Genomic DNA, 57,671 nt, shown 5'->3' on the forward strand with positions numbered 1-57,671 from the left:
CGCCAGCCACCTTGTCGGCCATGTCCTGTAGTTCTTTGTTTTTCATTGTCGATACCATGATTCATTAACTCCTCTAGGGTAATATGAATCACGGGGTTTACACAGTTAGTGGGACATTCTCTCGGTCGCCGCAACACACGCGTTAAATCTATCAGCGGGAGATTCATAATCCAAGGTTTTTCTAGGCCTCTCATTTAGCTGTCGAGCGATAGCGTTCAACTTTGCTTGTGAGTGAACCGAAAGATCCGTTCCTTTAGGCAGATACTGTCTCAACAGCCGATTCGTATTTTCATTTGAACCTCTCTGCCAGGGCGACTGAGGATCACACAGGTAGATCTGAATGTCTGTTGCTACAGTAAACTCCTTATGGTCATTCATCTCACACCCTCTATCCCAAGTCAGGGATTTGTAGAGTTCACTTGGTAGTTGTTTTGACTGCTTAATCAGTGCAGCGATAACGGTTGCAGTCTTTTTGTCTTTCAACTTGAGCAACATAACGTAACGAGTATGACGTTCAACTAAGGTGGCCACATAGCTATTGTTACAACCCTCGATTAAATCCCCTTCCCAGTGCCCAGGGATAGCCCGATCCTCAATGGAAGCTGGTCTCTCACTTATTGGCACTGCATCGACAATTTTTCCCTGTCCAAGGCCCTTTCTGCTTGAATGCTTGGATCTACGTTTAACGCGCTGTGTACGTAAACAATGGACAAGCTCTTTCTTTAAAGCCCCTCGAGCTTGTATATACAATGTTTTGTAAATCGTTTCATGTGACACGTAAAAGCTCTCTGACGAGAATATTCTTTTCAACCAACCTGATATCTGCTGAGGAGACCATCGCCTTTTGAGCTTTTTGGCAACCATCTGGCTCAAAGGCTTATTGCATAATAGCTTACAAGATTTTGGTCGTTTAGCTCGCTCCCATGCCGCCTTATCAGCTTGACTGGCACGGTAGTACTGGCAACCGCCGTTACGATTGATTTCACGGCTAATAGTGGAGGGGGAGCGAGAAAGACGAACCGCTATTGACCGGACACTCTCTTGAGCAACAAGGCCTCGGGAAATCTCTTCACGTTCGGATAATGACAAACTTCTTTTAGCACGTTTTCTCTCTGGCGGTCGAATTCCACCTGTTTCGGCAATGATTTGTTCAATAGATGAGTGATATCTGTCAAATAAGCGTGCTATATCGGCAAGGGAATCGCCTTTATGATAGCGATCCCACATCAAAGCCCGTTGTTCAGCGGTATAAAATATCCGTTTTCTTTGTTTCATGGCTACGCTTCCTCTTTATTAGAAGGATAGCGTTGCAATCACCGCTTGAACCCACAACCCAAAGCGGACAGTGGATAGGTATCTTGTAGTGTCAAATGTAAGGTATCACTCCGTTGGTTCGATGAGGTTTATACAGAGATATTTGAGCAGACTGAGAATTTTAAGAAGAATTAATAATGGATTTTATAGAAGAGCTGAATGAGCGTCCTGAAGGTAGCTTAGATGTTACTTGTCATGTTTTATCTGACAATTCTGCACAACAGCTAGAGGATTATCTTGTAGATAGGCTGGCCAGCTGTTATATCTCTCAAGAAAAACTAGAAGAGAGGGCTAATCAAACAGGCCTAACCTATAGTGAATTGATCGCTAACAAGATTCCTGACAAGGGAAGTGTAATGTCAGGTGATTTCGGAGAAATATTTACTCTTTATTTTTTAGATAGGCAGTATGAAGATGATTTGAAACTAATTAAGAAGTGGAGATACAAGCAGGATAGGAAAAAGGCCGCGCCACACTCAGATGTTGTTTTATTTAATATTGAAGATTTGAATAATCCTTCAGAAGATGATTTTGTTATATGTGCTGAGTCTAAACAGAAAGCAACTTCTAGTACATTTGACCCTATTGCAAGTGCTATCTCAGGATATGAGTCGGATAGAACTGGCAGGCTTGCCAAAACACTTGTATGGCTTAAAGAAAAAGCCATTGATGAAGGGAATCAAGATGATTTAGCCTTGGCCTCTCGGTTTGCGGATGAATTAAATACCCGTTATTCGAAGATATATCGAGCTGTTGCTGTTGTTGATAGGACGTTTCTGAATAACGAGATAACAAAAAATATTAATTTACCTGAAAGAACTCATGACTTTGAGATCATTGTTATTGGTATTGATGATCTGAAAGAGCGTTATGAATCGGTATATCAGCGTGCGTGTGCAGAGGCAGATCTATGAGTGAACTTCTGCTACACATGATGGCTGAGTTTGAGTCCTGGGAGGCCGCAGCTGAGTTCAATATACCTCAACAGAGCTGGGCTGATTATACTGTTAATGATAGAGTGGATGATCTTTATATAGCTACTTTTTCTCATATATTTAGTACATTGAGGGAAGAATCCGAAGATAAGAAATCTAATCTTTTATCATGTGCTAAGACATTACTGGTTTTCTCAAAGAGTGCAGCATCAAAATATATAAGTGGAGTAGAGAAGAATCGTAACCTTTTGTATTCAGCGGCGCTTTATTATCTTGCAGACCAACCACCAACAGCATTTCTAATTGCAAAAGATATTGATCCAGAAATTTTTGAAATAGAGCAGGAGAAATTCCTATATTCATTTTTATCTCGAATTTCTGATGAGGAAACCGAGTTATCTGTTGAAATTTTTGATGCGGTGAGTAGGGGTGAGTATCAAAGGTTTGACCATATCCTTGATATATTATCTGAGCAGGTTGCAATTGGGCTTCAGCATGATCCATTGCTTTTTGTTAGCTCAAAGTTTGCTTATGAATGTATTGATAGATTTAAAAGTGTAAATGTTTGGAGTCTTCTTGAGCGATATTCTGACTGTGAGGATATGTCAGTATGGAATGAGTTGCTATCGTCTAACGGATGCCATCCTATCTGGGAGTTATTGCCCTCACAGGTAAAAGCAGTTGAATCTGGAATCCTTACTGGTGAAAAACCTGCTTATAGCATGCAGATGCCTACTTCTGCAGGAAAAACTTCACTGTGTGAAATTATCATCTTTAATGAAGTTAAAGTAAGAGGTAATAAAGTTCTATTTCTTGTGCCTTTCAGGGCGCTAGCAGCAGAGGTAAAGGCTGGAATGTATTCTAGGCTGAGTAACGTTGGTGTAGATATTTCAGCTAGTTATGGAGGTAATATTCCCACTCGCTCTGAATCTACGACTGTAGAAAATTCTGATGTTGTTATTTCTACGCCTGAAAAGTTTGAGGCGCTCTGTCAAGTTATCCCTGATTTCATTGATCGGTTTGATGTTTTGATTTGTGATGAGGGGCATCTAATTGATGATGGTAATCGAGGTCTACAATATGAACTATTGCTGACCAAATTTAAAAGACGAGAGAATCCCGTAGATAAGATTGTTTTTATATCAGCTATCTTGCCAAATGTTTCAGATATTAATGACTGGTTAGGTGGAGATGAAAGCAGTTTAATTAACTCAGATTATAAGCCTGTAGTAACAGATTATTCTTTTGTTAGATCTGTTAATGATAAGTGGTTTTTGGACTTTAACCCTCACTTGGATCAACCTTATAGTTATTTTTTAAGCGACTTCATTCAAAAATACGAACTTAAGTTTACTAATCAAGGTGCAGGAAATAGTAATCTCTTGCCAGGTTGGAGTTCACTGTTAACTTTGGCTTGTGCTTCAGCTTTTAAGGCTTCTATATCAGGTTCTGTAATTCTATTTACTACAGAGAAAGGCGTGTCTGGTGTTAGAGGTTTAGCAAATAAATGTTTAGATATGTTGAAAAAAAATGCATTTATTACGCAGCAGTATCAAGTGGAAAATCATCCTGTAGACCTTGTTAATTATATTTCAATGCTTTTAGGTGGAGAGCATTTGTTAACTAGATTGGTTCAGAATAAGATTGGCTATCATCATGGAGATCTTCCTCAAGAATTGCGTCGAGAAATGGAACAGGCAATTAATGATAAAAAATTAAATATATTGATATGCACTTCCACTTTAGCGGAAGGAGTTAATCTACCAATCAGAACTATAGTTTTACATACGGTCAAACGATTTAATGGAAGAATCAAGGACTTTATTGAAAAGAGGAATATAAAAAATATTATAGGAAGAGCAGGTAGAGCGGGAAAGGAAACTCGTGGCAGAGTTATTTTTGCTAATGAGTCAGAAAGAGACTACGCCCTAGAAGTTATAAATGATGTTCAATTGGAGTCAGCTCATGGCTTTTTATTCTCGCTCATTAAAGCTCTTAAAAACTATCTAGAAGCAATGAATTTAACCTTGAATCAGGAGTTCTTTGATTCCGATGTTGCAAAAGATATCTCTTATATCTTTGAATCTATTGATATGTCACTTTTACAGTCTTTACCAGAAGACATCCTTGAAGAAGAATTAGATACATTTTTAGATCAGATGTTATCTGAAACTTTAGCATCTAAGTTTTGCAATGAAGAGGGTTTAACTGATCTATTAAAAATGGTTTTTTCTTTAAGGACTGAGCGAATATTTTATGAAACAGACTCTACGATGAGAACCATAATGAGGAATACAGGTTCTTCGCTTAACTTTCTTAATTATGTTGAAGCAAGTCAGATACTTGATCAGGATATGTGGCGGTCTCTAACCGCTCCACAGGAACCTAAATGGTTTAATAATATAATTAAGCCAGTGTTGAACCATATTGGTTATGAGGATAGTGCTGATCTTATCATAGATGTATTAAATGGTTGGGTATCCGGCAGCTTTTATGTAGAAATAGCTGAAGACCTTGAGCAGGATGTAGATGATGTTGTTAGATATGTTTGTATAGATATAGGCTTTGAGTTACAGCAGACATTATCTCAGCTTACACGTTTCGCAATCGAACTTTATGAAGATGAAGTTCCTGATCATGTCGTGAATTGGCCTCAGTATATGCAATATGGTGTCAATCGTCAGATTCACTTGAGACTAATTAACTCTGGGGTTACAGACAGGCTGGCTGTATTTGGAGTTGCTCGGTTCTTGGATTCCCTTGGGGTTCCAGAAGATATTCGGAATCTTCGCAGGCTATTAATGGTTAATAGAGAAGCTTTAAATAATGCCTTAGAACAAGACCCTCGTGTTCCAGCATTATCAATAAGTCGATTCTTTGATGATTACAATATTTGAAACGGTTTAAACATACTTGAGGGCCACGCGCTGTCGTTCTTGGATAAATTACGGGGAAAATTTCTTGCCGGAATGAAGGCTTATGTTGCGGGTTTAGCCGCATGTAACTCCGTGGGGCGCGGTGCTTGGAATGATCTAGATTTAAAGGTTGATGGTATGGTGATCAATGGAATCAGAGTCATAGAAAAACTTAACGTCTGCTTCTGGCCGAATTGGGACATGGCGAAGTGAATGCAGGTAACGTATAACAAGCGCAAGCAGTCGGAAAAATTACTCGATGTGCTCCAAATTTTCCACTGTTGCGAGCGTTAGTGTTCAATCATGACCAATAGAAAAATTACTATAATATTCTTCTCCCTAATCTTAGTCGTATCGGTTGATTCGGGCGTCGGGTATTTCAATTACTTTGTAGGTCTAGAAGATCCTAATAAACAGAACATAGCTATGTGTATAATTTACATGCTTCATACGGTGATCCTAGCCATTTCTATTTTTTACCAAAAAGTAAATCGGAAAGATTTTATTGTATGCGTGTATTTTGTTGTTCTTAGTATCTCAATACGCTTTTGTACTAATGTCCGCAAAAAGGTCGGGAGTTACAAGCTATGTAGATATCCCCCTACTTATTCATGCTTCGGGATACTCCCTATCAAATTTTGTATGGCTAGTAATTTATATTTTCGGTGGTGTTATGTTACTGAATTGGAATAGCATCAAAAAAACAATAACAAGGCCAAGCACTAGTGCCCGCTGAAAAGCGCGGGCTGGACGCTAATCTTTCCCCGATTTAACGGACACCAAAGTAAAACTGGCGAGGTGTCTAATGCCAAAGTACACAAAGCCAAGAAAGACCTGGATCGAAGGCCTAGATAGGCACTTCCAAAAAAAACTGATAAGGTCAATTGAAAATGAAAGTAACTCTCTGTCCCCGCTATTCATGCACGGCATTCATTACCGCTTTATTGATCGCATCGGCACCGGCAACTGTAAATTCCGCAGACGTGGCGGAGACCTCCAGCGAGAAGGAGGTTGCAGTTGAAACCTGGTCCTGCCCGCTACAACCAGGTACGCCACCGAGTGGTGAGCTGACCGCTGAAGCTATTGCTGCCACCAAAACCACGCGGACAGACCCGGGGCTGTTCGAAGGGCCGGCGTGGATAGGTGACGCTCTGTATTATTCCGATTTCACTTTCGGCACGGGTTTCCCCTCTCGCGTTCAGGTATTGAAAAGCGACGGTACAGTGACAACAGCCATTGCTGACAGTGGCAGCAATGGCCTGGCGGTGGATGGTGAAGGGTTTTTGTTCGCCGCTACGCACGACCGTAAAGCCATTTCCCGCTTTAACCCGAGCACCGGCGAGCGAGAAATGATTGTTAACGGATACGACGGGCAACCTTTTAATTCCCCGAATGATTTAACCCTCTCGCGCGATGGCATTCTCTATTTCACTGACCCAGATTATCAACGCTCGGCCGCACCCGGAGGCCAGCAGAAAACCCGTGTCTATCAATTCGATGGCGAGAAAGTCACTGTCATTGACGATACCCTTGTCAACCCCAATGGTGTTTCCCTCTCCCCCGACCAAACTACGCTCTATGTTGCCGGTGGTCAGGTCGTGCGGGCGTACCCCATTGAGAAGGGCGTGATGGGGGCTGGCGTGGATTTAATAGAGGTCGAAACACCCGACGGCATGGCGGTGGATTGTGCGGGCAACCTTTATGTGACCGAGCACAGTCTGCAACACATCCGCGTGATTACGCCTTCGGGCGAGGAGATCGCCAGAATTAAAGTGGACGCGAACATTACCAACGCCGCATTCGGTGGATCAGAGCGCAAAACGCTTTATATTACCGGCGCGGGTACGCTATGGTCTTTGGAGTTGGATATTGCCGGTTTGCCTTATTGAAAAATAATACAGGACAGGCACTCCCCAAAAAGATCTATCTGTATCCCGTCATGAATCATGATGAAGGAAAACCTAGACAGGCACTTACAAAGACTAGACAGGCACTTATTCCATCATAGTTCTTTTGGATTTCACCAAATTCTCAAGCGTAAGCAGAATTAATTGACCAAAAGCCTAAACAGAGGTCAAAAGCCATATTTCAGACGCAGAAACTCCTCGGCGAAGACCGATGGATTAATATGGCCGGGAGTATGAATAATGACTGTCTTTGATTTTTAACCTTCGGTCACCGTCCGTTATTGGCACATAACGGACGGTCAGCTGATGGGGTACTTGACCCTTAGTAACCCATCAAAGTAGCAAAGCGATCGCGGTGATAGATGCTGTCCCCAAAGATCTGATTGCAGACGCGGGAGCGTTTCAGGAACAAACCGATATCCAGTTCATCGGTCACGCCCATGCCGCCGTGCATTTGTACCGCTTCATTGCTGATGTGCTGCAGGCAGTCATTGGCCAGTGCCTTGGCCGTACTGGCCTGGACAGAAACACCGCGACTGCCTTTATCCAGCGCGGCCAGTGCGCCCACAACCGCCGATCGACAGTGTTCAAGCTGGCAGAGCATTTGCGCACAGCGGTGTTGCAGGGCCTGAAAGCTGCCAATCTTGACGCCAAACTGCTCGCGTTCTTTAAGGTATTCCAGCGTGCGATCGAAGACTTCTTGAGCCGAACCTAACATTTCTGCGGCCACACAAATGGCAGCGCGATCAATCAACGTGTGGATCACGGCAAAACCGTTGTGCAGTTCACCCAGCAGGGCATCTGCAGGCAGGGACACCTGCTCAAACTGAATGCTGGCGACGTTGCGGCCGTCCATCAGCTGATGGCGGTCAATTTTGACGCCGGGTGTTTGGCTGTCGAGCATGACCAGTGACAGACCGTCTCGGCTTCCCGCTTCACCTCGACTGCGCGTCACAACGATCAGGCGATCGGCAGTGTGGCCGTCCAGCACAAAGACTTTGTGCCCGTTGAGTGTGAAACCGCTGTCGTTCTCGGTGAGAGATGTCCGGGTCTGCAAGGGATCAAAATGTGAGTGTTCATCAATGGCCAAAGCCAAGGTCAGACTGCCGCTGGCCACCTCATCGAGCAGGCTTTGCTGGGTTTCATTACCGGCCAATTCCAGCGCGGAGGCCCCGAGTACCACACTGGCAAGAAGGGGCGATGCGGTAAGGTTTTTGCCACACTCTTCCAGCACAGCGCCCAGTCCCAGATAGCCAAAGCCCAGGCCGCCATGTTCTTCAGGCATAACAATGGCCGCGATACCGAGCTCGCATAAATGTCGCCAGAGTTCGGTGCTATAGCCCTGGTTATCCTGGGTATCACGCAGTTTGCGAAAGGCGGTCACTGGCGCATTGGTGCTCAGGAAATCCTGAATTGTATCTTTAAGGAGTCGTTGTTCTTCGTTTAAAACCATATTCATTGGAGGCATAGTCCGCTTGTTATTCAGGCAGGCCCAGGGCGCGCTTGGCAATGATGTTGAGTTGAATTTCCGAGGTGCCACCGGCAATGGTCAGGGATTTGTTGTAGGCCCAGTTTTGTACCAGAGTGCGATAACTTTTGGGGAACGCCTCATCCTGCCAGGTGAGTCCCTGATTGCCGAGAATAGCCAGGAACAGCTCATCCTTACGCTGCTGCTCGGAAGTGTTGGCGTACTTCATGGTCAGAGGCAGCTTTGGATCCGGCTGTCCGGCTCGCATCTGCTGGAAGATGCGCAGCCCACTCAGTTGATCGGCTTGTTCTGCCATCAAGTGACGGGTCAGCTGGTCGCGCAAGCTGCTGTTGCGCAGTTTGCCGTTGCTGTCCAGACCAATGACTTCTTTAGCCAATTCCATGACGCTGCGATCTTCTTTCTCTGTCATGTGGTCAAGTTTGCTGATGAGCTTGCGTTCGTGTTTCAGTACTTCTTTGGCAACCTCCCAACCCTTATCAACTTCGTACACCAAATTTTCTTTGGGTACTTTCACGTTGTCGAAAAACGTTTGACAGAATTCCGACTCGCCACTGATTAATTCAATCGGTGACGTGGTTACACCTTCGCTTTCCATGTCGATCAACAGGAAGCTAATGCCTTGCTGTTTAGCAACCTCGGTATTGGTTCGCACTAGACAGAAGATCCAATCGGCCTGATCGGCGTAGGTTGTCCAGATTTTGGATCCGTTAACCAGAAAATGGTCGCCGCAGTCTTCTGCTTTGGTTTTGAGTCCTGCCAAATCGGACCCGGCACCTGGCTCGGAATACCCTTGACACCAACGAATTTCACCCTGGGTAATTTTGGTTAAATGCTCTTTTTTCTGATCTTCGGAGCCGTATTTCAGCAGTGCCGGTCCGAACATCCACAGACCCTGATCGTAGAGTGGAGGTCGACAGCCCAGGCTTCTCATTTCCTGTTCCAGAATTTTGCATTCATCGACCGACAGGTTGCCACCGCCATATTCTTTCGGCCAATCCGGGGCAATCCAGCCTTTGTCGCGCATGCGTTCAAACCACAGCTGGGCATCGACACTGGGAAATTTTCGGCGTCGGCCGCCCCAGATGATTTCATTCTTTTTCACAGGTTGACGCTGGGATTCAGGGCAGTTTTTCGACAGCCACTCGCGAGTTTCCTGCCTGAATTGGTCAAGAGATGACATATGACAAATCCGAAGTTATGGGTTAAATTTGAGTTAATTTACTATTGCAAAAAAGAAAATTCGTCGCAAAGCTTTTTCGGTTATCTGTATTTTTTGGGATAGTGCATATGAACTAAAGTAAAGGCTGGCAAGTTTGAATATCAACAGCCAGCCACAAAAGGCCGAGCAATCACACAATCTGATGCACGGCCATTACTGTCATTTTTCGGGTGATAAATTTTATCTGGGCGCTTATTCAGGGAAGAACATAGCCCTGACTTCTTTTTTAAGCACTTTGCTGGTGGCGTTGCGGGGGAAGTCCTGATCGGTAAACGCCACTTTGCTGGGTACTTTGAAGTGGGCTAAATGCTGTTTGCAGAACCCCTGCACGTCGGCTTCGGTCAAGTTGTTGTCCCGGGTTTTGATCACCACCGCCAGTTCCTCGCCGTGCTGTTCACTGGGGATGCCGAAGGCGACGACAAACTCAACGCCTGGCATAGATTGCAGGCAGTTTTCAATCTCGACGGGGTAGATATTCTCGCCATTGCGGTTGACCATGTCTTTTACACGGTCACAAATATACAGGCAGCCATCTTCGTCCAGATAGCCTACGTCCCCTGTGCGTAGCCAGCCGTCTTGAAATGTCTCAGCGCTTGCTTGTGGGTTTTGGTAATAGCTGGTGCAGATTCCGGGGCTTTTGATCCAGATTTCACCCGCCTCACCGGCAGGCAGCTCGTCGCCAGCGTCATTGCAGAAACGCATTTCCACAATGGGAGCGGGGAAACCACTGGCTTTGGGCTTTAGGTCGATAAAATGACCGGTGAAGGATGCGCCCACCGAGGTGGATTCAGTCATCCCCCAGCCGGCACCGGAAAGGGCCGTAGGCGCTTTTTCACGCACCAGTGCCAACAGCTTTGCCGGTGTGGCTGCGCCACCTACGGACAGGTTAATCAGGTGTGAATGATCAATGGTTTCGAAGTCCGGGTGACGCAGCAGATCCAGCAGCATGGAGGGGGCGCCTGCCATCGTTGAGATCTGTTCCTGATGAACCAGGCGGCAGGCTTCGGCGGCATCCCATTTGTACATAAGCACCAGCGGTCGACCGCCCCGCAGGTTGAGCAGAAACTGGGAAAACAGGGCGCTGACGTGAAACAACGGTATGCTCAGCAGTGCCCGTACGATGGGGGTTGTCCTGGCATGATTTTGATACTTTTCCATATTGGTTAAGTATGCGGCCGCACCCAGCGCCTCAAAATTAAACACAGCCTGACTGCAGCCCCGATGACTGAAGACGGCGCCTTTGGGTTTGCCTGACGTGCCCGACGTGAACATGATCATCGCGGTGTCTTCCGGATCAATGTTAACCACCGGTAAACGCTCTGCCACGGGTACGCTGTTGGCGTCGTCAATCACTTCGTCGTAAGCGGCGCAGCTGTCGGGTAATGGTTCTCCTTCGGTGCGAGCAACAATCGCCCGCAGGTTCAGCTCTGCCGGTTGAATCAGGACTGCGCGCTGTAAATCACACACAAGTAACGCAACATCGGCATCATCAATGTTCTGGCGCAATTCTTCTTGCTTGCCCCAGCTATTGAGTGGCACGGCAATGGCGCCACAGTGAACAATCGCGGTAAATGCGACCAGCCATTCCGGGTAGTTGCGCATGGCGATTGCGACGCGATCACCACTTTTAATGCCGTAACGATGTGTCAGTTGGTGAGAGAGCTTATCGGCTTGTTCGAAAAAATCGTCAAATGTCCAGCGCTCATCTTGAAAAACCAAAAACTCTTTAGAGCCGTGTTCCCGGCCAGCTTGCATAAGCTCAATCAGCGACTTGGGAGCATTGACATAAGTGTTGGGGTACTCGATACCGGCAAATGTCTGGGGACCAAGTTGAAACGGGCTGCCCACCTGTGTCAGGGTTTCCAGAGCGGTATCATAGGGTGTTCTGTATGAAGACATGTAATTTTTCCTATCGTCTCTCTCAAAATGGAGAGATTACCCTGTTTTTCAGAAATATTAGAGCATGATGCATAGTCCAGATAGGTGAAAAGCACAGGGGCATTAGTCTACCGGCGTATGCAGAAACAGAGCGTCTGCCTCAGCGAGCAGAGTGTCTCCGGCACGACATTCACCGCGGACAAAGCTTTTGCGGCCTTCTATGCGTTCAATCCAGGCGCTGAATTGTATGGGGGTAAATAGTGGCACTGGCTTAATGTAGCGTGTGTTCAGGTAGAGCGTGGGCCCGCCGCGGTCCTGCAGGGTGCAGGCGGCTGCCAGAACATAGTCGAAGACACCGGCGGTAATACCGCCATGAACGCTTTGTGGCGGGCCTTCATGCGTCATGCCGTAAGTGGCTTCGGCCAGCACCTTGTCAGCTTCGACGCGGAAAGTCAGCGGCGCCGCGGTGGGGTGGTGCAATCCCCCTACGGGCGAATAAGGCTGCATGCCATTGGACTCCTGGAGGCCAAGCTTGCCGTTGTAATACTCCAGCAGGCGCTTGCCCTGGCGTGACTGGAATTCCTGAGCCAGTTCTTCCACCTGAGTGGTCAATTGTTGCAGGGCAGCGCTGTTGGTATTGAGCAAAATGGCGGTTTCATTCAGGTTGCGCAGGGCGGCCATCAGACCGGCGTGTCCATGTCGTTGCTCGCTGGAGGCATCGGTGGTGGGTAAATAATTGTTGTGCATAATTGTTACTCTGTCACTGGAAGAGTTAACGACTGCGGTGCAGCCAGGGAGCAGGGAAGACCAATCAGAGCAGGGGGTCATTGTGCCGCTGTGTGAAACAATGTTAGTCAAGGAGCGCGGGGGATTATTCGTCCGTCCAGACTAAAGATGCCGCTTGATTCACAGCGGCATTTGGTAGACGTGGCGATGCACAGGGCGATGGTATCTGGCTAAGAGTCAGTGAAATGTGGCCAGACTTTTCAGAATCAGGCTGACCAGCATGGACTGTTGGGTAACGCCGGTTTTGGAAAAAATTGCGCGCAACTGAGCCCGTGCGGTATTGCGGGCAATGCCCAATAAATTGGCGCTATCGCCGAGACTTTCGCCCGCCGCCAGATGTCTGGCGAGCATGGCTTCCGCGCGGGTTAAATTGTAAAGCGACATCAGCATGCGGATATCGATTTCGTTTTTCTTCTCCGGTGCATTGATGAATATCATCATGTGCGGTGTCTGTACCGATTCCACAATCCGCTCGATCGCCAGAGGTTTGATTAGAATTTCGTAGTCCGGCATGTTCGAGGAACGCTCCACGGAAAGCGCATTCACCGGTGGTAAGTTACCGGCTCGCTGGGCGGCGATAATTTCCTGAATATAACCGTTAAGCTTGCTGCGGGCACTGGGGTTGTTCGCGTAAATTTGTTGGTTGACAAGGGATATGCCATCTTTGTTGGCGATAATTTCATCTGCGGCCAGGTTGCAGTTGAGGACCTTGCCCTGTTCATCCAGAGTAATGATACCAATGGATTTCCCGGAAATGGTTTTGGCATAAAGGCGGCGTTCTGTGTCCAGCTGGATCAGCTGCATACCTGTCGCGACGGCGCGCTGTATATGTGAGCCCAGCTCACCGAAAAACTGCCGCTCTTCGGTATTGAAGTTTGGCGCGGTTTTGGGGCGACAAATACGAACGGTAAAGCGCTGGCCATTGGCGTTGCGCAAGTCGATCCCTGCCATGTGGTACAAATCCATGGGTTCCATACAAATTTTGTACAGATCACTGGATTCCAAACTGTTGTAAGACGTAACCCCATCAAGTGTGACAACTTCTCCCCAAGGCAGGTTGGGCATCAGGTTGGAGGTGTAGTACCGATCAATATAGGGGTGATCGTGAGGGTTGATGTAGGTCTTTTGCAGCAGGTCGCTGGAGATAAACATCAGCCCGCCATCGCTGCCGATGGGTTCTCGCAGGTTGATCGCCGCAAAATTAAGCTCCATTATCTCTCGCAGGCTGGCGAGAAAATTGCTGTAAGGGTGCTCTTCGATATGCCCCTCGTACAGGTGCCCGAGCAACTTGCTGTAGTCTGAAATCGTTATATTATTTTTCATGGGTTACATTACATCATCAAATAGGGCGTGCAACCGGATAGGCGCCCATAGGGGGTAGATTATAAAGGAAAATACCTACCGTTGGGTATCATTGTATTTACTTCCAGCGTCACATAGCGCAAGCAGACGTTGCGCATTCGCTATGCAGTAGTTGACAATTAGGCACTCGTACCCTGTGGTGGAGTAAACACATGCAATCCCCTTATCAATTATTAGGCGAAACCAAAATCCGTGAACTGGCTGCGGCCTTTTACGATGTTATGCACGAGTTGCCAGAAGCAGCCCCCATTCGTCATATGCACCATCAGAACCTGGATGAGATCAAACAGAAGCTCGGTGATTACCTGTTGGGCTGGATGGGAGGGCCGCCGGTGTATCAACAAAAACATGGTACCGTCTGTCTCACTGAGCCCCATGCATCTTATGCGATCGGTCCCGAGGAGCGAGATCAGTGGTTGCTGTGCTTCGACAAGGCCCTGGCGCGAATCGGTGTCAGTGAGGAGATTCAAGCGATGCTGCGTGGGCCTGTCGCGCGGCTGGCGCAGGCCGTGCAAAATCGTGACGCTCCCCTGATAGCAACTCAGGATCCCAATGTGATTGCCAGCGGCTAGTGTTATCTGCGATGGATTATCTGTTTGGACTATGACAGTCCCTGAGGAGTTCTGTAAAACATTGCTTTAATTAATAGCAATGCTTAGAGGGCGACGATGACAGAGGTACGGCAAAACTGGGATAAGAGTGTGGATGTGCTGGTGGTGGGCTCCGGTAATGGCGGCCTGACCGCCGCAGTCTCCAGTTATGAAATGGGCAGTCGCAATGTGCTGGTGGTGGAGAAAGCCGATAAGGTGGGTGGCACCAGCTCTGTCTCGGGCGGGGGCATCTGGGTACCCTGCAGTGACTACGCCAAAGCCTGCGGCGCTGAGGACTCCCTGGAGGATGCTCGTGAGTATCTGCGTCACACCCTGGCCGGAGAAGACATCCCCGACGAGTTGATCGACAATTACCTGCAAAACGGCCCGAAAATGCTGCGCTTTCTGCACGATCGGACCCGAGTGCGCTATGAGTCTCTGGAGCACTATCCCGACTACTATACCAATTTACCGGGTGCCCGTGAGGGGCATCGATCACTGGAACCGTCCCCTATCAATGCCTCGGAGCTGGGGGAAGACTTCCGCAATCTCACGTATACACATCCTATGATGCGTTTGTTCGGGCTGATTCACTTTACCCAGGTCGAGGCTCACTGCCTGATGCTGCGTTTGCCAGGCTGGCTCAAGATCGTGGGTAAAATGTTGTCGGATTATGTAGTGGATATTCCGTGGCGCCTTAAAACCCGCATTTCACGACGGCTCTGTTGTGGCTCGGCGGGTGTGGCCCGGCTCTGGGCCTCGCTTAAGGACCGCAATATCCCGATCTGGCTGAATTCACCCCTGATCGATGTGATCGAAGAGGATGGGCGTGTGGTCGGTGCTGTGGTGGCTCACGAGGGGCGTCAACAGCGCATTCAGGTGCGTCAGGGGGTGGTGCTGGCTGCCGGCGGGTTTGAAAAAAACCAGCAGTTGCGCGAGCAATACCTGCCTGCACCCACCAATACTCATTGGAGTGCCGGGGCCAACACCAATACCGGCGATGCCTTACAAATCGGCTTAAAATTGGGCGCGGACACCCGGTTAATGAACAACGCCTGGTGGAGTACCACTCTGTGTGTGCCCGGTGAGGACATTCCACGCTTGAGTATTATGGAAAAGTCTTTTCCGGGTTCCTGTGTGGTCAATGTCAAAGGGCAGCGCTTCGCCAATGAATCGCAGAATTATATGGCGTTTCAGAAGCGCCTGTTCGAGGCTCATTCGGACGACAATCCCTGCGCTCCGGCCTACCAGGTGTTTGATGCGCGTTTTCGCAGCAACTATATGGTGGGGCCATTGATGACCGCGTCTATGCGGCCGGATTGGACACTGCCGAAAGCCTGGTTTGAACAGGGTTTTATCGCCAAGGCGGACACGATACCCGAGTTGGCAGAGGCCATGGGTATTGACCCCAAGGGCTTGCAGGAAACCATTGATAAGATGAACGGCTACGCCAAAAGTGGTGTTGATGAAGATTTCCAGCGCGGAGAGTCGGCGTACGACCGTTACTATGCCGACCCTGCGATCAAGCCGAATCCCTGTCTGGCGCCCATCGACCAGCCTCCTTATTACGCCATGCGGGTGGACGCCGGTGACTTTGGAACCCAGGGTGGTCTTGCCACCGACGTGAATGCCTCTGTTATGCGTAAAGATGGCTCGCCTATTGAGGGGCTCTATGCCATCGGCAATTGTTCCGCGGCGATCCTGTCTACCTACCCGGGTCCCGGATCAACACTGGGGCCAGCAATGACCATGGGCTACCAGGCGGCAAAGCATATGAACAGTTTTCAGGATTGAGGACGATGGAGTTACAAAAAAGCCGGCAGATTGCCGGCTTTTTTGTGTCTGTCAGGACATGATTGGTAGCAGTTGCTGTGTGAGCTGGTCTTTGTCGCCAACACAGTCGCCGGTCAGGGCAAAACCGCACACTTGCTCTTTGTCGTTGAGGAAAATGGCCCTTACACCGCTGGCACTTTCCCGGTCCAGTTGCCATTCACCTTGGGTACCGCGGGCAGGCGGGGCCACCACCACCGGGTGCAAGGTCGTTTTGACCGTGACCGGCATGCGACCGTAATAGACCTCACTGGCATTGCCGTTGAGGGTCTGGGCCAGCTTGCGGGCACATTCCATCAGTGGTGCGATGTAAAACAAAACATGACCATCAACCTCAGCACAGTCACCCAGAGCGTAAATATGAGGGTCACTGGTTTGTAAATGGCGGTCGGTGACGATGCCGCGGTGAGTGGCTAACCCGCAGGTTTCTGCCAGTGTCAGATTGGGGCGTACCCCGATGGCTGACAGCACCATGTCTACTTGCAAGGTTTCGCCATTGCCCAGGGTGGCGGTCAACCCCTCGGCAGTGCGGTCGATACATTGCACCACGGTTGCCAAATGGAAGCGGACACCGTTGTCGCTGAGGCTCTGCTGTACGGCAGCGGACGCTGTGGGTGGCAATAAGGTGCCCAGCACGGCGTTGAGCGGGTCAACCACGTGTACCTGAAAACCGGCTTGTACCAGATCGTTGGCGTATTCAGAGCCGATCAACCCTGCCCCAATGATCAGGACGCGTTTCTTGCCCACTGTGGCCGTGCGGAAACGGGTGTAGTCCAGCAGGTCGTTAATGGAGTAGACCTCGTTCACGGCGTTGCCTGTCAGTGGGGCTTCAATACAGCCTGCGCCGGTGGCCAGCACCAGTTTGTCGTAGGCAATAGAGCCGGTAGTGGTGTGAAGCACGCGGTGTTCACGATCAATGCGGGTCACGTCGGTGAAGATGTGAACTTCGGCACTCAGCTGCTGAGCCATATCTTCCGCGCTGGCGGTGGCCATTTGATCGGCACTTTTGCCTTTGTGGAAGCCGGTGGAAATGAGAGGTTTTGAGTAGAAGCGACCATCGTCGCGACTGATCAGAATCAGCGGAGTGAGTTGATCGAGGCGGCGAAATTCACGTGCCAGGTTGTAACCGGCCAGACCGGTACCCACAATGACAACCGGTTTGCGGTTGTAGTCAATGGCAGGAATGTCGTTGATGATAGGGCTGTTGTCGGTTGGTGGGGTGGTGGTTCCTGTAACGGGGGACGATGTGTCAAGGGCAATCATCTCGAAATCGCCTTTGCCGACGCCACAATCCGGGCACAGCCAGTCCTCAGGCACGTCCTCCCAGCGGGTTCCCGGAGCGATTCCGTCCTCAGGCCAGCCTTTGGCTTCGTCGTAGACCCAGCCACAGACCACGCATTCCCATAGCTTATAGCTTGTAGCCTCCGCAGGTATGGCCGCCGACATCACGTCTTGATCGGCAGCCCGGGGGGAAGCCAGCAGGGTTTCTTCTGCCGGGCGCTCGGCCATTTCAAAGTCGGCTTTACTGACGCCACACTCAGGGCAGAGCCAGTCTTCGGGAACGTCTTCCCAGCGGGTGCCGGCAGCGATACCATCTTCCGGCCAGCCCTTGGCTTCGTCGTAGACCCAGCCACAAATAAGACATTCCCATATTGTATGCGTACTCATTGTGATACCTGCTTTAAGAATATTTGCTTGTACTGCATTTTAGGGGGTCGGTGTGGCTTCGGGAATTTGGATGTTTAAGCAAAATAGGGGTTGACGTGCCCGGTAATGATGTTACTGCCAGTATGCGGTTTTGCAGGTTTCGGTGTGAGCGTATTGGTCATAGTCTTTTTTAACTATGTGCTGAAGGCGGTTCTGGCTTCCATAGTCTTTAACGTCTGCTGTAGCCTAGGCATCATTATTTTAGAGAGGTAATACCCCACTATGTCTATGCCCACAGATATTGGCATCATTGACTTGATGCTGGCCGTGCCAAATAACGATAAATCCGATTACTACGAATTTATCAAGCCGTTGCTTATGGACGAAGAGAGTCGCCAGATGTTTCAGATGCCGGCTCAGTATATGTTCAAAGATGTACCGGATACGGGTAAACAAGACGACTATCTGGCCTACACCCTCCGGAAAATGGATGAGTTCAACATCGAAAAAGCCATGCTGGGTGTTGATGAAGATCAATACGAATCGCAGAACGAAGCCGTGTTGAAACACCCGGACCGTTTTGTTGGCAGCTATGACTGCAATCCCAATAACGGCATGGAAGAAGTGCGCAAGATTCGCCGCTTGAAAGAGAAGTACGACATCAAGGCGGTAACCGCATTTCCTGCCGGGTTGTGCCCACAAGTCCCGTTGAACGACAAGCGCTGGTATCCTATTTTTGTGACCTGTGTGGATCTGGACATTCCTTTTTGTCCCTGTGTGGGGGTGCCGGGTCCACGTATTCCCATGGAACCCCAAAAAGTCGAGTATCTGGATGAAATCTGCTGGTTTTTCCCCGAACTGAAAGTGGTCATGCGCCACGGTGCCGAGCCCTGGACGGATTTGGCCTGGAAACTGATGTTGAAATACCCCAACCTGTATTACATGACCAGTGCTTTTGCGCCTAAGCACTATCCGCAAAACATCATTGAGTTCGCCAATACCCGGGGTGCCGATAAAGTCATGTACGCCGGATATTTCCCCATGGGTCTGTCTTTGGAGCGTATATTCAAAGACATGCCCACTGTTCCGTTCCGGGATGAAGTGTGGCCCAAATTTCTGAGAGAAAACGCCCAGCGTGTCTTCAAGTTGTAGGTGCCCAAGTTGTAGGTGCCTGTACATCAACAGAGATTAATTTAAGCGTACTCAAAAGATTAAATACGTAATAACAATACCGAGTACGTCATGACAATACCGAGAGAGTCGCTAGACATGTCCAACCTCGCTTTTTCCAATCTGCTTGCGCCGGGAAAGATCGGCAAGCTGGAACTCCGCAACCGAATGGTGGTGGCGGCTATGGGTGCCAATTTCGGCGAAGATGATGGTCGAAGCGGGGATCGGGTTCTCGCCTACCATGAAGAACAGGCCAAAGGCGGGGTGGGTTTGATTATCTCGGGTGCTTGTGGTGTGGCTTTTCCTGTGGGCAAGGTGCAACCGCAACAGATTGCTATTTCCGATGATTGTTATATCGATGGTCTGAAAAAGGTGGTTGACGCAGTTCACCAGCATGGCGCCAAATTTGCTCTTCAGTTGCACCACGGCGGGTTAGTGGCCGTCGAGGATACCAAGGCCGGGCGACCGCTCTGGTGCCCTTCCATTCCGCAGCCAACGCAAGGTGATTTTGTCAATGGCTTTTTGATGTCTGAGTTGCAAATATTTTCTGCCGGTGGTGTGCCCAGCTTTAAGGTGCTGGAAAAAGAAGATATTCAATTGGTGATTCAGCAATTTGCGAAAGCGGCGGTCAGGGCCAAACAAGCTGGCTGTGATGCGGTGGAAGTACACGGTGGTCACGGTTATCTGTTGTCTTCTTTCCTCTCTCCGAAAACCAACCAGCGCACGGATGAATACGGTGGCAGTGACGAAAACCGGGCACGCTTTGTAGTTGAAGTCGTGCGCGCAGTACGATCGGCGGTCGGCCCGGATTTTCCCGTGTGGGTCAAACTGGATTCTCGTGAAGTGGGTAAGCAGGGCGGTATTACCCTTGAACATGCCAAGGTAACCGCCAGGCTGGTCGAACAGGCCGGTGCTGACGCGATTACGGTGAGTGCTTATCACGATGGCAGTCAGGGCAAGTTACACTCGGCATCCAATATTCCCCATGAACCCAATACTAACCTGCCAGCAGCGAAAGTCATTAAGGGAGAAGTTTCAATCCCGATCATTGCTTCCGGCCGGGTGGAAATGGAACACGCCGACAGAGAAATTGCAGCAGGGCACTTTGACTTTTTGATGATGGGGCGCAAGTTATTGGCTGACCCCTTTCTGCCTGTCAAGTTGAAGCAGGGGCGAGTAGAGGACGTACGCCCCTGCGTCTACTGTTACACCTGTGTCAGTGCCATCTACACGCAGGAGCCCATGCGCTGTGCCGTAAATGCAGAGCTGGGTGTTGAGTATACCCGCCTTCGGTTGCCACAAAATTCAACGCGCAAACGCATCGTGGTAATTGGTGGTGGTCCGGCAGGTATGGAACTATCCCGACGTCTGGCAGAAGCCAATCAGGAAGTGATTCTGATTGAACAAGGCAAGACGTTGGGCGGCACTCTCCGTTTTGCGTCGCTGGCTTACGAGCCCAATCAGCGCCTGTTGGAATGGTTGACGGGCCAGTTGCAAAAGCTGCCAGTGGCTGTTCACCTTAATAAAACCGCCACGCCTGAATTAGTCAAGTCGCTGCAGCCAGATCACGTGGTCGTCGCTGCGGGTGCCCAACGGGACATGCCGGAAATAAGCGGTGGTGATCTGTCTCACGTTTTCAGCGGTGACGACATGCGTAAACTGGTGTTGGGCGAGCGTTCTCCGACGTTGAAACAAAAAACCGGCGCGTTTACCCGGTTTATGGTAACCCTGGGGGCGTTGACGGGGCTTAACCAGCGTCTTGATTTCTTGCGCAAAATAACCCGGCAATGGATGCCGTTAGGCAAGGATATTGTCATTGTCGGCGGTGATCTGGTCGGGCTTGAACTGGCTGAATTTCTGTGCGAGAGAGGCCGTCGGGTTACCGTGCTTCACGATGAGCCGCGTATGGGCAATGGCCTGATGCTGGTGCGGCGCTTGCGAATACTGGCTGAGTTGCGTGAGCACGGGGTGGCCCTGCAAGCTGGCGTCACAGATGTTGCCATTGAACCTGACCGCGTGAGCTTCATTGACGCAAATGGTGAGCCGCAACAAGTGCCTGCGAATCAGGTGATTGTCGCCAAGGGCGCCTGTGCCAATAGCAACCTCAGAGCGGCCTTCGCCAATACCGGTATTGATGTGCAGGAAATTGGTGATGTGACCGGGGTTGGTTATATCGAGGGCGCACTCCGTGACGCTACAGAAGTCGCAGACTCCATTCTTAGTCAATAATTTAAAAAGACGATTTTGCAGTATTAATCAATTGGGCCTAGCGCAAAAGGACTAAGCGATCTTCTTGCGTCATGGCCCTTTCTCCATTCAAATTGACATAGCTCAAAACACATGGAAAACACGTTTTAGCGTGAGCTTCGATAGCTCATCTCCGTGAAAACTTAAATAAAAACGAACCCGAATTGATGTTCTGGAGAGAAATCCGATGAAGTATAAGTTGTCAAACCCGCTGTTGCGCCCCGCAACTCTGGCCACCTCTGTTTTACTGGCCAATTCAGCCCTGGCGAGTGTTGTATCGCTTGAGGAAATAGTGGTAACCGCCCAAAAACGCGAGCAGTCTTTACAGGACGTACCGATCGCTATCAGTGCAATTGACTCAGAATTGCTGCAGGCCAATGGCGTTTCTACAGCCGCAGATGTTGGAGAGATGGTGCCTAACGTAACAATTACGGCACAGCCCAGTAGCAGTTTTAACATTCGCATGAATATACGCGGCAATGGTACCGCGGAACCATCGTTGGCGATTGATCCCAAAGTGGGGCTTTATATCGACGGTGTGTATATCGCGCGTAACGCCGGAGCAGTGTTTGATCTGGTTGATATGGAGCGGGTGGAAGTAATGCGCGGCCCTCAAGGTTCCTTGTGGGGCAAAAACACGACCGGTGGTGCCCTCAATATCACGACACAACGTCCCTCGGGTGAAAACGTCCTGAACCTTAAAGTTGGGGCGGGCAATTACGGATTGCGCACCGGCCAACTTAGTTGGGACACGCCCGAAGTCAACGGTCTAAGTGCCAAACTCAGTTATATGAACAAGAGCTACGATGGCTGGCAAGATAATGTCAATATGGCCTCAGATGCCCATTTTGGCGATATTCAGGCCGAAGCTTTCCGTGCGGCAGTGAATTGGGATATTAATGACAGCCTGAATCTGTACTACATTTACGACCGCACGGATGCCGCCTCTACCCCGGAAGCCATGCAAGCGGGTTATGTTTCCGCTGGCTCACAAGGAGCGGCAACCATTACGGATATACGTTCCGGGATTCCTCAGACGTACATATACACTAATCCATCGGACAATCCCTTCGCTCAATTGGCTGACACTGTGTCTGACAAACGCAGAGAGACGTTTGATGCAGACTTTATGAATTCTGAAAAGCTGGATGTGGAAGGTCACAATCTGACTCTGAGTTGGTATGGCGATAACATTCAGCTCAAATCGATTACCTCTTATCGAGAATATAATTCTCATCTGGAAGGTCTCGATGTTGATGCAATAACGGTAGAGGGAGGTGATGGCTTACTGTATGGGATAGGCGGCGTCACTCCAGCGGCTTTGCCTACGGCAGGCATTCTGCATACATCAGGCTCCAAGGATCACGAACAGTTTTCTCAAGAATTGCAGCTGATCGGAGATGCCTTTAATGAAAAGTTGGATTATGTACTGGGGCTGTATTACTTCGATGAGAAAGGTAACGAAACGACTCCTTGGGAATTGACCTCTTACAGTGCTGCCAGCAATTCACTGGTTATTTTGCCTTATGGAAACTGGTACGAAGTTACTTCAGAATCCAAAGCTGCATTTGGACAATTAACATATTATTTTAACGACAGCTGGAACTTGACTTACGGTTTTCGTTACACGGAGGATAAAAAAAGCTTGCTGATTCCTGATGAGGATCCAATCATTACTCAGGATGCTAAGTTTGATAAAGCGTGGGAGAAATTCACTTCGTCCGTGACGCTCAACTATGCGATCAATGATGATATCAGCACCTATGCCAAGATCGCAGAAGGCTACGCATCTGGCATTTACAATCCAGGAACTCTGAACCGTGGGGCGGCATTGGCTGGGGGGTCACAGGAAGACATATTGTATTCGGTGGCAAATCCCACTGATCCGGAAGAGCTGATTTCCTATGAACTGGGTATCAAGTCTAAATGGTTTGATAACCGAGTGGTGTTTAATGCCGCGGCGTTCTATAACGAAGCGGATAACCTGATTGTCTCCAACTTTGATGGCACATCGCGAGTGGCTGCCAATTCCGGCACTGCGGACACCCAGGGGATTGAGCTGGAAGTACAGACGATGTTAACTGACAATTTACGTGTTGACGCTGCTTATGGTTACCTGGACATTGATTACTCTGATTCGACTCGCATTCAGAGGGAGGCGCGCAATACCGGCAGCCTGGGCGTTTTTTACAGCTTTGATGGCGTAGACAACGGTGAGTTGGTTGCTTTTCTGGGCATGACCTACACCGGCAAGGAATACTTCGATGTTCGGGATCGTTCGATCAGTACGGGTGATTCGCGCACTCTCTATAATGGGCGTTTATCCTGGAACGATATCAGCATTGGCGGGAGTATGATCAACGTCGGATTGTGGGGGAAAAACCTGACCGATGAAGAATACATCTACTACGGTTACTCCATTGGTGAGGCGAGTATGTACGCATACGGTGCTCCACGAACCGTGGGTTTGGATGTTTCCATCGAGTTCTGATTGCCACGGCTCGCAGGAGCTGACGACTAAGCCCGGTCTTTGACCGGGTTTTTTTTGGTCTGCTGAAAATCGACATCATCCGCACCTCAGGCTAAATAATGGGTATTGCCGGATTGACTGGCTGTCTAAAAGTGCGAGCGCTTTCTGACAGTTGTGGGTCAGTGGAGGGAGATGGCAGGCATTACATTTTGGCTCGGCAAAAAAAAGCCCGGTTCAGAACCGGGCCAAAGATTTCTCGGGTGAATTGATCAGAACCAGTATTTGGCTTTGACTCCAAAGGTGCGGGGCTCGCCGTACATGCGCTCGGACATCGCGATTCCACTCATGTAACGGTTCTTGGTTTCGTACTTTTCATCCAGCAGGTTACGCGCCCACAGGGTTAGTTCGAAATTGCCGGCGGCGTTCATAAATTGCAGCGAGCTGTTGACCACGGTTCTGGCGTCGGTGAGCTCATCGTTCAGTTCCTCATCCGGACTCACCACCGCATCAGCGGGATTAACGCCATTAAGGATGTTGACTGCGGTCCAGGTGGGGGCATCGTCGCCGGCCATACCACCGTTCTCAAAGTCGTTATAGTACTCATCCTTGTAGTTGATTTCGGTGCGCCAGGTCAGGCTGCCTGCATCAAAATCAAACTTGAAGGTGGGTATCAGGGAGGCAGTGAGGTGCGGCGCATGGTTGAACTCATTACCTTCACGCACAAAACCGTAGTCCCGCTGGTCCGGATCTTTCAGCTCAACGATTTCTGTATTCAGCCAGCCGATGTTGGCAGTGAGGCTGAAGGTTTCGTTGAGGATCCATACGGTTTCCAGTTCAGCACCTTGCATTTCCGCCGAGCCGGCATTAAACACTTTAGTGAGCAGCTGGCCACTCTGAGAAATTTCGGAGATCTCCATTTGCAGGTCTTCATAGTCGTAATAGAAGACCGCGCCGTTGATTCGCAGGCGGTTATCCAGCCACTCGGACTTCATGCCCACTTCGTAGGCATTGAGCGTCTCCTCATCAAAAGGTGACAGGTTTGGATCGGTACCGGAAAAGCCGCCATCGCGATAGCCCTGGCTGAAGCTGGCATAGAACATCAGGTCATCATCGACGGTATAGCGCAAGCCCACTTTGGGTGTGAACTTGGACCAGCTGTCGCTGGCTTGCAGGGAATCCTGTCCGGTCTGGATCAGGCAGTCGGGCTGATCGTCGGTGCCCACCCCTGGTCCCAGATTGAAGCACTGATCGCGGCCGGCCGCCTGGGCAGCATAGTAGCTGTCAAAATATCGGTTTTCGGTGCGGTAGCTGGTTTTCTTGGAGGCACCGTAGCGAGCGCCCAAGGTCAGGGTCAGAGCTTCGGTGAGGTCCCAATCCCACTGAGTGAACATCGCCCAGCTTTCCGTTTCGTTACCGCGCAGAGTGATGGTGGGTGCAGCGCCGGCGTTGGGGTTACCGGCGAGGGCCAGGGGTGCGGCAAATTCGTAGAACGGCATTACGCTGAACAGGTTGTCGACCTGGCTGTCGTTGTAAAAGCCGCCGATGACACCGGTTAGCTTATTGGTGCTCAGATGCAAACGTACTTCTTGTGACAGGCTGTCTGCCTGGTTATCGGTGGCGACGTGCAGGTAATCCAGGGCGCTGGCATCAAGATCTTCCATGCCCGTGAACTCCGCTTCGCGGTAACCGGTGATGGATATCAGCTCCCAGGTATCGTTGATGGTGTAGTTGACGGTCACAGAGCCACCATTGCTGCCATTATCACTGGAGCCGTCCAGGTTGTGTTGCAGCTGGTAGATGTCACCGTCGCTTTCGGTGTAAGTGGGCACCACTAATCCCCCTAACGCGGCTGCCTGGGCCCGGGCGGTAACCACACTGGTGGGTTGGTAGGCTGGCCCGGAGGACTCGCTTTCTGAGAAGTCAGCTGCCAGGGTAATCTCCAACTTGTCCGTCGGCGTGTATACCAGTTTGCCACGGAAAGTGCTCTGCTCATGCTGGCCGAGGTCATCGAATCCGGGGGCGGTGTTGTCAATGTAACCGTCACGGCTCTGGTAGTAGCCACTGATACGGCCTTTTAGGTTCTCGGTCAGCCCGCCCTCGAGGCTCGCACTCACTTCGTGACCGCCAAAATTGCCAACCCCGGCAGAAATCGATCCGCCAAACTCCTCAGAGGGGGTTTTGGTGGTGATGCTGATCACACCACCCAGTGCGTTGCGGCCATAGAGGGTGCCTTGCGGGCCTTTCAACACTTCTACCTGGGCTACGTCAAGTACGCTGAACAGGTTGGTGGCCGGCGAGTCCAGTTGCACACCATCCAGATAAATGGCCACACCCTGGTCGATACCGGGGCCATCCAGGGGGGAGCCCACGCCGCGAATGTAGGGCTCAGCCTGAGCTGGACGCTCCGACATGATGGTGACGTTAGGCGTCATCTCGGCCAGCTGACTGGTGTTGCTAACGCCACTGGCGGACAGGATTGAGCCGCTGAAGGCATCCACGGACATTGCCGTTGATTGGAGATTCTCGGAGCGCTTCTGAGCGGTTACGACGATCTCCTCCAGGGCATAGGTTTGTCCTTCGGCATGGGTCGCGGCATTAATGCAAAGCGCCAGCGGCAAGCCAACAGAGATATTTTTCAAGGCATGTTTGAAAGGAGCGGAATGATTCACAGGCATTATGACTTTACCTTCATGGTTTTATTATTGATTATTTTCGTTTTTGACATCTTGCGGCTTGAATATTTCACATATTCGTAACTCAATCAATTTAAATATACGCAAATGGTCTGTTCTTCCTGTTGACAGATAAGATGTTGATTTGTATAAATTTTTTCTGGTTTTTAGGCGTGTCCGGAACACAAATAGGCACCTGAATTGACGCTGATTCAGGGTTTACATAGTCAATTTGGATGAAGCGATTGGCGCAATGTTTATGATCTGGAGGGGGCTCGGTGTAGTCAGCGCTTGAGGTCTTGACGCCTCTGCTTGTCGCGACTGTCTTTGTTGTCAGGGGCAAACGGTTGACGTGGGCACGCAGGTCGCGCATATCCAGCGATAGAGACTAATTGGCGTTGGCGGTAAGTTGATGGATCCCGTCCAGCGATTCCAGCCGGGCAGCGAAGCCATCGCGTTGCATAACGGGAGCCTTTGCGCAGGAAGTATATGAGTCAGGGAGCACGGCAGACACAGGTACATTTGCCGTCTTCGCATGTGTTGAACATGTTTATACGAAAAACACATACCGCATTTGTTTGCTGGAAAACCGTAATTCCATCCTGCTGTATTACTCAAACGGACTATTGGGCATAAGCTGCTGTTGTTTTAGGCTGAGCACTCTGGCTTGCGACTACGCTGCCGGATCGTGTGCCGTATTCTATGCCGGTAACTCCGGTTGCCTATCACCAGAATTGTTTTGGGGCGTTATGGGGCTCCGTGCTGATTTGGCTTCAGCGCGAAACTGCCCAGCGCTATCCAGACTGTCGTTTGTGGGATTTGTGTCAATGACTCCGGACCCAATGAGATCCTGGTCACAGGATTGGAGCCAAGGGATGGTCCCTGCGCAGGCAAACGTACAGAGAAAAAGAAAACCACCAGATCAAAAGCTATATAGGGTTTGCTATGTCTGAAATAAACCGTCGTCAATTGCTCAAACAATCGCTCACCGTGCCCTTGTCTCTGGGGGCTGCGGGACTCTCATCGCCATTGCTGGCTGCCAAGACAGGCGCTCTGTCGTTTGAAGAGTACCGTCGTTATGACGCCTTGGGGTTGGCAGAGTTGGTACGACAGCGGGAGGTCAGCTCGGGGGAATTGTTGCGCACCGCGACTCAACTTGCTGCAGCGTTAAATCCGACGTTAAATTGCGTGGTTGAACGCTTTGATGATCGAGCAGAAACGGCGATTGAGAGTGGTTTGAACGACGGTCTTTTTACGGGTGTGCCTTTTTTGTTAAAAGACCTGGGTATGGCCTTGAAAGGTACTGTGACCACCAACGGCTCACGTTTTTTTGAGACGGCCAGGCCCGATTACACCAGCACGATTGTGCAGCGTTATCAGCAGGCGGGTTTGGTGATCTTTGGTAAAACCGCCAGCCCCGAATTTGGCGGGACTGCGACCACAGAGTCGATATTGTTTGGGGATACCCATAACCCCTGGGACTTATCCCGCACATCCGGTGGTTCCTCGGGTGGGGCGGCGGTGGCGGTGGCGGCGGGTATCCTGCCCATGGCCAACGCCACCGATGGCGGCGGTTCGATTCGTATTCCTGCGTCCTGCTGTGGATTGTTTGGTTTGAAGCCAAGTCGTGGCCGCACCCCTCACGGGCCGGTGCAATTGAGTTCGACCTTGTCAGTCATTCACGGGCTGTCACGCAGTGTGCGCGACAGCGCGGCGTTACTGGATGTGACCTGGGGGGCTGAGCCCGGCCAGACCCTGATCGCGCCCCGGCCGAAGAATCACTTTTATCAAGCCACACAAACGGAACCCGGCGCGTTGCGCATAGGCTTGATTCGCACCCCGCTCACTCATTCACCGGTTGACCCGGAATGTCACAAGGCGGCACATCAGGCGGCTAAACTGTGTGAGTCTCTGGGACACAACGTGGACGAAGTGGATTTGCCGGTTGATCCGCGCAAGTTTTTTGGTGCCTTTGGCATTGTGATGGCTGCCGGTTTGGTTGATCGCATTCAACAGCGAGAGCTGCAATTGGGACGCGAGGTGACGGAACAGGATCTGGAGCCCATTACCTGGCTGCATTATCAGGGCGCCAAACAAAAAACGGCAGAGCAGTTATTTCATGCGCAACAGGCGCTGGAGCAAATCAGTCGCGACGTCGCCCAGCTGCAGCGAGACTACGATGTCTTGTTGTCACCCACCCTGGCGACACCGCCGGTCAAGTTGGGTAAGTTAAGTCTCAATCAGGATAATGCGTCCTATGAGCGCGAAGCCATTAACGCCTCGGCCTTCACCATGTTGTATAACGCGACGGGACAGCCAGCCATGTCGGTTCCGTTGCATTGGACCGAATCGGGACTGCCGGTCGGAGTCATGTTTGCCGGCCGTTACGGTGAAGAGTACACCTTGTTGCAACTGGCGGCGCGACTGGAAAAGGCCCAGCCCTGGTTTGATCGGGTGCCTGATGTGTCTGGTTTTTTCAGCTAGGTCATCTGTTTCAATCAGATCCTGGCTGCCTGCATTGGCCCCAAATACCCTGTGCGGCAATCCGCCAATTGGGCGCTGGTAAAGAGCAAGCTCAAATCACCTTCGCCGGGTGCGGGATGCGGGGTCCCCCCAACCTATTGCGGTAGGAGGGACGATCGCGACCATCGAGATCGGTGACGCCATACTCTCTGGCGACTTCAGCGCTGACCAGCGTGTGGCCGCTGCGCTCAACGGCGTTGTTGTCGCTGGCGATGGCGAAAATGACACGGCCATTAAAGTCCGGCGTCTCTGCCTGAGCCATAAAACCATCGTATTCCTCACCGCGGTGCTTGAGCACTATGTCGGTACGTTCCGTGCGCATAGGGCCCAGCCACAGAGAATTGACCACCACGCCCGTTCCTTCCAAATCTATCGCCATGTCGGCGGCAAACTTGTCGTAACCCACTTTCTGGGCGCCATAGGCAGGACCGTGCATGTAGCACGAAGAGCCGAACGATGAGGTAAAAGTGATCAGGCCACGCCCCTGTCGGATCATCAGCGGGGCGGCGTAATAACAGCAGACGTAGGCGGAACGCAGGCCCACTTCCAGAATTTTCACCAGATCCAGGGGTTTCTCCCAGAAGCCGCCGGGATCGATCAGGTTTTCGTGCACGAAGGCGGCGTTGTTGACCAGAATATCCAGCCGGCCCTGTTCCTGCTCGATGCGTTCAAACAGCGCTTGGGTCTGGGCGTCGTCGTTGTGATCGCAAATCACTGCAATGCCCTGGCCACCGGCGGCGGTAATTTCTTCTGCAGTCTGGTGCACGGTGCCGGGGAGGGTTTCACCGCGCAGTCTGCCCCTGGCTGAGGTGTCGGAGCGGCCGGTCACATAGACAATCATGCCAGCCGCGCCCAGTGCGCGGGCAATGCCTTTGCCTGCGCCGCGGCTGGCGCCGGTAACGAGGGCAACCTTGGGGGTGTAAGGACTCATGGTGTCACTCCTGCTTGAGGTAGAAAAAATACGCTGTTGGCGCCCCAGAGTACGACAGTGGCCGCCGCCGATGCCGTTTGGCGCCTGTGGACGCTTATCACTGTCACGCCGGTGTTATCAGTACGGGTGGGAACCGTGCTTTCTGATCCTCGCCTTTCGCCAGCGTTGCGATGCATTCAAAGACTGTTTTCTGTCGGGCTTATGAATTTTATTTGATAATTATTGATGTAAATGGTTATTTAAAGGCTGTTAAATCTACTTTATTCGTAAATATATTGTCAAATAATACGAATAACGTTTTTTTCCGGTTTTTAAGGGTGTATATTGGCAGCGATTGAGTTCGACCCGCTGCCGGCTGGGTGTACAAGAGGATTCAGCGCAAAGTAAACCGTCGTATTGATTGACAGGAGCAACAGATGAACAGATTTGCAGACAAGGTGGCGGTCGTCACCGGAGGCAGTGGCGGCATTGGTTTTGCGATTGCCAGCCGCTTGGCGCAGGAAGGAGCGAGGGTCATTATCTGTGCCCGGCGCCAGGAGGCCCTGGACGCAGCGGTGGCCAGCATCCGCGACGCCGGAGGGGTGGTTGAGGCACAGGTGGTGGACGTCGCCGACGTCACGGCACTGGCGTCCATGATTGAGGGCGTGGTGGCGCGCTATGGACGACTGGATGCACTGGTGAATAACGCCATGAGTGTGGGTTGGGGGTCGATTGTCGACACCGACCTGGAGACGTTCCAGCAGGATTTCCGCGTCAATATGGATTCCATCTATGTGGCTACCCGCGCTGCACTGCGGCAGATGATCGAGCAGGGCGGTGGCGCCATTCTAAACATAGCCTCCATTAACGGGTTACTGGCGATCGCCAACATGTCGGCGTATTCCGCGTCCAAGGCCGCCTTGATTCACTTTTCCAAAAGTGCCGCCATGGAAGGTGCTCCGCACAATGTGCGGGTCAACACCATTGCCCCGGGTGTGATCGCAACGCCCAGTACCACTGGACCGCTGAGTGAAGTGCCCGGCTATACCGAAGCCGTTGCCGGTGGCGTGCCCATGAACCGCATGGGTGAGCCCGATGAGGTGGCCGGCGCAGCGGCGTTTCTGCTGTCGGACGATGCCAGCTATGTCACCGGCGTGTGCCTGTCGGTCGACGGCGGCAAGGCGTCGGAGTTGGTGGTGCCGCCACCGCCGGCGCAATAGCTTTCGATCAGCCCGACATTCATAAAATGGGATAAACCGAGATTGATAACAGGTGAACATGATGACAGAGAGACAGCAGGATTTTGACGGTAAAGTGGTGGTGGTAACGGGTGCCGGGCAGGGTATGGGACGGGCCATTGTGTGTGAATTTGCCCGCGCCGGCGCGCGGGTGGCGGCACTGGATCTGAACGAGAGTGCGCTGGCGGAAACCTTGCAGGCTACCGGTGAGCCCGAACAGCACCTGGCGCTGGGTTGCGACATCAGTGACAGCGTGGCGGTCAAGCAGGCCTTCGATCAGGTGCGTGAACGCTGGGGTTGCGTTGACGTGTTGGTGAACAATGCCGGTATTGGCCGTGCGCCAGACGATGGCAGCGATGAGATGTACGGGTTACTGGCCAAGCGCAATGCTGAATTGGCCGAGGGCAAGACCCCCACCACCCATGCTGATCACACCATCTACATGCAGGATCGTGGCTGGCGCACGGTGATGGGGGTCAATCTCGACGGGGCGTTTTACTGTTCCCGCGAGGCCATCCGGATCATGACTGAGCTGGGAAGCAGCGGCTCCATCGTCAATATATCTTCGACCTCTGCTCAATCCGGAGAAGGTGCGGTGCACTACGTCACCAGCAAAGCGGCGTTGATCGGTATGACAAGGGGGTTGGCGCGGGAAGTGGCAGGGCGCGGTATTCGCATTAACGCCGTAGCGCCGGGGCCTACCAATACACCGGTAATGGCCGGTATCCCTGAGGAGTGGATCAAGAGCATGGAGCAGTCTGTGCCACTCGGACGTATGGCGGAGCCTTCGGAAGTGGCGGCGGCGGTGGCCTGGGTGGCCAGTGACAAGGCCGGCTTCTGCACCGGCAGTGTGCTGGTGGCCAATGGTGGGTCGTATTTCTTTTAACTGAATGCGTAGTCACAACAAAAAAGCCGGCTTGCGCCGGCTTTTTTGTTGTTAACGATTTGATATCAGCGCATCAAAAGTCGTAACGCACGTCCAGGCCGTAGGTACGCGGATCGCCGAAGTAGCTGGTGGTCCACAGGCCAAACGGAATGGTGTTTTGTCGATAGTCTTGGTCGGTCAGGTTTTTCCCCCACAGCGCCACCTGTATGGCCTGGCCATTGCCAACATCAATATCCGTCAGACTGAGGCGGGCATTGATGAGGTCGTAGCTTTTGATCTGGCCGGCGGTATTGAGCGCGGGGTCGACGTAGGGGACAAAGTCATCCTGATAGCTCCAGTCCACATGCGCCAGGATCGTGCCCCAATCGTAACTGCCCACCGTGTAGTCAATACCGAGGCTGGCGGTGTTACGGCCGGCGTAAGGAAAGTCACGTTGATTCTTGAAATCCGCCATCTGGCCGCTAGCCGGATCGATTTCCAGAAATTCCTTGTACTCCGGATCGAGGTAACCGTAGCTCAGGTTGAGCTGCAAATTGTCGAGCGGTTGGGCAATGATTTCGATTTCTGCTCCGGTGACTTCGGCCTGGCCGGCATTGTCCACCGTCGACGCGCCGGCACTGCCGCTGAGAAACACGGAAAACTGCATGTCTTCCAGGTGGTTCTGGAAGACAGCGGCGTTCACCTGCAGGCGGTTGTCGAGCCAGCGGGATTTTAACCCCAGCTCGTAGGCGGTGACGGTTTCCGGGTCGTAGGAGGCAAGGAAGGTGTCCTGGCTGGTGGCTTCGCCATTGAAACCACCGGACTTCCAGCCCTGGCTGACCTTGCCGTACACGTTAATGGCATCGGTGAGCGCCCAGGAGGCAACCAAGCTCGGTGACACATTGGTCCAGGTGTCGTCGGCTTCGGTGTAGGGGATGACCACCGCCGAATCCGGGTGGGAGATGTACTGATCTTTCTCTTCTTTGGTCCAGCGCAAACCAAACGTCAGAGTCAGACGGTCTTCCAGCGCGGCCCAGGACGGTAGCCAGTCGATTTGACCGAAGGCGGCCAAAGAGGTGTTGTCCATACCGTATTCGTTGTGGCTGGCAGGAAAACCATAAATGCTCATAAAGCTGATCAGGTTTTCAATGTCGCCCTGTTCCTGAAAGTAATACAGTCCGAGGACATAGTGGGTACGCTCGGTCTGGCCGAGGAGTTGAAATTCCTGCGACACCTGATCGTAACTGACATCGCGGGAGGAGTGGAAAAAGTCCAGCGGACTGCCATCAATGTCAATCCAGTCGCCCCAGTCCATGGTGCGATACGCGGTGATGGATTTGAAGGCGGTGTCTCCCAAAAAACCCAGCTCGCCCATGTCCCAGCTGAGGTGCAGGGCGTGGCCCTGCGTTTTGGCCTTTTCGTAGCGGGACTGATCCGAGCTGATGGCAGCAGAGCGCTTGCTGTCGCTGGTGACGTAGGGGGACAGTACACCGTCCACCGGCAGCAAGATGCCGCCACCAATATCCAGTGCAGCGCCGGCCGGAACGTCGGTCAGCTGGGCCGCCGGTGGATTGGTGTCGTTGTTGCTGTAGTCGTAGGTGTACTGAACCTCGGCACGGTCGCTGCTCCACAGCGCGCTGAAGCGCCCGACCTGATTGTCGATATTGCCAAAGTCATCGCTGGACGATGGGCCCGCCATGGGATTGTTAAGCGGATCGGCGACATTGCGGGTAAAACCATCCCGGGTTTCCTGCAACAGTGCCAGGTTGGTGTTGAGGCTGCCGCCGAGCAATTCGACACTGGGGGTATCAATGCTGGTGGATAGAGAGTAGTAATCCTCGTTGCCCATGGTGGCTTTCACATTGCCGCTGAACTCGCCACTGGGCTTGCGGGTAATCAGGTTGACCGCACCGCCAATGGTGTTCTTGCCGTAGAGGGTGCCCTGCGGGCCGCGCAACACTTCGATGCGTTCCAGGTCGGCAATATCAAAAATACCACCCAGGTTTTTGCCGAGGAACACGCCGTCCATATACATGCCCACGGTAGGCTCCCAGGTAATGGCCGGATTAAACGTGACCGAGCCGCGAATACCAATGGTGGCGCCGGTGCTGTTACCCGGGGTTTTGGCAATTTGGACATTGGGGGCAAATTGCCCCACGTCGCTGACGTCCTGAATACCGCGCTGTTCCAAGCTGGACGAGTCAAAGGCGGAAATGGCGATGGGGGTATCCTGCAGTGATTGCTCTCTTTTTTGTGCGGTGACGATCACTTCTTCAATCGCGCCGTCGGCGTGGGTCAGGGAGCCGCAGCTGGCCAGGACTATGGCGAGCGGCAGGGCATGGCGTTGATACATCATAAGTCTCTCCTTTGGGGTGACGTAATTTTTATAAGGTGAAAAAAGCCCGGCACGAGGCCGGGTAAAAGTGCACTGAGGATGCATTTGAATCAGTCTTTGGTTTGCATGCCAAAGATGTTCTGGTCGTTAACGATGTTCCGTTTTTTGTTTTTCCGTCGCAGGTTGCGGCTCTGTAGCCTGTCTTAAGAGCCCATGGAGAGCCTTTTCCCAGGTAGCGTCAAGTGCAACGAGTTGCGAATCCGGCGGCCGGTCATTGCTATATAGGAGGTGTGGATGACGTCTGCAGGGGCAGTGTGACCTGGAAGCATTGGGGTCTCTCCCTTCCTGTTGTTTTTATTTTATTGTTGGTTTTTGGCTTGTTTATTTTCTTTATTGGTGATCTGTGTGATTAATATTGCATTAAATCGTAAAAATATCAAATTATAAATACGAATATGGTGGTTTTGGGGGGGGTGGAGGGGTAACGCGTTGATTTTCTAGCAGTTATTGTGGGATTTATGCGTTCCGCCCACGAGAGCGGGGGCGGAACGGAGTGCGGGCGGGTGATTTATCTAGTCAGTTCGGACGAGTCGTGTGCGGGACACGTTTATGGCGCTGGGGGGTAATCGGTGTAGCCAGTAGCTCCAGAGGTGTAAAGGGTACTGTGATCAAACGGGCTCAGATCACGCTGCTGTTGCAGCCGCTCCACCAGATCCGGGTTGGCGATAAAGTCCCGCCCGAAAGACACGGCTTGAGCCTCACCGGTTGTCAGCGTGGTGGTGGCTTCGGTGGCGCTGTAACTGTCATTGACAATCAGGGGGCCGGTGAAGTGGCGGCGGGCCAGCGCCAGATTGTCGACGGGGCCAGAGGGCATTCGAATGACATGCAGATAGGCCAGCTTCATTGGGTTAATCGCTTTCAGTAACTCACTGAAGGTTTCGTCCGGGTTGTCGTCGTGCAGGTCGTTAAAAGGGTTTCCGGGACAAATGCGCAATCCCACCCGGCCAGAGCCTCGTACTGCAATCAATGATTCCAGCGCTTCAACCACAAAACGGATGCGGTTGCTGACGTTGCCGCCGTATTGGTCACTGCGTTGATTGCTGCCGGAGGATAAAAACTGCGCGGGCAGGTATCCGCTGGTGGCATGTAACTCAACACCGTCAACACCGATGTCAAACGCCGTTTGGGCGGCTTGGCGATACTCCTCAATGACTTTGGGGATCTCTTCGGTGAGCAGGGCGCGAGGGGTATCAAAATCCACCATACCGCGAGTGTCCGTATACATTTTTCCTTTGGCCGGAATGGCCGATGGCGCAACACACTCGGCATTCTCGGCCTGATTGTCGTGGCTGACGATGCGGCCGCAGTGCATCAGTTGCATCACCAGCGCGCCATTGCGTGACTTGACGGCGTCGACGACGCGCTGCCAACCCGCCCGGTGTTGTTCGCTGACCAGGCCGGGGGTGCGGCAATACCCTTTGCCGGTTTCGCTGGGGTAGGTGCCCTCGGTAATGATCAGGCCTGCGGATGCGCGCTGGCGGTAATACTCCACGGCCTCGGGGCTGGGTGTGCCGTCGGGCAGTGCACGGCTGCGGGTCATGGGCGCCATGACGATGCGATTGGAAATATCGATGTCGCCCAGGCGTGTAGGGCTGAATAAAATATTCTGTGACATGTTGGGTCCTTACTTAGCGTACGCGAATGCGAGGATCGGGGTTGCCTTTGCGCATGGTGTTTAAAAATTCTTCCAGCGGTGCCGGTGCGGCCACTTCGGGAAGTTCTTCGCTGGGCGGGTTACTCCAGAACGCTTGCCACGATGGAAACAGTTCGTGGTAAGCGCCCTCGTAAGGTTCGCGATCAGGCCAGCGCATTTTGTTGCTGCCAATGGGTGGTTTGTTGAGATCGGTGGCGTACCAATAACAGGGCAGGCGGCGACGGAACAGCCAGCGGCCGTTGATGCGCTCGTAGTTGTCCCAGTAGATCATTTGCATAATGACCCACTCGTCGCCGGTTTCGTGTTCGTTTTTGGAGTACACAATGCCGTGGGCAGTATCTGGGCTGTCGAACTCAATGATGTGGTTGCCGATGTGGTGGGCGGTGCCTGTAAACTGCAGGCGCAGGGTGTCGTCGAGCCAGTGCTTCAGGTGTTGACGCCCCTGCTTGTCGCGACTGACTTTGATGTCCGGGGCAAACAGGTTAACGTGGGCATCCAGGTCGCGCATATCCAGTGACAGAGAATATTTGGCGGCAAGTTGACGGATTTCGTCCAGGGACTCCAGCCGGTCAATTCGGGCAGTGAGGTCATCACGGTGCATAATGGGAACCTTTATTCAGAAAATGTATGACTCTGCTGGAAAGTGACTGAAACCTGGAAGAAGAGTCTGTCACTCTGTTTGACAACACAGCAGAGAAAAGAGCATCTGCTGCCCTTTCATGTGATGAAAATATTAATACGTATAATGTATTTCGGACAATCTTTTTTAGTGAAAAATGCGTAATTATAATTTAATATATTACTCAAATGGACTAATTGGTGTGAGGCGCTGTTGTACGGGACTGGGCATTCTGGCTCGCGGCCATGCCGGGAGTGGACACCGTAATTGCAGGCTATTGTGCCGGGAGGGATGTATTGAAAAATGTAGAACATGAATCGTGTGTACTCGACGATCTGGATATACGGATCATAGAGGCCCTGAACATCGATGGTCGCATGCCGGTAACGGACATCGCCGCCCGGGTGGACTCGACACCGTCGACCGTGCGCAAGCGCATGCAGCGTATGGATGAACTGGAAGTGATGCGGGTTGTCGCCATTACGGATTATTACGCCGCTGGCTATGACGTGTTGATGGCCATTGGGGTCGAAGTGGAAAACCGCTCGGCGGAAGAAGTGGGCCTGGAACTGGCCGAGCTGGATAAAGTCTTCAGTGTCAACCTGACCACGGGCCGGTTTGATCTGGAGATTCTGGTGGCGGCGAGCAATCACGAGGAACTCAGTCAGATCGTGCATGAGGAGTTGGCTGCGGTGCGGGGCATCTCCGGGCTGGACACGGCTTTTGCTCTGGATGTGTTCAAGTACCGCTCTAATCTCGCGACGACGTTAAGGAGCATTCCCAAATGACCACCTATCAAATGGATGATGTGGATCGTAAAATTCTGGAATTTTTATCGCGCGATGCACGTATTTCCAACCGCGAAATCGCCCAGGCACTGGGGATTGTGGAAGGCACGGTGCGCGGCCGTATTCGGCGACTGCAACAGGAAAACATCATCAGCATTATGCCGGTGACTACGGTGGCGTACCATCAGAGTTGTTTTGTCGCGTTTATGGGCATCCGGGCAGATTTGGCCACCGCTCGCGAGACCGCCGAGGCGTTATCCAAACTGTCGTTTGTGCGTTTTGTGTCAACCACCCTGGGGCGCTATGAAATCCTGGCAACGGGGCTGTTTTCGTCGGGGGAAGAGTTGGTTGAGCTGGTCAACCAGCATGTGGTTACCATGCCCGGCGTCCGCCACGTGGAAACGTCCCTGGGGGTGAAAACGCTGAAATACGATTACCGCTGGGGGCGGATTCTGCCCAAGGATAAAATGATTAAACCCCAGGCGCTTACCTCTGTTGACCAGCCAAACGATGCTCCGTCTGAAGGCAAGCGGACAGTGAAAAAGAAAGCCAGCAAGTCAAAAGCGATATAGTGTTTGTCATACCTGAAATAAACAGGCGTCAATAGCTGAAACAATCACTCACAGCTCCCTTGTCTTTGGGATCTGTCCCGCCTGCGGCTCCTCGGGTGGTTCGGCGGTGGCTGTGGGTGTCCTGCCTGTGACCCACACAACCGGTGACGGCGGTTCGATTCGCTTTCCTGCGCCCGGTTGTGGTTTGTTTGCAGCCCGTCGTGGCACCCCCCTTGAAACTCACACAAGCAAACTGGCCATGGTGGCACCCCGTGGTGGTGATTTGTGGTGGCAGGGAATCTGTGGTTTGGAAAACTGTGTATCAACAATGGCAGTTTGCCAGGCCAGTCCGAAGATCAATATCCAGTGCAGGGTTTGGGATGACGTGTTTGGGCGAGGAGTTCCGCAAGGGTAAATGCGAACTGCAGGTTGTCAGCAAAGACTTACAGCCTTGTAACGGTTGATCGCTGTTAAGTTTAATTGCTTGCATGTCGAAGTAGCTTGTCGGTTTGCGTCAGTTAGCCTAAATCATTTAATTGTGCATAGCGATAGCGCAGGTTGGTGTTGTGGCTCTTTGGAGAAAGAGAATAACACCTTCAGTAGGTATGTTACAAAACAACAACAACCTGTGTTTAAGTGATTGACGATGATGGCACATCTTCCCGTTGCAAATACCCTCATACAAAAATAAATTGTCTGTCAGTGTGTAAAAACCCGATCTTATAAGATTCATTTAAATCGATATGTGACTTGATTAAGTCCAGCTTGTTAGTCTTTTTAGACTAATCATAATCTCAAATATAGTAGCTGACGGTTGGAAAAACGAAACATATTTTGGCAGCATAGGATAAAGAAAATAACGCTTACAGAAGGTGTGTCGATGAAAAAGAAAATAACAATGTTGCTGAATGGTTTCTTTTTGTTGTTGTTTTCTTGCCAGACCTGGAGTCAACAACGTCCCAATGTGGTGGTCATTGTTGCAGACGATCTTGGTTGGGCCGATGTAGGATTTCGAGGCTCTAAGATTGATACGCCCAACCTCGATCAGTTGGCGGCTGAAGGCATGGTGCTGGATCGATTTTATACCGCGCCCCTGTGTTCCCCGACCCGCGCCGCATTGATGACCGGGCGTGATCCCATTCGGCTGGGCGTCGCCTACAGTGTGATCTTACCGTGGGATAATGGCGGTGTTCATACTGATGAACACTTTATGTCTGAAGCGTTCCAGCAGGCGGGTTATCAGACTGCCATTGTTGGGAAGTGGCACCTCGGGCACTCACAGCAAGCGTTTCACCCCAATGCTCGCGGCTTTGAGGAATTCTATGGCCACCTGCACACCGAAGTGGGATTTTACCCGCCGTTTGCCAACCTTGGTGGCAAGGATTTTCAGCGCAACGGCGCCTCTATAAATGACAAGGGTTATGAAACTTTTTTGCTGGCTAACGAGGCGGAGGGATACATTAAACAGCGTGACAAAAGCAAACCCTTTTTTCTGTATTTGCCGTTTCTTGCTCCACATGAGCCACTTGATGCACCTGCCGACCTGAAACAAAAATATCGTGACTTGCCAGATCAGCGGCCGCCAGCACGCAGCACGTCGGATCAGTTGTCGGCTGCAGCCAAGGCAGCAGGAGCCCAAACTCGCGTGCCCTTGTATGCGGCTGTCGTCGACGCGATGGATCAAGCCATAGGACAAGTTCTGCAAACTCTGGCCAGCGAAGGGATTGCGGACAACACTCTGGTTTTGTTTTTTTCTGATAACGGTGCCAGCCGGGTGTTTACTCAGGGTGGGGGCAATAATGCGCCTCTGCGTGGCGGTAAAGCCGAAACGTACGAAGGGGGTATACGGGTGGTGTCGATGGTACGCTGGCCAGAGCAGATAAAAGCCGGGCAACGCCTCGATCAGGTTATGACCGTTATGGATGTGTTTCCTACGTTGGCCGCAGCTGCAGCCATTGAGCCAAACAATGTGATGCAATTTGACGGCATCAATATGTGGCCTGCCATTCAAAAGGGTGAATCCATTAATCGCGATGGCTTAATATTCTTTGGTTCCGAAATTCCCAACTATGGTTCGTTCAACTTCACCGCGTTTGATGAGCAGTGGAAGCTGGTGCAATGGGTAGAGCAGGACCTGACTGAAATTCGTATCCGCAACGAACTGTTTAATATCCAGCGTGATCCCTTTGAAGAGCATAATCTGGTCGATCAGTACCCTGAGAAGGTGGCGAGCATGGCGCAGGCGATTAAAGAATGGCGCAGCCTGTACCCGATTAATGGCGTTCGGGCTAGGGTGGCGGCACCTCCGGGTTGGCGGGCGCCGCTGGATTGGGCGGATTATCCACGCCCGGCGGAGCAACTGCAGCAAGAGGCTGCCTCCAGTATTGCGCCATCAAAGGCCATACTGTACCGCCTGGATCATCGGCTCGGGGAGCGTGGACGGTTGATTTACAACTGTCAGCCGGTGCCTTTGTCAGAGGGTGTTTGCAAATTTGACTGAGCGGTGGTGCAGCAGGCAGCGATGGTACCTCGGCAGCACCGAGGCCGTTGACTCCCTCTTGCGCATTGCCTGGGTGTTGATGATGAGCATGGCACCCTGGTGTTGCGTTTATATCCCCGCCACTATCGCCTGGTTTTTTGATGGCGGTTAGCAGCTTGAGTGCCTGACAGGCCCTATTATCACGAGGGCTGGTGGGCCAACAACGTGCCCGAGAGAATGCCCTGGCCGCGTCAACCAAACCACAGGATCAATTCCGCATTGAGGCCAGCGAGTCGCTGGCGCCGGGCAAGGTGCGTCTGCGCTACGAATTTACGCCCGATGGGCCGGGTTTTATGCGTGGCGTCAAGGTCGCAATTTTTGCTAACGTTGAGCCAATAGCCAATAGCCAAGGGTCGGTGGAGAAAACCATTGTCACCATGGCAGGGCTGAGCGAGATCCTGGACGTGGGCTTTGATGCCGGTGCGCCAGTGACCGAAGACTATCCGGGGCAGGGGCCTTTCCCCGCTACCATCGACCGGGTGGACATCAAGCTCGGTCCATTTTTAAGTTGAGGAGAAGCTGCGCTGTATGCGCAGCTCATTCGGAAAGGGGCGTAACCAATTGTGATGTCACGGTACAGATGGTGGTGCTAATACGCCATTTACCGTCGATTCGCACATAGTCATCGTCGTAAAACGCTCCCAGTTGGGTGACGAGTTTTTCCTGGCGGTTAATTTGGTGAAAGTACAGCTGCCAGGTGGCGCGTGCCTGGGTGCTGCTTAGGATATCGATTTGCGGGTTCTGACCGTGGTGCATATCGATGATGTAATCGTGATTGCCCAGTTGGTTAAAGATTTCGATGAGTCCCTCGCGGTGCTCAAAGCGGCCGATTGGGCCGTAGTCAATCAGCACTGGACCATCTACGAAACAGTCGCGAATAATTTCCACCTGTTTACGGTCGCAGGCACTTAGATAACGGGCTTTTAGCTGTTTAATGGCTTCGATGGCTTCCAGCCGCGCCAATCTGTCAGCCAGTGTGTTTGAGAATTCAGTCATAATCGGTGAAGGTGGCTATCGTCATTTTGTATGACCTGATTGACACCGTTTTTCAATGTCCCCAGGTATACGTTAAAGTGTTGATTTTGTATGTCTCGGTAGAACAAACTGACGTTTTCCACAACTTCCGGGAAGGCAAAATCGTCAAACGGAAACTCGTCCAGCGTCAGTAGGCGGGCTTCTTCGGCTTCCGGTGTGGTGGCAAACTCCGGCGAGAGCAAGGGCGCGTGAAACACGATATAGACCTGGTTCATTTGGGTCAAATTACCAACCATGTGCAGGGACATTTTATCCATATCGACACGTGCCCGCGTTTCCTCATAGAGTTCGCGGGCGGCGGCTTCCACCAGAGTTTCGTTTTCCTCCATAAACCCTGATGGTGCCGCCCACTTGCCTTTAAAAGGCTCGGTGCCACGTCGAATCCACAGCACCTTGTCTTCCCAGGTGGCGTAGCATGAAACCAGTATTTTCGGGTTCTGGTAATGCACGTAATGACAGTGTGTGCAGCGGAAACGCGGGATGGGGTCGTCAGCCGCCACCCGTTTTTCAACCCGGTGTCCACACTCACTGCAAAACTTCATCTCAACCCCGGGCTTTAGCCATTTCCATCGCCACTTCCTCGATCAGGTCTTCCTGACCGCCGATGGCTTTGCGTTTGGCCATTTCCAGCAGGATATCCTGGGAAGGCACGCCGTACTTGGCACCGGCACGCTTGGCAAACAGCAGGAAGGAGGAATAGACACCGGCATAACCCAGCGTCAGCGAATCGCGATCGACGCGCACCAGTTCATCCATCATCGGAATAATCTGTTCTTCGGCCACGGCCATCAGTTTAAAGATGTTCACCCCGGTGTCGGCCTGCATGCGATCCATCACGGCGGCAAACACTTCCAGCGGCGTGTTGCCGGCGCCGGCGCCCAGTCCAGCGGCAGAGCCGTCAATGCGGTTGGCGCCCGCAGCCACAGCGGCCATGGAATTCGCCACACCCAGTCCCAGGTTGTGGTGGCCGTGGAAACCCAGTTCGGTTTCCGGTTTCAGGTTGGCGCGCAGCAGGGTGATACGCTCGGTCACTTCGTGCGGCAGCATGTAGCCTGCGGAGTCGGTGCAGTAGAGGCAGTTCGCGCCGTAGGATTCCATCAGCAGAGCCTGTTGCAGTAACTCTTCTGCACTGATCATGTGGGCCATCATCAGAAAGCCGACGGTGTCGAGACCCATTTGACGGGCCAGACCGATGTGCTGCTCGGAGACATCGGCTTCGGTGCAGTGGGTGGCAACGCGAATGGTGCTGACACCCAGATCGGCAGCCATTTTCAGGTGATCTACCGTGCCGATTCCGGGCAACAACAGCGCCGAAATTTTGGCGTTTTTCATCTTTGGCACCACCGCGCCCAGGTATTCCGCGTCGGTGTGGGCCGGAAAACCGTAGTTGACGGAGGCGCCTCCCAGACCGTCGCCATGGGTGACTTCGATCAGCGGCACACCCGCTTCGTCGAGTCCGGTGGCTACGTCGATCATTTCAGCCAGAGAAATCTGGTGACGCTTGGGGTGCATGCCATCGCGCAGACACATATCGTGCAGCGTGACTTTGCGGTTTTTAAAATGGGTGGGGTTCAATTCTGTTGAGCTCATGTGTGCATCTCTCCGGTTAAGCCAGCTGGCCGTTGGCCATCGCTTCGGCGTACATTTCGGCGGTGCGTAACGCCGCGGCGGTCATAATGTCCAGATTGCCGGAGTACTTGGGCAAAAAGTCACCCAGGCCTTCCACTTCCAGAAACACCGTAACGCGGTTGCCGTCAAATACCGGACCGTTTTTGAGGCGATAGCCGGGGACGTATTTCTGAACCTCTTTGATCATTTCCTGCACCGATTCGGTGATGCGAGCCTGATCCGGTATTTCCTTGGTCAGACAGTGAACGGTGTCGCGCATGATCAGCGGTGGCTCGGCGGGGTTAACCACAATGATGGCCTTGCCCTTTTTGGCGCCGCCCACCTGTTCAATGGCGCTGGCGGTGGTGCGGGTGAATTCGTCGATGTTTTTACGGGTGCCCGGACCGACAGATTTGGAGGACACGGTGGCAACAATTTCACCGTAATCCACTTCTTGCACGCGGCTGACGGCGTTGACCATGGGAATGGTGGCCTGACCGCCACAGGTGACCATGTTGACGTTTTCCTTGCGCCCTTCTTGCAGCAGATCGTTAAGGTTCACCGGCGGCACACAAAAGGGGCCGATGGCGGCGGGTGTCAGATCAATCATGAGCACGCCTTTCTCATTCAGCTTGCGCGAGTTTTCCGCGTGGACGTAAGCTGAGGTGGCGTCAAAGGCGATCTGAATGTTGTCTTCCTCGACGGCATCGAGCATGCCGTCAACACCACTGGTGGAGACTTTCATGCCGAAATCGCGAGCGCGTTTGATGCCCTCGGACTCTTCGATGCCGACCATCCAGACCGGTTCGATCCAGTCACTGCGCATGGCTTTCATTAACAGATCGGTCCCGATATTACCGGGGCCGATAATCACGGCGCGTAATTTTTTGTTCATGGTCAATTCCTGTCACTGTGTTTAAAGAACACTGTCTATATTTAACAATCACTTTCAATGTCGGACTGATCAGCTTCAGCTAAAACGCACGGTGGCGCTGCCCAGACCAATCAGTTCCATATGCATCTCATCGCCGGCAACCACGGGTTCAAGTGGCACCAGTGAACCGGACAGAATCACTTCGCCGGCTTTAAAAGGTATGCCGAATTCCCCCAGAGTATTGGCCAGCCAGGCCACGGCGGTGAGGGGATTGCCCTGCACAGCGGAGCCTTTACCGCTACTGATGTGTTCGCCGTTTTTGTACACTTTCACTTCCAGATTCGGCAAGTCGACGCTATGAGGGTCGATGGCTTCATCGCCGAGTACAAACACTCCGCAAGATGCGTTGTCCGCCACGGTGTCCTGAATTTTGATGTTCCAGTCGTCAATGCGCGAATCGACAATCTCAAAGCAGGGCAAAATGCACTCGGTGGCTGCCAGTACATCCGCCTCGGTGACGCCGGGGCCTTGCAGGTCGGCTTTCAAGCGGAAGGCAATTTCCGCTTCGGCGCGGGGTTGTATCAGATTGCCGGCAATTTTCGCCTCGCCGCGGTTGGGGATTGCCATGGGCGCGGTGAGAAAACCAAAGTCAGGCTGGAAGACGCCGAGCATGTCTTGCACCGCCGCGGAGGTGACCCCAATTTTTTTACCGACGATGCTCTCGCCGTCGCGCTCAAGACGGGCCGCCAGCATGGCTTCGGAAATCCGGTAGGCATCTTCAATATCGATATCCGCGTAGCGGTCCGTCAAAGGTGCCAGCGTGCGACACTCGCGCATGGCCTGATAGAGCTCCAGGCCCAGTTGTTGATGTTGCTGTTCAGTTAAACTCATGAGATGTCCTGGTTGTGTGCTTACGCGTTGGCCGTGGTCTGTTGCAGGAACTCGACACAGCGGCGGTTGAACAAGTCGGGGTATTCGATCATCACCCAGTGACCACACTGGCTCAGGGTGATTACCTGGGCGTCACGGCAGTGGCGGGCGAGTTTTTCGGCACCGCTGACCGGGCAAAATTTGTCGTTGGCCCCCCAGAAGCCCAACACCGGACACTGAATTTCCGCCAGGCGTTCGGTGAGGTTCGGGGTGGACATGCGGGTGAAGACACTGGGATTTTGCGTCGCCAAAACCCGGAAGCGCTCCGCGATCAGTTCGTCAGTAATGTGTTTGGGATCAAACACAATCAACTGCAGGACTTCTTTCAGGTAAGCGGGCGTGAACTCCGGCGAGCCGAGCGGTACTTTGGTCATGGCCTGGATACCTTCCATGGTCTGGAAGTAGGTGACCTGATCTTCCAGCGCGCCACAGCCCATCAGCATCAAATGGCTGACCCGTTCAGGCGCCTTCAGTGCCATGCCAATACTGACTGCACCACCCAGCGAGTTGCCCACCAGGGCGAAGCGGGAAAGATCCAGCTTGTCGGCAAAGGCCAGCAGGGTGTCGGTGAAAAAGTCGAGGCTGTAATCCAGGTCCGGTTTGTCACTGTCGCCGAAACCTGGCAGGTCCGGGATGATGACCTGATATCCGTGGTCGGCAAAGTAGTTGGCGTTGTAGCGGAAATTGAGCCAGCCACTGGCACCGGGGCCGCTGCCCTGCAGAAAAATAACGGCGGGTCCGCTGCCCTGAGTGGTGTAATGCAGTTTCAGGTCACCGTCGAGCGTGACGTATTGGCTCTCTGGCTGAAGTGGTAATGACATAGGGTTATCTCTGCGTTTTTATGGATAGAATTACTCAACCACCGCGGCGCTGAACTCAAACGGAGCACCGAGCATGTCACGGTGGGAAACCGGTTGTTTGCCATCAATGTCCTCGACACCCAGACTCTGGCCCAGTTCGGCACCGACAAACGTTTGCCCGGACTTGTCCATTAATTGCGGATCGCGATACAGGGCGCTGATCACACGACCGGTAAATTCCGGTGACTCTGCCAGCTCGTGAAATCCGGCGTATTTCTCCGGTTCTTGTTGCATGACCTGGTCCGTGCGCTCGGTCTTGAGCATGCCCATCCACAGGGACACGCTGGCGACGTTGAACGGACGCAGATCGTGCGCCATGTCCCAGGCCATTTTATCGTGCCCGACTTTTTGTGCGCCGTAAGCGGGGCCGTGCATGTAGCAACGTGCACCAAAGGAGCCGGTGTTAACGATCAGGCCGGAGCCCTGCGCGGTCATCATCTGAGCTGCGTGCCAACTGGCGATGTAACTGGAACGCAAGCCCACATCGATCATGCCCACCAGGTCGATAGACTTGGTCCAGAAGCCGCCGGGTTTGATCAGATCGTCGTGGACGTGAGCGGCGTTGTTGACGAGGATATCCAACCGCCCCTGTTCGTCGGCGATGCGCTCAAACAGCGCCGCTACCTGTTGGTCGTCTGCGTGATCGCAGACCGCCGCGATGCCAGTGCCACCGCGGCGACAGATGTCGTCTGCGGTAGCAAACACGGTTCCGGGCAATGGTGCGTCACCTTCTTGCTGGCTGCGGCCGGTGACATAGATAATGTCACCTTCGCTGCCAAAGGCCAGGGCAATGCCCTTGCCGGCGCCGCGGCTGGCACCGGTGACTAACACCACACGGGGTTTGCTCGCATTCTGTGTCATAGGGTTCTCACAAGAAAATATCGTTGCTTTCCAGGCCCAGTTGCACACCGCCGTAGTTGGTGCCAAATTTATAGGGGTTATTGGCAACGTGGGCGCGCCCGGCGAGAATGTCCAGTACAAAGCGCTGCAGCGGGCTGCTGGTAAAAATTGCACGACCGCCACACATCTTTTGCAGTTCCAGCGCGACTTCCAGACAGGCTTCCGGCACCGCCGCTGACTCATAGCGGTACTGAATGCGGGTGGTCATGTCGGTGGCCTGGCCCTGACGGGCATCGCTCATCAATTGATCCATGTTGCTGAATAATTTCATCTTCAGCTGATCCACCAGCGCCTGGGCACGGGCCACGGCCATTTGCGCATTGGGGTCTTCTGCCGTTTTGGAACCATCATTAGTTCCCACGCGTTTCGAGGCCACGTCGCGATACGCGTTGATCGCGCCCTGAGTGGCACCGATGGTAGAGCCGGACACGGCGCGCGGGAACAACTGACCAAACGGGATCTGGTAAAGCGGTACGGTCTTGGAATCGATGCCGGGGTTGGTACCGTGAAAGCCATCCAGTGAACGGTGCGTCCGGTAGTCAGGCACAAATGCATCCTCCACGACAATGTCGTTACTGCCGGTGCCTTGCAGACCAAAGGTGTGCCAGGTGTCGACGATTTTGAAATCGCTTCTGGGTACCAGAAAGGTGCGGTAATCCGGGGCTGGATTGTCGGCTGTCGGCGGTACAACACCGCCCAGAAACACCCAGTCGCAGTGATCGCAACCACTGGAAAAGGCCCAGCGGCCACTGAATTTAAAACCACCCTCAACGGGTTCGACTTTACCAACGGGCATATAGGACGAAGCGATTAGAACACTGGTGTCGTCTTTCCAGATATCTTGCTGCGCTTTCAAATCAAACAGGGCAATCTGCCAGTTGTGCACGGCGATGACGCCGTAGATCCAGGCAGTGGACATGCAGCCTTCGGCCAGGGCCATCTGCACTTCGAAAAACACTTGCGGATCCATCTCGTAGCCGCCCCAGCGCTTGGGTTGCAGTACCCGGAAAAATCCAGCGTCGTGCATTTTGGCGACGGTTTCTTCAGGTACTTTGCGCTCGGCCTGGGCTTTGGACGCTTGTTCTTGCAGGTAGGGGATCATGTCCCTTGCACGCTGAATTACCAGCTCCGGTGTCATGTTGGATGTGAGGGCAGTTTCTTGAACGGTCATCGCTTATACTCGCTCTTGTCTATGGGCTGGTTATGTATGAATTCGGTGGTCTGGTTTTTTCAGGCAACGGTGGCCAGATCGGTGTAGCGTCCAGCGTGAAATACCAGCGGCACCTGATTTTTGTGGTCGTAGTTTTCAACCCGGCCCACCAGAATAATGTGATCGCCACCTTCGTAGCGGTGTTCGGTAGTGCATTCAAAACGTGCACAGTAGTCGTTCAGAAGCGGTACGCCACCGTGGCCAATGGTACAGTCGATGCCTGCGAAGCGATCGCCACCTTTGGAGGCGAACTGGTTTGAGATAACCTGCTGGTCGGCGTGCAGGACATGAATGGCAAAATGATCGGCCTGGTTAAATACGTCAAAACTGCCGGACGATTTGGCAACGCTCCACAGTACCAGCATCGGGTCCAGAGAAACGGAGCTGAAACTGTTGGCGGTCATCCCCACAGGGTTGCCTTCGGCATCAAGGGCGGTGACTACGGTAACACCGGTGGTAAACTGGCCCAGTGCATTGCGGAATTCTCTCGGGTCTTTTTGCACATGCCCTGATGGTTGCACATGCCCTGATGGTTGTTGGGCCACGTGTGACTGACCAGATCGTTGTTGACGCATTTCCATAACGACTCACTTTCTTAAAATACAGTTGCAGGTTCCTGGCGCGGTCCGAGTTTGTGGACTGATTACCATGGTTGTCATAGTCGCAAAGCGACCTATGGGTGTCATACCTCAAATGGCCTAGTTGTATCGCTGCGAAAAGGCGTTAAAGCGGACAAGAATTTTGAAAAAAACCCGGCCTCAAACGCACAGAAGCCGGGAGTGCAGCAAGGGGAGGAACTGGACAGTTGTGTTATTCAAATCCAACTGAAAAGTCATGTCCCCAGAAACTGTTGACCGTGCTTTGGAACGGTGAATATTTGTTCCAGTCAGCTATCGTGCGGCCTTCTGCGCCGTACTCGACCATAAACCCTGATGGGGTCGCCATATAAAAACTGACCATATGATCGTTGGCGTGTCTTCCCAGCGTGCCGGTGAGCTTGACGCCTGCGGCGGCACGGCGATCCATGGCGCGGCCCACTTCATCCACGCTGTTGACCTCAACCATCACATGCACACATCCGGTAGGATTCGGCGCTTCCATGATGGCAAGGCTGTGGTGGCGCTCGTTGCAGTGCATAAAATACAGGCGCTTTTCCGGTTCTTCGGGATCTGGCGTGAATCGCACTTTCATCAGATCCGAAAGTTCAAAACCCATGACGGTCTGATAAAAATCCAGCGTCGGGTCAAAGTCCGGGGCGGGCAGTACGACGTGGCCAAACCCCTGATCCCCGGTGACAAAATGTTTGATGCCAACCGGAGACGCGAATTGGCCGAAATCCGACACCGGGCCCCAGTACAACTCGTGGCGATTGCCTTGCGGATCAGCAAACTGAATCAAATCCTGAACTTGTCGGGCTTGAATCAGGTCGGCACTGCCTTGCTGGTAAGCAACATCGTGTGCTTCGAGGGTGTTGATGGCATCGGCAAAGTCCTTGGGACCGGCTACTTCCCAGCCGCTGAAGGCGTAGCGATCCTGGTCCGCAGCTTCCACCAGAATCCGGTAGGGGCGGTCATCCATTTTTAAGTACACGCACTCTTTGTCTTCGCCGCGCAGCGTTTCGCTATTGTCCATCATGCCCAGCACCTGAGTGCCATAGTGGGACCAGTGGGCGGGGTTGGTGCTGTGAACGCCGATATAACCCAGGCTGTGTATTTTCATGTTGCGTCTCTCTTCAGGCTGTTATTTACGGAGTTTTTGATTGATCAACGTTTTTACGCGTTAATCATATGGCGCAATTCGGGTTTCATCACTTTCCCGGAGGCGTTCAGTGGCAGACTGTCGACGATGTTTACTCTGCGCGGCACCTTGTAATTGGCCATCTGCTCACGACACCATTTGATTAGCTCCTCGGCGGTCAGTTGTTGGTTGTTTTTCAGCACCACAAAAGCCATCGCAACTTCACCCATACGTTCATCGGGAACGCCAATAATAGCGTTCATGGCAATGGCGGGGTGGTTGGACAGAATGTTTTCGATTTCGGCGGGGTAACAGTTAAAGCCGCCGGTGATGAACATGTCTTTCAAGCGATCGGTAATGCGCAAGTTCCCCTGTGCGTCCAGAACACCGATGTCACCAGTGTGCAGCCAGCCGTCGGCATCGATGGCCTCGCGAGTGGCGGCTTCGTTTTCAAAGTAGCCTTTCATGACACTGTAGCCGCGGATAGCAATTTCACCGGGCTCGTCGACCGCGACCGGCCGGTTATTGCTATCGACACAGCGTACTTCGAGGCCATCAATGGCACGGCCTGAGGTGGTGGCCACGGTTTCGGCCGCATCTCCCGGCCGGCACGTGGTGCTAAGACCGCAGGCTTCGGTCAGGCCATAGGCTGTGACCACGGTTTCAAATCCCAGCTTGTCACGCATTTGTCGAATCATCTCCACCGGAATCGCGGCGGCACCGGTTGAGGTGCAGCGCAGGCTGGAAATGTCGTACTGGTCCAGTTGCGGGTAGGTCAACAGGGACTGAAACAAGGTGGGCGGCCCCGGTAGAATGGTAATCTGCTCGCTGGCAATCCGCTTTAGGATTTCCAAGCTGTCGAATACGGCGTGAGGCAAAACCGTGACGCCTTTCAGCAAGCAGGCGAGGATGCCTGCTTTGTAGCCGAAGCTGTGGAAAAACGGGTTGACTATCAGGTAGCGGTCACCGGGTCGAACTCCCAGGTTGTCGCCCCAGAAGGCGAAGGTTTTCAGGTTTTGTTCATGGCAGGTCATGACGCCTTTAGGTTTGCCGGTGGTTCCGGACGTGAACAGGATGTCAGATACGTCGTCCGCTGTGACGCTGTGCATTCGTTCTTCCAGCCGGCTGGCGGTGATGTTGGTGCCTTCCGTCAAAAAACTCTCCCAGCGGGTGTGTTTGCCGCTGTCGCGCTGAGCTGCCTGGCGGAAAGTCACGATGCCTTCCAGGCTGGGTAGGGATTCATCATCCAGCTGGGCCGGGTAATCGGTACCCAAAAATTCAGCAATGGAAAACAACAGTCGGGCGCGACTCTGACGCAGAATAAAAGCGGCTTCGGTGCCCTTATAGCGGGTATTCAACGTCACCAACACCGCGCCGACGCACTGGGCACCCAGTGCTGCAGCAATCCACTCATGAACATTGGGAGCCCAGATCGCAATGCGGTCGCCGTGATTGATGCCGCGAGCGATCAGCGCGGCGGCCACCTGGCGGGCAAGACTTTCGAATTGCTGAAAACTGATGCTGATCGTACCGTCCGGGGTGGTGTCCTCAATAAAGGGGCTGTCGCCAAATTCGCGGGCGGCGGCGCTGACCAGTTGCGGGATGGTGCTGGGTGTTGGCTGGAGTGCATGGCTCATAGGCGATAGTCGTATCCGAATTTTCTGTATTCACGGCTTGGGTGGGGTGTTTTTCAAGGCCCTTTAATGATTGACCAAGGTATAGAAACTGCTTCGGCCTGTCATAGTCCTGTTGGACGATGAGGCGAGACGGGGTGGTGGGGATAATGATTTCAACTCGCTAAATGCCAGAAAAATATAGAGGTTTTGCATGAACAAACTGTTATCCGCACAAGATGCCGTTGCCCAGATCCAGAGCGGTATGACCATAGGAATTGGGGGTTGGGGACCTCGTCGCAAGCCCATGGCGCTGGTGCGGGAGTTGTTGCGTTCAGACGTAAAGGATCTGACCGTGGTGGCTTACGGTGGTGCAGATGTCGGCATGTTGTGTGCGTCCGGCAAGGTGAAAAAAGTGATCTTCGCCTTTGTCTCTCTCGATTTTATACCGCTGGAACCCTACTTCCGTCAGGCGCGTCAAAACGGTGATATCGAGGTGATGGAAATCGACGAAGGCATGATGTTGCAGGGGTTGCGTGCTGCGGCCTGGAAGATTCCTTTTATTCCTACCAATTTGGGATTGGGGACTGATGTCATCAAGCTGAATCCAGAGTTGAAAGTGATTGACAGTCCCTATGACGACAAGGAATGGGTGGCCATGCCGGCGCTGAAGCTGGATGTGGCGCTGATTCATGCCGATCGCGCTGATGCGCGCGGTGTCTGCCAGATCAAAGGCCCGGATATGTACATGGACGACTGGTTTGCCCGCGCAGCCGTCAACACCATCGTCAGCTGTGATGAGCTGGTTGATGCCGAGTATTTCGCTGACGGCGATGAAGCCCGTTATGTCTACTGGGAGCGCTCACAGACTTCCTCGGTCGTTCATATCCCAGGCGGTGCACACCCCACGTCCTGCAGTCCGCTGTACGGTTTTGACATCCCTCACTTCAAAGCGTACGCCGCCAGCGCCAAAGACGGTGGTTTTGACAGCTACTGCAAAGAATTTATCGACGGTAAATCCGAAGCCGACTATCAGGCAGCGGTGGGTGGTCTGGACGCCATCCGCGCAATTGCTCTGCCAGTCTATTAATGCTGACGACGTTTACAACTGCAGCAGCCACCGTCTGAAACGATTTAAGGAATAATTTAATGAGCACTCCCGCACAAGATTACAGCCTGGCCGAATTGATGATCGTGGCCGGCGCCGAAGCCTTCCGTCACGATGGTGAAGTTCTGGCTACCGGCATTGGTTTGATACCGCGTCTGGCCGCCAGTCTGGCGATGACAACCTTCAACCCGGACATGATGATGACCGACTCCGAGGCCTATCTGTTGTCGGAGCCGAACCCGGTCAGCGGCCGCAAACCCGGTCAGGTTCAAAAGCAGGAAACCTGGATGGGTTTCTCACGCATTTTTGACAACGTCTGGAGTGGTAAACGCCATGCCATGGTTGGACCAACCCAGATCGACCGCTTCGGCCAGGCCAACATTTCTGCGCTGGGTGATGACTACAGCAAGCCTAAAGTGCAGATGCTGGGTGTCCGCGGTTTTCCCGGTAACTCCATCAGCCACGCCAATTCATTTTTTGTTCCCACGCACAACACCCGCGTGTTTGTCGAGCGTGAGTGTGATGTGGTGGCCTCCATTGGTTACAACCCCGAGCGCTTGCCTAAAGGTTACCAGTTGAATGATATCGATATTCGTTTGGTGATTACCGACCTGGGTGTGATGAACTGGCAGGGCCCCAATCACATGCTGCAACTGGTGAGTCTGCACCCGGGGATTACAGTTGAACAGGTGGTGGAGAATACCGGTTTTGAAATTCATATTCCCGCTAATGTACCGGTAACGGTTGCGCCGACAGAGGAGCAGTTGGCGGTGATTCAACAACTGGATCCGCTCAACTTTCGCGCCAAGCAGCTGAAAGATAACCCCCCGGGAGATCGCAGCTAATCAACCCTTCTTTCTTTTTACAATTTGCTAATCGGCGGTGACGACATGAGTGAAAAATCTAACGCGGCAGCTGAAGAAAAAGACATCGTTCTCTACGAAACTCACGAGAACGTGGCGATCATTACCATGAATCGCCCGCAGTACAACAACGCCCAGAACGGGCGTATGACTTATGAACTTGATGACGCCTTCAAGCGTGCGGTCGATGACGATAATGTCAAAGTCATTATTCTGAAAGGGGCGGGCAAACACTTCTCGGCCGGGCATGATATCGGCACGCCGGGGCGCGACATCAACGACAGCCAGGATCGTAAAACCCTCTGGTACGACCACGCCAACAAAACCGGTGGTGAATTTCTCTACGTGCGCGAGGCGGAAGCCTATCTGGGCATGTGTCGCCGCTGGCGCGACGCGCCCAAGCCCACCATTGCCATGGTACAGGGCGCTTGTATTGCCGGCGGCCTGATGCTGGCCTGGGTGTGTGACCTGATTGTCGCCTCCGACGATGCGTTCTTTTCCGATCCGGTGGTGCGCATGGGCATTCCCGGGGTGGAATATTTTGCACATCCGTATGAATTGAACCCGCGCATTGCCAAGGAGTTTCTGTTCACCGGCGACCGCATGAGTGCCGAGCGCGCTTACCAGATGGGGATGGTTAACCGGGTCGTCAGTCGCGATTCTCTGGACGAAGAGACTCTCAAGTTGGCCACCAAGGTGGCGGAGATGCCACGTTTGGGGCTGACCCTGACCAAGCAGGCGATCAATCACATTGAAGACCTGCAGGGCAAACGCACGGGGATGGATGCCGCATTTGCCTGGCATCACTTTGCCCACACCCACAATGAATTGGAAACCGGCCACAAGCTGGCCGGTCAGGATGCCAAATCCATGGCCGCGAAAAACAAGGCCGAGAGTTGAATATGTCCTCCGTATCTATGCAAACTTCTCTCACGGATCTGCTGGGCTGTCAGTACCCCGTCATTCAAACGGCCATGGGCTGGGTGGCCGATGCCAACCTGGTGGCGGCCACCTGCAATGCCGGCGGTTTTGGCTTCCTGGCGGGTGCGGTGATGACCCCGGCGGAAGTGGAAGCGGGTATCCTGGCCATTAAAGCCAAAACCGATAAACCCTTTGGTGTCAACTTTCACATGTACACCCCCGGCGCGATGGAGATTATTGATATCTGCATCAGGCACGGCGTGCGTGCGGTGAGTTACAGCCGTTCACCGGCCAAATCCATGATTCAAAAATTGAAAGACGCAGGCATTGTGTGTATCCCCACGGTCGGTGCGCTCAAGCACGCCATCAAGGCAGTGGAAATGGGTGCCGATGCGGTGGTGGTGCAGGGCGGCGAAGGCGGTGGTCACACCGGCTCGGTGGCAAGCAACATTTTATTGCCACAGGTGGTTGATGCGCTGGACGTGCCGGTGGTGGCCGCGGGCGGCTTTAAAGACGGACGCGGCCTGGTCGCCGCCCTGTCTTACGGTGCTGCCGGTATCGCTATGGGCACCCGATTTTTAATGACCCGCGAAAGCCCGGTGCCAGAAGCCACCAAAAGGCATTACCTGAGCGCGGTGACCGAACAGATTGTGGTCAGCAAAAAGCTCGATGGTATGCCGCAGCGCATGATCAACAACCCCTGTCTGCAACAACTGCAAACCACGTCGTCGCTGGGCATGTTGTGGCTGGCCATAAAAAACGGTCTGGCCTTCACCCGGCTTACCGGCGGTTCCCTGCTGGCGATGTTGCAATCTGCCTGGCAGATGAAAAAAGCCAATGGCTTGAGCCTGGGACAGACACTGATGGCCGCCAACGCCCCGATGATGATTCAGGAAGCGATGGTAAACGGGCATCCCGACCAGGGCATCCTGCCCAGTGGGCAGGTGGCGGGCACCATTCAGGACCTGCCCAGCGGAGCGGAGTTGATGGCGTCCATCGTTGAACAGGCTGAAGCCACCTTGTTGGAATTTTCCTCCCGCTGTGCTCACGCTCAGGTGGCCGTAAACCCTTAATCAGAATTTAACCGGAGAGGCCTCATGGCGTTTGAAGTAGCAATCGAAAATGGTATTGCGGAAATGGTGTTTAACAAACCGCCGGTCAATGCCTTTAACAGTACAGAATGGGCCGCCATTTCCCGGCGTCTGGATGAACTCGGGGTCGACGACAGCGCGCGGGTAATTGTGATCCGCGCCGAGGGCAAAGGTTTCTGCGCCGGAGTGGATATCAAGGAACTGGCTGCCGACAGTAGCAAAATCATCCCGGTCAACAAAGGCAACTACGATACCTTCCGCGCCATTCACCTGAATCCCAAGCCGGTCATTGTGGCTTTGCACGGTTTTGTACTGGGTGGCGGCATCGGTATTTCCGGTGCGGCGGACATCATCGTCGCTTCGGAATGTGCCCGTTTTGGTGTGCCCGAAGTGGATCGTGGGGCGATGGGCGGTGGGGCGCATCTGCAGCGTATGTTCCCGGTACAAAAGGTTCGCTACATGTACTACACCGGCGACTTTATCGATGCTCAGGAAGCTTACCGTCTGGGCGCAGTAGAGCGGGTGGTCAGCAAGGACGAGCTGCGCGCTACCGCGTTGGAAATCGCGGCCAAAATCGCCGACAAGAGTTCGCCCATGATCCAGCTCGCCAAAGAAGCATTGACCGGTGTGGAGGATGGCAACCTGGAAGACAAATACCGCTGGGAGCAGGGGTTTACTCTGCAGGCTTACACCGAAGGTGATTCCCAGGAAGCCCGCGACGCGTTTGTCGAAAAACGCGATGCGAAATTTTAACGTTCGGGCTTTAACGGACACACGAGACACAAGTTAACCGAAACGACACACGAGAATGCGGTTATGGATTTGAATTATACCCCCGAACAGATTGCCTTTCGTCAAGAAGTCCGGCAGTGGCTGGCCGACAACGTGCCCGCTGAACCCCTTCAGTCTTTTGACACCGAAGAGGGCTTTGAACAGCATCGGCAATGGGAGAAGACCCTCGCCAAAGGCAACTGGGGCATGGTGACCTGGCCCCAGGAGTACGGCGGCCGCGCTTGTAATCTGATTGAGTGGCTGATCTTCGAAGAAGAATACTACCGCGCCAAAGCGCCGCTGCGGGTGAACCAGAACGGTATCTTCCTGCTCGGCCCGACTTTGATGGAATATGGCACGCCTGAACAAAAAGAGCGTTTCATTACCCAAATGGCCCGCGGTGAAGAAATGTGGGCGCAGGGCTGGTCCGAGCCTGGGGCTGGCAGTGATATGGCGGCCATTCGCTCAAAAGCCATCCGCGACGGTGACGAGTACGTGATCAATGGCCAGAAAGTCTGGTCCACACGCGCGGTGTTTGCCGACTGGGTGTTCTGTATTTTCCGAACCGACCCGGATTCGGAGCGCCACCACGGGCTGTCGTTTATTTTCGTACCATTGGATGCACCGGGTGTGACGGTGAGGCCGATCCCCCAGCTGGATGGCCTGCCGGGGTTTGCTGAAATTTTCTTTGATGATGTGCGTGTGCCTGTCAGTAACCGTCTGGGTGACGAGGGTCAGGGATGGCACATTGCCATGGCCACCGCCGGCTTCGAGCGCGGTCTGATGCTGCGCAGTCCGGCGCGTTTTCAGGAAACCGCCAAGCGATTGGTGGAACTTTATCGTGCACATCAGAACGACATTCTTGATCTGACCATCGAAGACGCTGTGGTGAAATCCTACATGGACGCTGAAGCTTATGCCTTGTCGACCTATCAAACGGCCTCACGTTTGATCAAAGGTGGCAAGATCGGTGCCGAAGCGTCGCTTAACAAAATATTCTGGTCCGAGCTGGATCAGCGTATGCACGAAACCGCCATGAGTATCCTCGCCTCCCGAGCCGAACTGCTGCCGCATTCTTCCGCGGCCGGAAATGTTGGCGCCTGGCTAGAAGGCTTCCTGTTCTCGCAGTCCGGTCCCATCTACGCCGGCACCAACGAGATTCAACGCAACATCATTGCCGAGCGTCTGCTGGGCATGCCGCGCAAATAAGGGGATTGCCATGGATTTTACTTTTACCGAAGACCAGCTGCTGTTTTGCGACAGCGTCAAAAATTTCCTGCAAGCTGAAATTACTCCGGAATCCCTGCGTGCCAGCTGGGACACCGACACCGGCCGCAGCGATGAACTCTGGCAAACTATCGTGGAGTTGGGGTTGACCGCCATGCTGGTACCTGAAGCACAGGGCGGCTTGGGGATGAACGAACTCGACTTTATTTTACTGGCACAGGAGTGCGGCCGCGTTGCTTTGGCGGAAGCCTTAGTCGAAACTGCGCTGGTGGCCACGCCCCTGCTAAGTGCTCTGGTCGATAAAGACCCGCGCTGTGCTTCCCTGTTGGAAAAAATCGCCAGCGGTGAAATCCGTGTTGCGGTGGGTCATCCAGCCAATGAACTGGTTAGTGATGCGCACGTTGCCGATT

46 protein-coding genes (1 of these 46 running past the window's edge) are annotated in these 57,671 nt (G+C 52.8%); 23 read left to right on the forward strand and 23 right to left on the reverse strand.

Annotated features, from left to right (window positions below):
* Positions 1-105: 105 nt before the first annotated feature.
* Positions 106-1,275, reverse strand: coding sequence for an IS30 family transposase (locus G8770_RS10850; RefSeq protein ID WP_167186138.1), 1,170 nt, complete (start codon positions 1,273-1,275; stop codon positions 106-108).
* A 176-nt stretch (positions 1,276-1,451) separates the two neighbouring features.
* On the opposite strand from G8770_RS10850, the gene G8770_RS10855 reads away from it, so the two are divergent.
* The 3 genes from G8770_RS10855 to G8770_RS10865 all read left to right on the forward strand — a co-directional run bounded on the left by G8770_RS10855 (position 1,452) and on the right by G8770_RS10865 (position 7,053).
* Entirely contained in the window at positions 1,452-2,228 is a 777-nt protein-coding gene (locus tag G8770_RS10855; RefSeq protein WP_167186141.1) for a HamA C-terminal domain-containing protein, read from the forward strand.
* Positions 2,225-5,146, forward strand: coding sequence for a DEAD/DEAH box helicase (locus G8770_RS10860; protein WP_167186144.1), 2,922 nt, complete (start codon positions 2,225-2,227; stop codon positions 5,144-5,146). Before G8770_RS10855 ends, G8770_RS10860 begins: the two co-directional genes overlap by 4 nt.
* A gap of 908 nt (positions 5,147-6,054) precedes the next feature.
* Positions 6,055-7,053 (forward strand): SMP-30/gluconolactonase/LRE family protein, encoded by a 999-nt coding sequence (locus G8770_RS10865; protein ID WP_167186147.1) that lies wholly within the window; start codon positions 6,055-6,057, stop codon positions 7,051-7,053.
* Between the two features lie 340 nt (positions 7,054-7,393).
* Here G8770_RS10865 and G8770_RS10870 read toward each other — a convergent pair whose 3' ends face one another.
* From G8770_RS10870 to G8770_RS10890, 5 genes are all read right to left on the reverse strand, one after another.
* The gene (locus tag G8770_RS10870) at positions 7,394-8,530 is read right to left on the reverse strand and encodes an acyl-CoA dehydrogenase family protein (protein ID WP_167186150.1); all 1,137 of its coding nucleotides are present in this window, start codon (positions 8,528-8,530) and stop codon (positions 7,394-7,396) included.
* A gap of 19 nt (positions 8,531-8,549) precedes the next feature.
* Entirely contained in the window at positions 8,550-9,740 is a 1,191-nt protein-coding gene (locus tag G8770_RS10875) for an acyl-CoA dehydrogenase family protein (protein WP_167186153.1), read from the reverse strand.
* 231 nt (positions 9,741-9,971) lie between these two features.
* A complete protein-coding gene (locus tag G8770_RS10880; RefSeq protein WP_167186156.1) occupies positions 9,972-11,678 on the reverse strand; it encodes a class I adenylate-forming enzyme family protein in 1,707 nt (568 codons plus the stop codon).
* A 102-nt stretch (positions 11,679-11,780) separates the two neighbouring features.
* Positions 11,781-12,404, reverse strand: coding sequence for a PaaI family thioesterase (locus G8770_RS10885; protein WP_167186159.1), 624 nt, complete (start codon positions 12,402-12,404; stop codon positions 11,781-11,783).
* A 216-nt stretch (positions 12,405-12,620) separates the two neighbouring features.
* The gene (locus tag G8770_RS10890) at positions 12,621-13,766 is read right to left on the reverse strand and encodes a helix-turn-helix transcriptional regulator (RefSeq protein WP_167186161.1); all 1,146 of its coding nucleotides are present in this window, start codon (positions 13,764-13,766) and stop codon (positions 12,621-12,623) included.
* 191 nt (positions 13,767-13,957) lie between these two features.
* Here G8770_RS10890 and G8770_RS10895 point away from each other — a divergent pair, with 191 nt between their 5' ends.
* Positions 13,958-14,377 (forward strand): group II truncated hemoglobin, encoded by a 420-nt coding sequence (locus G8770_RS10895; protein WP_167186164.1) that lies wholly within the window; start codon positions 13,958-13,960, stop codon positions 14,375-14,377.
* Positions 14,378-14,473: 96 nt separating this feature from the next.
* Positions 14,474-16,189 carry an FAD-dependent oxidoreductase gene (locus G8770_RS10900; protein ID WP_167186167.1) on the forward strand — a complete coding sequence of 572 codons (1,716 nt, stop codon included), beginning with the start codon at positions 14,474-14,476 and terminating at the stop codon, positions 16,187-16,189.
* A gap of 51 nt (positions 16,190-16,240) precedes the next feature.
* Here G8770_RS10900 and G8770_RS10905 read toward each other — a convergent pair whose 3' ends face one another.
* Positions 16,241-17,893 carry an FAD-dependent oxidoreductase gene (locus G8770_RS10905; RefSeq protein WP_167186170.1) on the reverse strand — a complete coding sequence of 551 codons (1,653 nt, stop codon included), beginning with the start codon at positions 17,891-17,893 and terminating at the stop codon, positions 16,241-16,243.
* 261 nt (positions 17,894-18,154) lie between these two features.
* Here G8770_RS10905 and G8770_RS10910 point away from each other — a divergent pair, with 261 nt between their 5' ends.
* The 3 genes from G8770_RS10910 to G8770_RS10920 all read left to right on the forward strand — a co-directional run bounded on the left by G8770_RS10910 (position 18,155) and on the right by G8770_RS10920 (position 23,780).
* Positions 18,155-19,024 (forward strand): amidohydrolase family protein, encoded by an 870-nt coding sequence (locus tag G8770_RS10910; protein WP_167186172.1) that lies wholly within the window; start codon positions 18,155-18,157, stop codon positions 19,022-19,024.
* A 117-nt stretch (positions 19,025-19,141) separates the two neighbouring features.
* Positions 19,142-21,271: an NAD(P)/FAD-dependent oxidoreductase gene (locus G8770_RS10915; RefSeq protein WP_167186176.1), complete on the forward strand. Its 2,130-nt coding sequence runs from the start codon at positions 19,142-19,144 to the stop codon at positions 21,269-21,271.
* Between the two features lie 205 nt (positions 21,272-21,476).
* Positions 21,477-23,780, forward strand: coding sequence for a TonB-dependent receptor (locus G8770_RS10920; RefSeq protein ID WP_167186179.1), 2,304 nt, complete (start codon positions 21,477-21,479; stop codon positions 23,778-23,780).
* 248 nt (positions 23,781-24,028) lie between these two features.
* On the opposite strand, the gene G8770_RS10925 is transcribed toward G8770_RS10920, so the two are convergent.
* On the reverse strand, positions 24,029-26,434 hold the full coding sequence (locus tag G8770_RS10925; RefSeq protein WP_167186182.1) for a TonB-dependent receptor: 2,406 nt from the start codon (positions 26,432-26,434) through the stop codon (positions 24,029-24,031).
* 942 nt (positions 26,435-27,376) lie between these two features.
* Between G8770_RS10925 and G8770_RS10930 the strand changes: the two genes are divergently transcribed.
* Positions 27,377-28,915, forward strand: a complete 1,539-nt coding sequence (locus tag G8770_RS10930; protein ID WP_167186185.1) for an amidase — start codon at positions 27,377-27,379, stop codon at positions 28,913-28,915.
* A gap of 91 nt (positions 28,916-29,006) precedes the next feature.
* Here the strand turns inward: G8770_RS10930 and G8770_RS10935 are convergent, their stop codons facing one another.
* On the reverse strand, positions 29,007-29,885 hold the full coding sequence (locus tag G8770_RS10935; RefSeq protein WP_167186188.1) for an SDR family NAD(P)-dependent oxidoreductase: 879 nt from the start codon (positions 29,883-29,885) through the stop codon (positions 29,007-29,009).
* A 416-nt stretch (positions 29,886-30,301) separates the two neighbouring features.
* Here G8770_RS10935 and G8770_RS10940 point away from each other — a divergent pair, with 416 nt between their 5' ends.
* Together G8770_RS10940 and G8770_RS10945 are read left to right on the forward strand one after the other, a co-directional pair.
* A complete protein-coding gene (locus tag G8770_RS10940) occupies positions 30,302-31,084 on the forward strand; it encodes an SDR family NAD(P)-dependent oxidoreductase (RefSeq protein WP_167186191.1) in 783 nt (260 codons plus the stop codon).
* Between the two features lie 61 nt (positions 31,085-31,145).
* Entirely contained in the window at positions 31,146-31,988 is an 843-nt protein-coding gene (locus G8770_RS10945; RefSeq protein WP_167186194.1) for an SDR family NAD(P)-dependent oxidoreductase, read from the forward strand.
* A gap of 73 nt (positions 31,989-32,061) precedes the next feature.
* On the opposite strand, the gene G8770_RS10950 is transcribed toward G8770_RS10945, so the two are convergent.
* The 3 genes from G8770_RS10950 to G8770_RS10960 form a co-directional block, all read right to left on the reverse strand.
* Entirely contained in the window at positions 32,062-34,323 is a 2,262-nt protein-coding gene (locus G8770_RS10950) for a TonB-dependent receptor (RefSeq protein WP_167186197.1), read from the reverse strand.
* A 586-nt stretch (positions 34,324-34,909) separates the two neighbouring features.
* Complete coding sequence (locus G8770_RS10955) at positions 34,910-35,977, reverse strand: alkene reductase (RefSeq protein ID WP_167186200.1); 1,068 nt, start codon at positions 35,975-35,977, stop codon at positions 34,910-34,912.
* Between the two features lie 13 nt (positions 35,978-35,990).
* Positions 35,991-36,617, reverse strand: coding sequence for a nuclear transport factor 2 family protein (locus G8770_RS10960; RefSeq protein WP_167186203.1), 627 nt, complete (start codon positions 36,615-36,617; stop codon positions 35,991-35,993).
* Between the two features lie 314 nt (positions 36,618-36,931).
* Here G8770_RS10960 and G8770_RS10965 point away from each other — a divergent pair, with 314 nt between their 5' ends.
* From G8770_RS10965 to G8770_RS10985, 5 genes are all read left to right on the forward strand, one after another.
* Positions 36,932-37,423, forward strand: coding sequence for an Lrp/AsnC family transcriptional regulator (locus G8770_RS10965; protein ID WP_167186206.1), 492 nt, complete (start codon positions 36,932-36,934; stop codon positions 37,421-37,423).
* The gene (locus G8770_RS10970; protein ID WP_167186209.1) at positions 37,420-37,995 is read left to right on the forward strand and encodes an Lrp/AsnC family transcriptional regulator; all 576 of its coding nucleotides are present in this window, start codon (positions 37,420-37,422) and stop codon (positions 37,993-37,995) included. Before G8770_RS10965 ends, G8770_RS10970 begins: the two co-directional genes overlap by 4 nt.
* A gap of 70 nt (positions 37,996-38,065) precedes the next feature.
* On the forward strand, positions 38,066-38,389 hold the full coding sequence (locus G8770_RS24395; RefSeq protein ID WP_425050364.1) for an amidase family protein: 324 nt from the start codon (positions 38,066-38,068) through the stop codon (positions 38,387-38,389).
* Positions 38,390-38,854: 465 nt separating this feature from the next.
* Entirely contained in the window at positions 38,855-40,474 is a 1,620-nt protein-coding gene (locus G8770_RS10980; protein ID WP_208022195.1) for a sulfatase-like hydrolase/transferase, read from the forward strand.
* A 191-nt stretch (positions 40,475-40,665) separates the two neighbouring features.
* Positions 40,666-41,025: a hypothetical protein gene (locus G8770_RS10985; protein ID WP_167186212.1), complete on the forward strand. Its 360-nt coding sequence runs from the start codon at positions 40,666-40,668 to the stop codon at positions 41,023-41,025.
* Positions 41,026-41,050: 25 nt separating this feature from the next.
* On the opposite strand, the gene G8770_RS10990 is transcribed toward G8770_RS10985, so the two are convergent.
* From G8770_RS10990 to G8770_RS11040, 11 genes are all read right to left on the reverse strand, one after another.
* A complete protein-coding gene (locus tag G8770_RS10990; protein ID WP_167186214.1) occupies positions 41,051-41,509 on the reverse strand; it encodes a nuclear transport factor 2 family protein in 459 nt (152 codons plus the stop codon).
* Entirely contained in the window at positions 41,506-42,090 is a 585-nt protein-coding gene (locus tag G8770_RS10995) for an NUDIX hydrolase (RefSeq protein ID WP_167186581.1), read from the reverse strand. Before G8770_RS10995 ends, G8770_RS10990 begins: the two co-directional genes overlap by 4 nt.
* A gap of 1 nt (position 42,091) precedes the next feature.
* Positions 42,092-43,138 (reverse strand): 4-hydroxy-2-oxovalerate aldolase, encoded by a 1,047-nt coding sequence (dmpG, locus tag G8770_RS11000; RefSeq protein ID WP_167186217.1) that lies wholly within the window; start codon positions 43,136-43,138, stop codon positions 42,092-42,094.
* Between the two features lie 16 nt (positions 43,139-43,154).
* Complete coding sequence (locus tag G8770_RS11005; RefSeq protein ID WP_167186220.1) at positions 43,155-44,051, reverse strand: acetaldehyde dehydrogenase (acetylating); 897 nt, start codon at positions 44,049-44,051, stop codon at positions 43,155-43,157.
* A gap of 75 nt (positions 44,052-44,126) precedes the next feature.
* The gene (locus G8770_RS11010) at positions 44,127-44,921 is read right to left on the reverse strand and encodes a fumarylacetoacetate hydrolase family protein (RefSeq protein WP_167186223.1); all 795 of its coding nucleotides are present in this window, start codon (positions 44,919-44,921) and stop codon (positions 44,127-44,129) included.
* A gap of 20 nt (positions 44,922-44,941) precedes the next feature.
* Positions 44,942-45,781: an alpha/beta fold hydrolase gene (locus tag G8770_RS11015; RefSeq protein ID WP_167186226.1), complete on the reverse strand. Its 840-nt coding sequence runs from the start codon at positions 45,779-45,781 to the stop codon at positions 44,942-44,944.
* Between the two features lie 30 nt (positions 45,782-45,811).
* Positions 45,812-46,681: an SDR family NAD(P)-dependent oxidoreductase gene (locus tag G8770_RS11020; protein WP_167186229.1), complete on the reverse strand. Its 870-nt coding sequence runs from the start codon at positions 46,679-46,681 to the stop codon at positions 45,812-45,814.
* A gap of 7 nt (positions 46,682-46,688) precedes the next feature.
* On the reverse strand, positions 46,689-47,891 hold the full coding sequence (locus tag G8770_RS11025) for a flavin-dependent monooxygenase (RefSeq protein WP_167186232.1): 1,203 nt from the start codon (positions 47,889-47,891) through the stop codon (positions 46,689-46,691).
* Positions 47,892-47,950: 59 nt separating this feature from the next.
* Positions 47,951-48,511: a flavin reductase family protein gene (locus tag G8770_RS11030; RefSeq protein ID WP_208022196.1), complete on the reverse strand. Its 561-nt coding sequence runs from the start codon at positions 48,509-48,511 to the stop codon at positions 47,951-47,953.
* 229 nt (positions 48,512-48,740) lie between these two features.
* A complete protein-coding gene (locus G8770_RS11035) occupies positions 48,741-49,649 on the reverse strand; it encodes a VOC family protein (RefSeq protein WP_167186235.1) in 909 nt (302 codons plus the stop codon).
* A 53-nt stretch (positions 49,650-49,702) separates the two neighbouring features.
* Entirely contained in the window at positions 49,703-51,304 is a 1,602-nt protein-coding gene (locus G8770_RS11040) for a FadD3 family acyl-CoA ligase (RefSeq protein WP_167186238.1), read from the reverse strand.
* Between the two features lie 190 nt (positions 51,305-51,494).
* On the opposite strand from G8770_RS11040, the gene G8770_RS11045 reads away from it, so the two are divergent.
* The 7 genes from G8770_RS11045 to G8770_RS11075 all read left to right on the forward strand — a co-directional run.
* Positions 51,495-52,370, forward strand: a complete 876-nt coding sequence (locus tag G8770_RS11045) for a CoA transferase subunit A (protein WP_167186240.1) — start codon at positions 51,495-51,497, stop codon at positions 52,368-52,370.
* A gap of 59 nt (positions 52,371-52,429) precedes the next feature.
* Complete coding sequence (locus G8770_RS11050) at positions 52,430-53,233, forward strand: CoA-transferase subunit beta (protein WP_167186243.1); 804 nt, start codon at positions 52,430-52,432, stop codon at positions 53,231-53,233.
* A gap of 45 nt (positions 53,234-53,278) precedes the next feature.
* Positions 53,279-54,151 carry an enoyl-CoA hydratase gene (locus tag G8770_RS11055; protein ID WP_167186246.1) on the forward strand — a complete coding sequence of 291 codons (873 nt, stop codon included), beginning with the start codon at positions 53,279-53,281 and terminating at the stop codon, positions 54,149-54,151.
* A gap of 2 nt (positions 54,152-54,153) precedes the next feature.
* Positions 54,154-55,245 (forward strand): NAD(P)H-dependent flavin oxidoreductase, encoded by a 1,092-nt coding sequence (locus G8770_RS11060; protein WP_167186249.1) that lies wholly within the window; start codon positions 54,154-54,156, stop codon positions 55,243-55,245.
* Between the two features lie 24 nt (positions 55,246-55,269).
* Positions 55,270-56,016, forward strand: coding sequence for an enoyl-CoA hydratase family protein (locus G8770_RS11065; RefSeq protein ID WP_167186252.1), 747 nt, complete (start codon positions 55,270-55,272; stop codon positions 56,014-56,016).
* Between the two features lie 63 nt (positions 56,017-56,079).
* Positions 56,080-57,243, forward strand: a complete 1,164-nt coding sequence (locus G8770_RS11070; RefSeq protein WP_167186255.1) for an acyl-CoA dehydrogenase — start codon at positions 56,080-56,082, stop codon at positions 57,241-57,243.
* 10 nt (positions 57,244-57,253) lie between these two features.
* Positions 57,254-57,671: the start of an acyl-CoA dehydrogenase family protein gene (locus G8770_RS11075; RefSeq protein ID WP_167186258.1), read on the forward strand. Its footprint extends 647 nt past the window's final position; 418 of the gene's 1,065 nt are visible here — the first part of the coding sequence; its start codon is at positions 57,254-57,256; its stop codon lies off the right edge, out of view.

It is taken from the genome of Pseudomaricurvus hydrocarbonicus (assembly GCF_011602365.1).
GTDB classification, from domain to species: Bacteria; Pseudomonadota; Gammaproteobacteria; order Pseudomonadales; family Cellvibrionaceae; genus Pseudomaricurvus; species Pseudomaricurvus hydrocarbonicus.

Bases quoted from the DNA above. Each gene is read 5' to 3' on its own strand.
- G8770_RS10850 (WP_167186138.1), bottom strand. From the start codon at position 1,275: ATGAAACAAAGAAAACGGATATTTTATACCGCTGAACAACGGGCTTTG.
- G8770_RS10855 (WP_167186141.1), top strand. From the start codon at position 1,452: ATGGATTTTATAGAAGAGCTGAATGAGCGTCCTGAAGGTAGCTTAGAT.
- G8770_RS10860 (WP_167186144.1), top strand. From the start codon at position 2,225: ATGAGTGAACTTCTGCTACACATGATGGCTGAGTTTGAGTCCTGGGAG.
- G8770_RS10865 (WP_167186147.1), top strand. From the start codon at position 6,055: ATGAAAGTAACTCTCTGTCCCCGCTATTCATGCACGGCATTCATTACC.
- G8770_RS10870 (WP_167186150.1), bottom strand. From the start codon at position 8,530: ATGAATATGGTTTTAAACGAAGAACAACGACTCCTTAAAGATACAATT.
- G8770_RS10875 (WP_167186153.1), bottom strand. From the start codon at position 9,740: ATGTCATCTCTTGACCAATTCAGGCAGGAAACTCGCGAGTGGCTGTCG.
- G8770_RS10880 (WP_167186156.1), bottom strand. From the start codon at position 11,678: ATGTCTTCATACAGAACACCCTATGATACCGCTCTGGAAACCCTGACA.
- G8770_RS10885 (WP_167186159.1), bottom strand. From the start codon at position 12,404: ATGCACAACAATTATTTACCCACCACCGATGCCTCCAGCGAGCAACGA.
- G8770_RS10890 (WP_167186161.1), bottom strand. From the start codon at position 13,766: ATGAAAAATAATATAACGATTTCAGACTACAGCAAGTTGCTCGGGCAC.
- G8770_RS10895 (WP_167186164.1), top strand. From the start codon at position 13,958: ATGCAATCCCCTTATCAATTATTAGGCGAAACCAAAATCCGTGAACTG.
- G8770_RS10900 (WP_167186167.1), top strand. From the start codon at position 14,474: ATGACAGAGGTACGGCAAAACTGGGATAAGAGTGTGGATGTGCTGGTG.
- G8770_RS10905 (WP_167186170.1), bottom strand. From the start codon at position 17,893: ATGAGTACGCATACAATATGGGAATGTCTTATTTGTGGCTGGGTCTAC.
- G8770_RS10910 (WP_167186172.1), top strand. From the start codon at position 18,155: ATGTCTATGCCCACAGATATTGGCATCATTGACTTGATGCTGGCCGTG.
- G8770_RS10915 (WP_167186176.1), top strand. From the start codon at position 19,142: ATGTCCAACCTCGCTTTTTCCAATCTGCTTGCGCCGGGAAAGATCGGC.
- G8770_RS10920 (WP_167186179.1), top strand. From the start codon at position 21,477: ATGAAGTATAAGTTGTCAAACCCGCTGTTGCGCCCCGCAACTCTGGCC.
- G8770_RS10925 (WP_167186182.1), bottom strand. From the start codon at position 26,434: ATGCCTGTGAATCATTCCGCTCCTTTCAAACATGCCTTGAAAAATATC.
- G8770_RS10930 (WP_167186185.1), top strand. From the start codon at position 27,377: ATGTCTGAAATAAACCGTCGTCAATTGCTCAAACAATCGCTCACCGTG.
- G8770_RS10935 (WP_167186188.1), bottom strand. From the start codon at position 29,885: ATGAGTCCTTACACCCCCAAGGTTGCCCTCGTTACCGGCGCCAGCCGC.
- G8770_RS10940 (WP_167186191.1), top strand. From the start codon at position 30,302: ATGAACAGATTTGCAGACAAGGTGGCGGTCGTCACCGGAGGCAGTGGC.
- G8770_RS10945 (WP_167186194.1), top strand. From the start codon at position 31,146: ATGACAGAGAGACAGCAGGATTTTGACGGTAAAGTGGTGGTGGTAACG.
- G8770_RS10950 (WP_167186197.1), bottom strand. From the start codon at position 34,323: ATGATGTATCAACGCCATGCCCTGCCGCTCGCCATAGTCCTGGCCAGC.
- G8770_RS10955 (WP_167186200.1), bottom strand. From the start codon at position 35,977: ATGTCACAGAATATTTTATTCAGCCCTACACGCCTGGGCGACATCGAT.
- G8770_RS10960 (WP_167186203.1), bottom strand. From the start codon at position 36,617: ATGCACCGTGATGACCTCACTGCCCGAATTGACCGGCTGGAGTCCCTG.
- G8770_RS10970 (WP_167186209.1), top strand. From the start codon at position 37,420: ATGACCACCTATCAAATGGATGATGTGGATCGTAAAATTCTGGAATTT.
- G8770_RS10980 (WP_208022195.1), top strand. From the start codon at position 38,855: ATGAAAAAGAAAATAACAATGTTGCTGAATGGTTTCTTTTTGTTGTTG.
- G8770_RS10990 (WP_167186214.1), bottom strand. From the start codon at position 41,509: ATGACTGAATTCTCAAACACACTGGCTGACAGATTGGCGCGGCTGGAA.
- G8770_RS10995 (WP_167186581.1), bottom strand. From the start codon at position 42,090: ATGAAGTTTTGCAGTGAGTGTGGACACCGGGTTGAAAAACGGGTGGCG.
- dmpG (WP_167186217.1), bottom strand. From the start codon at position 43,138: ATGAGCTCAACAGAATTGAACCCCACCCATTTTAAAAACCGCAAAGTC.
- G8770_RS11005 (WP_167186220.1), bottom strand. From the start codon at position 44,051: ATGAACAAAAAATTACGCGCCGTGATTATCGGCCCCGGTAATATCGGG.
- G8770_RS11010 (WP_167186223.1), bottom strand. From the start codon at position 44,921: ATGAGTTTAACTGAACAGCAACATCAACAACTGGGCCTGGAGCTCTAT.
- G8770_RS11015 (WP_167186226.1), bottom strand. From the start codon at position 45,781: ATGTCATTACCACTTCAGCCAGAGAGCCAATACGTCACGCTCGACGGT.
- G8770_RS11020 (WP_167186229.1), bottom strand. From the start codon at position 46,681: ATGACACAGAATGCGAGCAAACCCCGTGTGGTGTTAGTCACCGGTGCC.
- G8770_RS11025 (WP_167186232.1), bottom strand. From the start codon at position 47,891: ATGACCGTTCAAGAAACTGCCCTCACATCCAACATGACACCGGAGCTG.
- G8770_RS11030 (WP_208022196.1), bottom strand. From the start codon at position 48,511: ATGGAAATGCGTCAACAACGATCTGGTCAGTCACACGTGGCCCAACAA.
- G8770_RS11035 (WP_167186235.1), bottom strand. From the start codon at position 49,649: ATGAAAATACACAGCCTGGGTTATATCGGCGTTCACAGCACCAACCCC.
- G8770_RS11040 (WP_167186238.1), bottom strand. From the start codon at position 51,304: ATGAGCCATGCACTCCAGCCAACACCCAGCACCATCCCGCAACTGGTC.
- G8770_RS11045 (WP_167186240.1), top strand. From the start codon at position 51,495: ATGAACAAACTGTTATCCGCACAAGATGCCGTTGCCCAGATCCAGAGC.
- G8770_RS11050 (WP_167186243.1), top strand. From the start codon at position 52,430: ATGAGCACTCCCGCACAAGATTACAGCCTGGCCGAATTGATGATCGTG.
- G8770_RS11055 (WP_167186246.1), top strand. From the start codon at position 53,279: ATGAGTGAAAAATCTAACGCGGCAGCTGAAGAAAAAGACATCGTTCTC.
- G8770_RS11060 (WP_167186249.1), top strand. From the start codon at position 54,154: ATGTCCTCCGTATCTATGCAAACTTCTCTCACGGATCTGCTGGGCTGT.
- G8770_RS11065 (WP_167186252.1), top strand. From the start codon at position 55,270: ATGGCGTTTGAAGTAGCAATCGAAAATGGTATTGCGGAAATGGTGTTT.
- G8770_RS11070 (WP_167186255.1), top strand. From the start codon at position 56,080: ATGGATTTGAATTATACCCCCGAACAGATTGCCTTTCGTCAAGAAGTC.